The 57,671-nt window shown below is 35.3% G+C and carries 50 protein-coding genes, 4 tRNA genes and 1 pseudogene (1 of these 55 only partly in view); 35 read left to right on the plus strand and 20 right to left on the minus strand.

Annotation, left to right across the window (positions count from 1 at the left end; genetic code table 11):
• The 7 genes from HMPREF2660_RS09830 to HMPREF2660_RS09860 all read left to right on the plus strand — a co-directional run.
• Positions 1–1,054 carry the end of a DNA gyrase/topoisomerase IV subunit A gene (locus HMPREF2660_RS09830; protein WP_013598417.1) on the plus strand. Its footprint begins 1,490 nt before the window's first position, so the window shows 1,054 of its 2,544 coding nt (coding positions 1,491–2,544); its start codon lies beyond the left edge, outside the window; the stop codon is at positions 1,052–1,054.
• Between the two features lie 3 nt (positions 1,055–1,057).
• Complete coding sequence (locus tag HMPREF2660_RS09835; protein ID WP_070486999.1) at positions 1,058–1,765, plus strand: rhomboid family intramembrane serine protease; 708 nt, start codon at positions 1,058–1,060, stop codon at positions 1,763–1,765.
• Between the two features lie 154 nt (positions 1,766–1,919).
• Positions 1,920–2,162, plus strand: a complete 243-nt coding sequence (locus tag HMPREF2660_RS09840) for a hypothetical protein (protein ID WP_070487001.1) — start codon at positions 1,920–1,922, stop codon at positions 2,160–2,162.
• A 51-nt stretch (positions 2,163–2,213) separates the two neighbouring features.
• Positions 2,214–3,050, plus strand: coding sequence for a GLPGLI family protein (locus tag HMPREF2660_RS09845; protein WP_070487003.1), 837 nt, complete (start codon positions 2,214–2,216; stop codon positions 3,048–3,050).
• Between the two features lie 134 nt (positions 3,051–3,184).
• Positions 3,185–3,448, plus strand: a complete 264-nt coding sequence (locus HMPREF2660_RS09850) for a hypothetical protein (RefSeq protein WP_070487005.1) — start codon at positions 3,185–3,187, stop codon at positions 3,446–3,448.
• Positions 3,449–3,494: 46 nt separating this feature from the next.
• Positions 3,495–4,322, plus strand: coding sequence for a GLPGLI family protein (locus HMPREF2660_RS09855; protein ID WP_083299122.1), 828 nt, complete (start codon positions 3,495–3,497; stop codon positions 4,320–4,322).
• Positions 4,323–4,339: 17 nt separating this feature from the next.
• The gene (locus HMPREF2660_RS09860) at positions 4,340–6,970 is read left to right on the plus strand and encodes a carboxypeptidase regulatory-like domain-containing protein (protein WP_083299123.1); all 2,631 of its coding nucleotides are present in this window, start codon (positions 4,340–4,342) and stop codon (positions 6,968–6,970) included.
• Positions 6,971–7,056: 86 nt separating this feature from the next.
• On the opposite strand, the gene alaS is transcribed toward HMPREF2660_RS09860, so the two are convergent.
• Positions 7,057–9,666, minus strand: a complete 2,610-nt coding sequence (gene alaS / locus HMPREF2660_RS09865; protein WP_070487010.1) for an alanine--tRNA ligase — start codon at positions 9,664–9,666, stop codon at positions 7,057–7,059.
• 100 nt (positions 9,667–9,766) lie between these two features.
• On the opposite strand from alaS, the gene HMPREF2660_RS09870 reads away from it, so the two are divergent.
• The 9 genes from HMPREF2660_RS09870 (at position 9,767) to recA (ending at position 18,381) form a co-directional block, all read left to right on the plus strand.
• Positions 9,767–10,765 (plus strand): M23 family metallopeptidase, encoded by a 999-nt coding sequence (locus HMPREF2660_RS09870; RefSeq protein ID WP_070487012.1) that lies wholly within the window; start codon positions 9,767–9,769, stop codon positions 10,763–10,765.
• Complete coding sequence (locus HMPREF2660_RS09875) at positions 10,765–11,109, plus strand: MerR family transcriptional regulator (protein WP_013598424.1); 345 nt, start codon at positions 10,765–10,767, stop codon at positions 11,107–11,109. The genes HMPREF2660_RS09870 and HMPREF2660_RS09875 overlap by 1 nt, the downstream gene beginning before the upstream one ends.
• Before the next feature lie 87 nt (positions 11,110–11,196).
• Entirely contained in the window at positions 11,197–15,588 is a 4,392-nt protein-coding gene (gene dnaE / locus HMPREF2660_RS09880) for a DNA polymerase III subunit alpha (protein ID WP_013598425.1), read from the plus strand.
• A 104-nt stretch (positions 15,589–15,692) separates the two neighbouring features.
• Complete coding sequence (gene trxA / locus HMPREF2660_RS09885) at positions 15,693–16,010, plus strand: thioredoxin (RefSeq protein WP_013598426.1); 318 nt, start codon at positions 15,693–15,695, stop codon at positions 16,008–16,010.
• 123 nt (positions 16,011–16,133) lie between these two features.
• A tRNA-Asp gene (locus HMPREF2660_RS09890) sits at positions 16,134–16,207 on the plus strand.
• 37 nt (positions 16,208–16,244) lie between these two features.
• Positions 16,245–16,318: transfer RNA gene (locus HMPREF2660_RS09895), tRNA-Asp, on the plus strand.
• Positions 16,319–16,378: 60 nt separating this feature from the next.
• Positions 16,379–16,786 carry an NUDIX hydrolase gene (locus tag HMPREF2660_RS09900; protein WP_070487014.1) on the plus strand — a complete coding sequence of 136 codons (408 nt, stop codon included), beginning with the start codon at positions 16,379–16,381 and terminating at the stop codon, positions 16,784–16,786.
• 130 nt (positions 16,787–16,916) lie between these two features.
• Complete coding sequence (bcp, locus tag HMPREF2660_RS09905; protein ID WP_013598428.1) at positions 16,917–17,372, plus strand: thioredoxin-dependent thiol peroxidase; 456 nt, start codon at positions 16,917–16,919, stop codon at positions 17,370–17,372.
• A 10-nt stretch (positions 17,373–17,382) separates the two neighbouring features.
• Positions 17,383–18,381 carry a recombinase RecA gene (gene recA / locus HMPREF2660_RS09910; RefSeq protein WP_013598429.1) on the plus strand — a complete coding sequence of 333 codons (999 nt, stop codon included), beginning with the start codon at positions 17,383–17,385 and terminating at the stop codon, positions 18,379–18,381.
• A gap of 94 nt (positions 18,382–18,475) precedes the next feature.
• On the opposite strand, the gene HMPREF2660_RS09915 is transcribed toward recA, so the two are convergent.
• Positions 18,476–19,918 (minus strand): hypothetical protein, encoded by a 1,443-nt coding sequence (locus HMPREF2660_RS09915; protein WP_041942306.1) that lies wholly within the window; start codon positions 19,916–19,918, stop codon positions 18,476–18,478.
• 131 nt (positions 19,919–20,049) lie between these two features.
• On the opposite strand from HMPREF2660_RS09915, the gene HMPREF2660_RS09920 reads away from it, so the two are divergent.
• Together HMPREF2660_RS09920 and HMPREF2660_RS09925 are read left to right on the plus strand one after the other, a co-directional pair.
• The gene (locus HMPREF2660_RS09920; RefSeq protein WP_070487016.1) at positions 20,050–20,820 is read left to right on the plus strand and encodes an MBL fold metallo-hydrolase; all 771 of its coding nucleotides are present in this window, start codon (positions 20,050–20,052) and stop codon (positions 20,818–20,820) included.
• 51 nt (positions 20,821–20,871) lie between these two features.
• Positions 20,872–20,952: transfer RNA gene (locus HMPREF2660_RS09925), tRNA-Leu, on the plus strand.
• A gap of 193 nt (positions 20,953–21,145) precedes the next feature.
• Here the strand turns inward: HMPREF2660_RS09925 and HMPREF2660_RS09930 are convergent.
• The 4 genes from HMPREF2660_RS09930 to HMPREF2660_RS09940 form a co-directional block, all read right to left on the minus strand.
• Entirely contained in the window at positions 21,146–21,340 is a 195-nt protein-coding gene (locus HMPREF2660_RS09930) for a phosphoadenosine phosphosulfate reductase domain-containing protein (RefSeq protein WP_070487018.1), read from the minus strand.
• 12 nt (positions 21,341–21,352) lie between these two features.
• Positions 21,353–21,481 (minus strand): hypothetical protein, encoded by a 129-nt coding sequence (locus tag HMPREF2660_RS11155; protein ID WP_255356449.1) that lies wholly within the window; start codon positions 21,479–21,481, stop codon positions 21,353–21,355.
• 82 nt (positions 21,482–21,563) lie between these two features.
• Positions 21,564–21,944: an ASCH domain-containing protein gene (locus HMPREF2660_RS09935; RefSeq protein WP_070487020.1), complete on the minus strand. Its 381-nt coding sequence runs from the start codon at positions 21,942–21,944 to the stop codon at positions 21,564–21,566.
• A 113-nt stretch (positions 21,945–22,057) separates the two neighbouring features.
• Positions 22,058–24,559, minus strand: a complete 2,502-nt coding sequence (locus HMPREF2660_RS09940; protein ID WP_070487022.1) for a TonB-dependent receptor — start codon at positions 24,557–24,559, stop codon at positions 22,058–22,060.
• A gap of 133 nt (positions 24,560–24,692) precedes the next feature.
• Here HMPREF2660_RS09940 and HMPREF2660_RS09945 point away from each other — a divergent pair, with 133 nt between their 5' ends.
• Both HMPREF2660_RS09945 and HMPREF2660_RS09950 read left to right on the plus strand, forming a co-directional pair.
• Positions 24,693–25,016, plus strand: a complete 324-nt coding sequence (locus tag HMPREF2660_RS09945) for a hypothetical protein (RefSeq protein ID WP_141743591.1) — start codon at positions 24,693–24,695, stop codon at positions 25,014–25,016.
• A gap of 152 nt (positions 25,017–25,168) precedes the next feature.
• Positions 25,169–25,242: transfer RNA gene (locus HMPREF2660_RS09950), tRNA-Ala, on the plus strand.
• Positions 25,243–25,523: 281 nt separating this feature from the next.
• On the opposite strand, the gene HMPREF2660_RS11250 is transcribed toward HMPREF2660_RS09950, so the two are convergent.
• A complete protein-coding gene (locus HMPREF2660_RS11250; protein ID WP_083299130.1) occupies positions 25,524–25,640 on the minus strand; it encodes an integrase core domain-containing protein in 117 nt (38 codons plus the stop codon).
• Between the two features lie 91 nt (positions 25,641–25,731).
• Between HMPREF2660_RS11250 and HMPREF2660_RS09955 the strand changes: the two genes are divergently transcribed.
• Positions 25,732–26,043, plus strand: coding sequence for a YbaB/EbfC family nucleoid-associated protein (locus tag HMPREF2660_RS09955; protein WP_013598435.1), 312 nt, complete (start codon positions 25,732–25,734; stop codon positions 26,041–26,043).
• 463 nt (positions 26,044–26,506) lie between these two features.
• Here HMPREF2660_RS09955 and HMPREF2660_RS09965 read toward each other — a convergent pair whose 3' ends face one another.
• The 4 genes from HMPREF2660_RS09965 to HMPREF2660_RS09980 all read right to left on the minus strand — a co-directional run bounded on the left by HMPREF2660_RS09965 (position 26,507) and on the right by HMPREF2660_RS09980 (position 32,003).
• Positions 26,507–27,091: a WG repeat-containing protein gene (locus HMPREF2660_RS09965; RefSeq protein ID WP_013598437.1), complete on the minus strand. Its 585-nt coding sequence runs from the start codon at positions 27,089–27,091 to the stop codon at positions 26,507–26,509.
• 5 nt (positions 27,092–27,096) lie between these two features.
• A complete protein-coding gene (locus tag HMPREF2660_RS09970) occupies positions 27,097–28,692 on the minus strand; it encodes a type VI secretion system amidase effector protein Tae4 (RefSeq protein ID WP_070487028.1) in 1,596 nt (531 codons plus the stop codon).
• Positions 28,693–28,805: 113 nt separating this feature from the next.
• Positions 28,806–29,918: an ABC transporter permease gene (locus HMPREF2660_RS09975; RefSeq protein ID WP_013598439.1), complete on the minus strand. Its 1,113-nt coding sequence runs from the start codon at positions 29,916–29,918 to the stop codon at positions 28,806–28,808.
• 3 nt (positions 29,919–29,921) lie between these two features.
• Positions 29,922–32,003: a carboxy terminal-processing peptidase gene (locus tag HMPREF2660_RS09980; protein WP_255356450.1), complete on the minus strand. Its 2,082-nt coding sequence runs from the start codon at positions 32,001–32,003 to the stop codon at positions 29,922–29,924.
• A gap of 204 nt (positions 32,004–32,207) precedes the next feature.
• Here HMPREF2660_RS09980 and surE point away from each other — a divergent pair, with 204 nt between their 5' ends.
• Positions 32,208–32,975 carry a 5'/3'-nucleotidase SurE gene (gene surE, locus HMPREF2660_RS09985; RefSeq protein ID WP_070487031.1) on the plus strand — a complete coding sequence of 256 codons (768 nt, stop codon included), beginning with the start codon at positions 32,208–32,210 and terminating at the stop codon, positions 32,973–32,975.
• 61 nt (positions 32,976–33,036) lie between these two features.
• On the opposite strand, the gene HMPREF2660_RS09990 is transcribed toward surE, so the two are convergent.
• Together HMPREF2660_RS09990 and gyrA are read right to left on the minus strand one after the other, a co-directional pair.
• On the minus strand, positions 33,037–34,221 hold the full coding sequence (locus HMPREF2660_RS09990) for a tetratricopeptide repeat protein (RefSeq protein WP_070487032.1): 1,185 nt from the start codon (positions 34,219–34,221) through the stop codon (positions 33,037–33,039).
• Positions 34,222–34,236: 15 nt separating this feature from the next.
• Positions 34,237–36,831: a DNA gyrase subunit A gene (gene gyrA, locus HMPREF2660_RS09995; protein WP_070487034.1), complete on the minus strand. Its 2,595-nt coding sequence runs from the start codon at positions 36,829–36,831 to the stop codon at positions 34,237–34,239.
• A gap of 292 nt (positions 36,832–37,123) precedes the next feature.
• Here gyrA and rpmH point away from each other — a divergent pair, with 292 nt between their 5' ends.
• The 4 genes from rpmH to HMPREF2660_RS10010 all read left to right on the plus strand — a co-directional run bounded on the left by rpmH (position 37,124) and on the right by HMPREF2660_RS10010 (position 40,106).
• Positions 37,124–37,279, plus strand: a complete 156-nt coding sequence (rpmH, locus tag HMPREF2660_RS10820) for a 50S ribosomal protein L34 (RefSeq protein WP_013598444.1) — start codon at positions 37,124–37,126, stop codon at positions 37,277–37,279.
• An 81-nt stretch (positions 37,280–37,360) separates the two neighbouring features.
• On the plus strand, positions 37,361–38,062 hold the full coding sequence (locus HMPREF2660_RS10000) for a cell division ATP-binding protein FtsE (RefSeq protein ID WP_013598445.1): 702 nt from the start codon (positions 37,361–37,363) through the stop codon (positions 38,060–38,062).
• 83 nt (positions 38,063–38,145) lie between these two features.
• Complete coding sequence (locus HMPREF2660_RS10005; protein WP_070487036.1) at positions 38,146–39,267, plus strand: hypothetical protein; 1,122 nt, start codon at positions 38,146–38,148, stop codon at positions 39,265–39,267.
• Positions 39,268–39,284: 17 nt separating this feature from the next.
• Positions 39,285–40,106: a 2OG-Fe(II) oxygenase gene (locus HMPREF2660_RS10010; RefSeq protein ID WP_070487037.1), complete on the plus strand. Its 822-nt coding sequence runs from the start codon at positions 39,285–39,287 to the stop codon at positions 40,104–40,106.
• A gap of 17 nt (positions 40,107–40,123) precedes the next feature.
• Here HMPREF2660_RS10010 and HMPREF2660_RS10015 read toward each other — a convergent pair whose 3' ends face one another.
• Complete coding sequence (locus HMPREF2660_RS10015) at positions 40,124–41,242, minus strand: glycosyltransferase (protein WP_013598448.1); 1,119 nt, start codon at positions 41,240–41,242, stop codon at positions 40,124–40,126.
• Between the two features lie 340 nt (positions 41,243–41,582).
• Here HMPREF2660_RS10015 and kdsA point away from each other — a divergent pair, with 340 nt between their 5' ends.
• The 4 genes from kdsA to HMPREF2660_RS10035 all read left to right on the plus strand — a co-directional run bounded on the left by kdsA (position 41,583) and on the right by HMPREF2660_RS10035 (position 45,147).
• On the plus strand, positions 41,583–42,392 hold the full coding sequence (gene kdsA, locus HMPREF2660_RS10020; protein ID WP_070487039.1) for a 3-deoxy-8-phosphooctulonate synthase: 810 nt from the start codon (positions 41,583–41,585) through the stop codon (positions 42,390–42,392).
• A gap of 186 nt (positions 42,393–42,578) precedes the next feature.
• Positions 42,579–43,940 carry an oxygen-independent coproporphyrinogen III oxidase gene (hemN, locus tag HMPREF2660_RS10025; RefSeq protein ID WP_013598450.1) on the plus strand — a complete coding sequence of 454 codons (1,362 nt, stop codon included), beginning with the start codon at positions 42,579–42,581 and terminating at the stop codon, positions 43,938–43,940.
• Positions 43,941–44,002: 62 nt separating this feature from the next.
• Complete coding sequence (gene hpt / locus HMPREF2660_RS10030; protein WP_013598451.1) at positions 44,003–44,539, plus strand: hypoxanthine phosphoribosyltransferase; 537 nt, start codon at positions 44,003–44,005, stop codon at positions 44,537–44,539.
• Between the two features lie 17 nt (positions 44,540–44,556).
• Positions 44,557–45,147: an adenylate kinase gene (locus HMPREF2660_RS10035; protein WP_070487041.1), complete on the plus strand. Its 591-nt coding sequence runs from the start codon at positions 44,557–44,559 to the stop codon at positions 45,145–45,147.
• Between the two features lie 83 nt (positions 45,148–45,230).
• Here the strand turns inward: HMPREF2660_RS10035 and HMPREF2660_RS10040 are convergent, their stop codons facing one another.
• The 3 genes from HMPREF2660_RS10040 to HMPREF2660_RS10050 form a co-directional block, all read right to left on the minus strand.
• The gene (locus HMPREF2660_RS10040) at positions 45,231–45,968 is read right to left on the minus strand and encodes a hypothetical protein (protein ID WP_141743592.1); all 738 of its coding nucleotides are present in this window, start codon (positions 45,966–45,968) and stop codon (positions 45,231–45,233) included.
• 91 nt (positions 45,969–46,059) lie between these two features.
• Complete coding sequence (locus tag HMPREF2660_RS10045) at positions 46,060–47,250, minus strand: C1 family peptidase (protein ID WP_070487045.1); 1,191 nt, start codon at positions 47,248–47,250, stop codon at positions 46,060–46,062.
• Between the two features lie 81 nt (positions 47,251–47,331).
• Positions 47,332–48,978, minus strand: coding sequence for a BamA/TamA family outer membrane protein (locus HMPREF2660_RS10050; RefSeq protein WP_070487046.1), 1,647 nt, complete (start codon positions 48,976–48,978; stop codon positions 47,332–47,334).
• A 109-nt stretch (positions 48,979–49,087) separates the two neighbouring features.
• On the opposite strand from HMPREF2660_RS10050, the gene HMPREF2660_RS10055 reads away from it, so the two are divergent.
• The gene (locus HMPREF2660_RS10055) at positions 49,088–49,405 is read left to right on the plus strand and encodes a DUF3817 domain-containing protein (RefSeq protein WP_013598456.1); all 318 of its coding nucleotides are present in this window, start codon (positions 49,088–49,090) and stop codon (positions 49,403–49,405) included.
• Between the two features lie 93 nt (positions 49,406–49,498).
• Here the strand turns inward: HMPREF2660_RS10055 and HMPREF2660_RS10060 are convergent.
• The 3 genes and pseudogenes from HMPREF2660_RS10060 to HMPREF2660_RS10070 all read right to left on the minus strand — a co-directional run bounded on the left by HMPREF2660_RS10060 (position 49,499) and on the right by HMPREF2660_RS10070 (position 53,609).
• Positions 49,499–50,590 (minus strand): annotated as a pseudogene (locus HMPREF2660_RS10060) (anion permease).
• 44 nt (positions 50,591–50,634) lie between these two features.
• The gene (locus tag HMPREF2660_RS10065) at positions 50,635–51,279 is read right to left on the minus strand and encodes a DUF47 domain-containing protein (protein ID WP_070487048.1); all 645 of its coding nucleotides are present in this window, start codon (positions 51,277–51,279) and stop codon (positions 50,635–50,637) included.
• A 71-nt stretch (positions 51,280–51,350) separates the two neighbouring features.
• Positions 51,351–53,609 (minus strand): inorganic phosphate transporter, encoded by a 2,259-nt coding sequence (locus tag HMPREF2660_RS10070; protein WP_070487050.1) that lies wholly within the window; start codon positions 53,607–53,609, stop codon positions 51,351–51,353.
• Positions 53,610–53,858: 249 nt separating this feature from the next.
• On the opposite strand from HMPREF2660_RS10070, the gene rpsL reads away from it, so the two are divergent.
• From rpsL to rpsJ, 4 genes are read left to right on the plus strand one after another with little or no spacing between them, the layout of a single operon-like run.
• Positions 53,859–54,242 carry a 30S ribosomal protein S12 gene (rpsL, locus tag HMPREF2660_RS10075; RefSeq protein WP_013598459.1) on the plus strand — a complete coding sequence of 128 codons (384 nt, stop codon included), beginning with the start codon at positions 53,859–53,861 and terminating at the stop codon, positions 54,240–54,242.
• Between the two features lie 12 nt (positions 54,243–54,254).
• On the plus strand, positions 54,255–54,731 hold the full coding sequence (gene rpsG, locus HMPREF2660_RS10080; RefSeq protein ID WP_013598460.1) for a 30S ribosomal protein S7: 477 nt from the start codon (positions 54,255–54,257) through the stop codon (positions 54,729–54,731).
• Positions 54,732–54,737: 6 nt separating this feature from the next.
• Positions 54,738–56,861 carry an elongation factor G gene (fusA, locus tag HMPREF2660_RS10085; protein WP_070487052.1) on the plus strand — a complete coding sequence of 708 codons (2,124 nt, stop codon included), beginning with the start codon at positions 54,738–54,740 and terminating at the stop codon, positions 56,859–56,861.
• Positions 56,862–56,872: 11 nt separating this feature from the next.
• Positions 56,873–57,178 carry a 30S ribosomal protein S10 gene (gene rpsJ / locus HMPREF2660_RS10090; protein ID WP_013598462.1) on the plus strand — a complete coding sequence of 102 codons (306 nt, stop codon included), beginning with the start codon at positions 56,873–56,875 and terminating at the stop codon, positions 57,176–57,178.
• The last annotated feature ends 493 nt before the right edge of the window (positions 57,179–57,671 follow it).

Consider the following 57,671-nt stretch of genomic DNA (forward strand, 5'->3'; position numbering starts at 1 on the left):
AAAAGATGAATTTTTGTTCGAATGTTCTGATATTGATGATATCATTATCTTCCGTCGAGATGGAGTTATGATGGTAACAAAAGTAGAAGCTAAAACCTTTGTAGGAAAAGGAATTTTGCATGTTGGTGTTTGGCGAAGAAACGATAAACGAACCATTTATAACATGATTTACCGCGATGGGAAAAATGGTCCAGCGTATCAGAAAAGATTTGCAGTAACCGCAATTACCCGTGATAAAGAGTACAACTTAACAACTGGAAATAAAGGTTCGGAAGTGTTGTATTTTTCAGCCAATCCGAATGGTGAAGCTGAGGTGGTTAGCGTAATCCTAAAAACTCATCAACGCCTAAAGAAACTAAAATTCGACATAGATTTTGCTGATCTTATCGTGAAAGGACGTGCTTCTAAAGGGAACTTGGTTACCAAATATCCTATAAAAAAAGTTGAACTCAAACAAGAAGGAGTTTCTACGCTAGCACCAAGAAAAATTTGGTTTGATGATGCAGTGAAAAGATTAAATGCAGACGAAAGAGGAAGATTTTTGGGTGATTTCAAAGGAGAAGATCGAATTCTGACACTCAATCCGAAACAAGGCGAAGCTCGTTTGATGACTTTCGATTTGGGGAACCATTTTGATGATACTTTTGAAGTTATAGAAAAATGGCAACCAAATAAACCCTTAACTTGTGTTTATTTCGATGCTGATAAAAATAGATATTTCGTAAAAAGATTTTTAGTAGAAGATACGTTAAATGTGCAAAACTTTTTCCCGTCTGAAAATGAAAAATCTTATGTAGAATTGGTGTCAACTGATTACAGACCTGTAATAGAAGTGGTTTTTTCGAAAGAAAAAGGACATGAAAGAGAAGCAGAAACAATAGAATTAGAAAGTTTTATTGCAGTAAAAGGAATCAAAGCACAAGGAAATCAATTGACCGTCCACAAGGTGAAACAAATAAAAACGCTCGATCCTTTGCCCTATGAAGTTGTGGAAGAGGAAGAAGAGAAAGAAGAAGGTACACAAGATACTCAACAATCTTTATTTGAAGAATAAAACATGAATAATTTACCATTTATTACCCTGATTATTATCGCTATAAATGCTATTGTTAGTATGAAAGGTTTTTCTGATTGGGCATTTTTAGAAAAATATAAATTCAATATCGGACGGATCAAAAATCAAAAAGAATACTACCGACTTATCACGTCTGGATTTCTACATGTAGATTATACTCATCTGATATTCAATATGCTAACGCTGTATTTTTTCTCGAATATTGTAGTGGCATTTTTCGGAAATCCTTTTATTATTTTTAGAGATACTTCTTTTATGAATCAAAATCTTGGCAGTATTTTATTTTTGATTTTATATCTTTTATCGATAGTTGCAGGAAATGTTTTAGCATTGATCGAACATAGAAATCAGCCCAATTATTCAGCAGTTGGTGCTTCGGGTGGTGTTTCGGGTATATTGTTTTCTGCCATTGCCGTGTATCCGACTTTGATGTTAGGGATCTTTTTTGTGATTCCGATGCCCGCGTGGATTTTTGCTATCATTTATTTAGGTTTTTCGGTGTATGGAATGCGAAGAAATCTTGGTAATTTGGGGCATGCAGCACATTTGGGTGGTTCGGTTTTTGGACTTTTAGCCACTATTCTCTATTTTCCAGAACTTTTGCAAATCAATCGGTTTTATATCATTTTAATGTGCTTACCAATCGTAGCAATGATATTGATGATGTTTTTTAAAAAAAATAAAGCATAAAACATTTATTCTTTCAATTTCCAAATTACTTTTTTAGGTGGTACGATAACCTTCATCAATACAATAAATCCCCTTTAAACACTTTAAATTTTTTGTTTATATAAGAATTAATATTTAGTTTAGTAATATTAACAACAATATTAAAACTAAAAAAATGAAGAAAATTTTATTTGCAAGTGCTTTTGCATTTATGGGAACTTTTGCTATGGCAAATGAAACAAAAACTAAAACAACTGAAGAGAAAGGTGAAGATAAAAAAGTTGAAGTTGTAGCACCTTGTAGTAGTTGGATTACTGTTAATTCTTGTGGAACATATTATTTATGTGCAGACAATTATGAGACTACAGGAGATGTGTTGGATGCTATTGATTATTTTGACGAAGCAAAAGGTTGCTAATAAGCTGAATAATATAATGAAAGGACTACTTTTAAGTCAAAATTTATTAAAATGTTTAAAAAAATATTATTTTTTCTATTATTATCAGTATTTGGATACTCACAAGAAATATCTGGTAATTTTAAATTGAGTACAGATGAAATTGTAATTGAAAAATTAGATTCTGCTTTTACAAATATCTATTATGATTATACATATTCTTTTGATAAAGAGAATAGAGAAAAAAAAAGAAATACTATTACAGTACTTCAGATAGGAGAATACAATACTAAATTTACAGATTTAAATCTTTTAAAGTTTGATTCGTTAACTCTTAAAAATTCTAATAAGGAGTTTGTAGATTCAAATGATTTAAATGAACTTATGCCTATTCGTAAAGCCATAAAATTTAATAAATCTATTGTAAATACTAAAGATGGTAAATATATATTCCAAGGGAAAATATATAATAAAAATTATGAATTTATAGAAGAAATTCCTGTTTTAAAATGGGACTTGAAGGAAAATATGAAAGAAATATTAGGGTATAAATGTAAAGAAGCTAGAGTTTATTATAAAGGACGTAATTGGATTGCATATTATTCAGAAGAAATTCCTTTAAACGATGGACCTTTTATATTTAATGGATTACCAGGTTTAATATTAGAGGTATATGATGATAATAATAAACATCATTTTACAGCTCAAGGAATGGATAACAATTCAAGTACTATATACATACATAAAGAAAAGAATATAATAAAAACTACAAAAAAAGATTTTTATAAGGCAGAACAAAATTTTCATAGTAATCCTGGGCTCTATGTAGGACAGGTTTATAGTAAGCCAGGAGTAGAAGAAACTTCGATGACTAAAGAACTACCTTATAACCCTATCGAGTTAGAATAATAGTTAAAAGATTTTCAAAATTGTATTATTATTATTATTATTATTATTATTATTGGGGTAATTAACATTAAGAGGTAAGTAGTTGGTTGCAAACAACTGCGATATTTATTAAAAAAAACAAAAATTACTAAACAATGAAAAAATTTATTTTAGCAAGTGCTTTTGCACTGATGGGAACATTCGCCTTAGCTGGTAATGCAGTTGAAGTTGATAATATGACATATGAAGCGATGTTATCAGAGAACAACGATTCTCAATGTACAGTTGTAAAGGTTAATTGCCAAGGAGCATTAATTTATTGTTGGAAAGGAGAATTGGATCCAGATGCTGTAAAAAATGCAGCAGAACAATTTTGTAAAGATATCTCACAAGAAGAAGATTGTAATGATTGTATCTAAATTTTATTTGGAGCTTTAGGGTCCCAAATATATAAACTAAAATGTCATGAAAAATCCATTCTACTTTATAATTTTTATGTGTTTACCCTTGGTGAGTTGGGCACAATATGAAATTTCTTATACCTATACCATTCATCGCGATAGCATAAAAACGCGGGGTAAAATAACCGAAGAGATGAGCGTGTGGACACAACCACAAGAAAATGTTTATGTGATGAATAAACTGATTCATAGTTTTATGGTAAGTAAGCGGTACAAAGGAATGCAGGCTGGCGATATTCAAGCTTTGCTGGATGAATCACAACAATATTTCACAAAAATGGACAAAGGCGTTTGGAAATTGGATTGGGAAAACAACCAACAAGAGTTGTATGTCAACCAACAAAACAAACATTTTGTGACCAACGAACCTTTGCAATTGCCACAATGGAAAATCGGCAAGGAGACCAAAATAATCAAAGAATATACAGTAAAGAAGGCTACGACTCAATTTTTGGGTAGAAACTGGATTGCATGGTACACCGAAGAACTTCCTTATCATGCGGCTCCTTTTTTATTTTATGGACTTCCGGGTTTGATTGTAGAATTAGAGGATGAAAATCAGTATATGCATTTTCAATTGAGTGCTATTCGAACGCCCAATGAAGAAGAATGGCAAAATCTGAATGAATATTTAAGCTCTATTCCTCAACGGTCAACGGTTTTATCGCCCAAAGAGATGCAGCAAGCATTGCAAACCATGAACGAAAATTACATCAATTATTTAGAAACTTCGGGCATACAGTACGATGAAAAAGATTTAAAAAAGATAGAACAAAATCGAGCAAAACGCCAAAGAATATTCATTCATCCACAATATCAAATTGTAATGTAATCCAGTACCTATATTCCATGAACCCGAAAATTCTCTACCTCTTTTTGTTACTGTTTTCGCCTATGCTTTGGGCACAATTGGTGATTTCGGGAACCGTAAAAAACGAAAAAGGAGAAACCATTGCGGGAGCAAACGTTATTTTATCGCCTCAAAATTCAGATGAAACTTTAACTTACTTCATTACCAAAAGCGATGGTAAATTCATCCTGAAACTACCTTCGCAAGAACATGAAGTGTACGAGGTAAAGGTGCGTGCGATGAATTATGCTTTTCAATCAGATTTGGTAAACAAATCGTCTAATAATTTCGATTTTACTTTACAAGAAAAAGCAATTGAGTTGAAAGAAGTAAAACTAAAAGAATCTCCAATCCGAAAAAAAGGCGATACAATTGCGTATGATGTTAGTAATTTTAAAGATATCCAAGATCGTTCTATAGCAGATGTGATCAAAAAAATGCCTGGAATAGAAATAGAAGCTTCAGGTCGAATATTATATCAAGGCGAACCAATCAATAAATATTATATTGAAGGAATGGATTTGTTGGGAGGGAAATATGCTTTAGCAAACGAAAATCTTTCTGCTGATGCAGTGGATAAAGTGCAAATTTTAGAGAATCATCAACCGATCAAAATTTTAGATAGTTTGGTTTATAGCTCCAAAGCTGCATTAAATATCAAATTAAAAAGCAAAATTACCTATTCTGGTAAAGCAGAAGTTGGTCTTGGCGCTTCGCCATTATTGTATCAGGCGAATATTACACCAATGCTGTTTACAAAAAAGCAACAAATGATTGGTTCTTATCAAGGAAATAATCGAGGAAATGATGTTTCTCGACAATTAAGAACATTAAGTCTAGAAGATTTTTTAAATGACTCTGAAAAGTTTTCAAATGAAAGTTGGCTATCTATTGCTGGAGTACAAACACCCAATTTTGATAGCGAGCGTTGGCTGGATAATGCTATAAATATTGGTTCTTGGAATCATCTTTTCAAATTAAAAAAAGAGCTAGATTTACGTCTTAATTTGTCTTATCACAACGATTTTCAAAAGCGATTCGGAGAAACAACAACGCAATATTTTTTACCAACGGGCGATATATTTCTCAACGAAATCAAACAAAATTATTTGCAAATAGAAAGTCTTAATCTTAAAGCAACATTATCTCAAAATAGTTCGGAAAATTATCTTGAAAATGTTTTAGAATTTAAAGGTGATTGGAATAGCTCGAGAGGAAATCTCAATCAAAAAAATAATTTGATTAGACAGGGTTTGGTTCAACCAAATCGTCAATTTACCAATCAATTTAATGCAATTAAGAAGATTGGTAAACAATTAATTACACTAAAATCAAATATTTCGTACAAAAGTTACAGCGAAAATTTAAGTATTTCTCCTGGCGTTTTTACTGATTTTATAAATGAAGGAAATAATTATCAAAATGCTTTTCAACAAATTAATTTTGAGAAATTTTCGACCAATAATTTTGCTGAATTTTCAAGAGGAATAAAGGCTTTAACGCTACAATCAAAAATTGGAATTAAATATACCAATCATACAATGAAAAGTGATTTGTTAGCAGATGAACAACCGATAAATTCTACTTTTACCAACAATATACGCTGGTCGACTCTAAATCCGTATGTAGAAAATAATTTTTCGTACAGAAAGAATCGACTCAATTTTTCTTTTGGAATTCCTTTTCAGTGGTATAATTTAGAGAATAATTCTTTTGAAAATAAAACTTCATACAATCTTTTTTATATCAAACCAAAATTTAACCTCAGACTAGAATTCTCGAAATTCTGGAAAGTAACCACTTCGCATAATTTCAGCAATGATTTAGGAAGTTTAACACGCTTGCATAAAGGATTTATTTTGTATCGATACAATTCTATTCAACAAAATGATGGAGATTTTAACGAAGTAAAAAAATGGAATTCTGCTTTACGTTTCGAGTATAAAAATCCGATAAAATCGAGGTTTTTTAATTTTGGATATTCATACAATTGGACGGAAAATAACTTAATTTACAATTATAACTATAATGCAGATGCAAGTACAGTTTTAGAAGCTTTAAATTTAAAAAATCATCAAAAAACACATTCGGTTAATGCTAAAATAAGTCAATATTTTTCTAAAATTAAAACAACATTTAATTTAGCTGGAGGTTATAATATTGCGACATACGATCAATTATTAAATAATAGTTTAATTGAAATTAATAATACTATTTTAACTTCAAATTTTGACGCTTCTTTCAGATTATTAAGTTGGATGACGTTTGAGTATAAATATGGTGTAACCAATTATAAAAATAAATTTTCAGAGAATTCAAGATCACGATCAATTACCAATCAAATTCATCAAGTTGGATTGCATTTTTTTCCAGCAGATCAACATTATGTAAAGCTTAATTTTGATTTGTATGTTAACGATGATACGAGATTAAATCCTAATTCTACTTTCGGGGATTTGATGTATCGTTATTCATTAAAAAAGAAAAAAATAGATTTCGAGTTGTCTGCTTACAATCTTTTTAATGAAAAATATTTCTCTCAAAATAGCTTTTCTTCCAATTACGAACAACGTTTTGTTTATCAACTTCGCCCAACACAATTTATGTTGACAACAAGATTTAATTTTTAACGATTTACAATAGAAAAAGCAGACCATTACAGCCTGCTTTTCTGGTAGTTTGAAGAGTTAGTAAACTCTAATTACTTGTAAAAAAATTATTGAACAAAAGTTTCGGCTTGTGCAAGAGCTTTATCAATTCCTGTAACATCTTTCCCGCCAGCTGTGGCCAAAAACGCTTGCCCGCCACCACTTCCTTGGATGTTTTTGGCAATTTCCCTTACAATTTGTCCGGCATTCAATTGTTTTTCTTCGACTAAATTTTTAGCAATAGAAATCGTAATCGATGGTTTCACAGCATCTTTTGTTGCTACCACCACAAATGCATTGTCCAACTCGTTGGTCAGATCAATTGCGTTCTGTTTGGCCGATTGCGTATTCAAATCAGTTTTTATAGCTAAAAATTGAATTCCATTGATGTTTTTTACTTGTTGTTTCCAATTTTCTTTTTCGGCTTTTGCTTGTTGAGCCACAAACTTTTCTACCTGTTTTTTTAGTTGTGCATTTTCATCCAACAATTGTTGTACAGCTTTTTTCGCATCACTTTTGGTTTTCAACGTATCCAAAACAGATTGGTAATTTTTTTCAGCTTCTTTTAACACATCAATTGCTGCATTCGATGTAATTGCTTCTATACGTCTAATTCCTGCCGCAGTAGATGACTCTGAGGTAATCTTGAAAAGTCGAATATCCGAAGTATTTTTCACATGTGTTCCTCCACATAATTCTACAGAAGATCCGAATTTTATCAACCGAACATAATCACCATATTTCTCACCAAACAAAGCCATCGCACCTTGAGAAACTGCTTCATCGAACGGAATATTTCTTTTTTCGTCTAACGGGATGGATGCAACAATTCTATCGTTTACTATTTTTTCTACTTCCGCTATTTCCTCTGTAGTCATCTTACCGAAATGAGAAAAATCGAAACGTAAATAATCTGGCCCCACATACGAGCCTTTTTGCTCAACATGTGTACCCAAAACAGTGCGTAATGCCTCGTGTAATAAATGAGTTGCCGAGTGGTTTTTTTGTGTTTCATTGCGGGTGATAGAATCAACTTCTGCCTGGAAAGTTGCCTCTATATTGCTTGGTAATTGCTCAACAAAATGAATGATAAGATTGTTTTCTTTTTTGGTATTGAGTACTTCTATCTGTTCATTTGCCGAAATCAATAAACCTGTATCGCCTATTTGTCCACCGCTTTCTGCATAAAATGGCGTTTTGTCTAGAACCAACTGATAAAACTCTCCTTTTTTGTTTTTCACTTTTCGGTAACGAGTAATCTGTACTTCGGTCGATAGTATATCATACCCAACAAATTCTTCGTTTGCATTTTCTCGTACAATAACCCAATCGTCAGTTTCAAGTGCCGTAGCTTTTTTAGAACGTTCTTTTTGTTTGTTCATTTCTACTTCAAAACCTTCTTCATCAATCGTAAAGTTATGATCTTCTACCACGATGCGCGATAAATCAGCAGGGAAACCATATGTATCATACAACTCAAACACAACATGACCTGGGACAACTTTTGTGTCCTGGTATTGATCAATGATTTGATTCAAACGATTCAATCCATGTTCGATGGTTCGTAAGAAAGAAGATTCTTCTTCTCGAATTACTCCAGTTACAATGCTTTCTTGTTTGAGGAGTTCTGGGAAGAAATCTCCCATTTCATCTTTCAGGATCGGGAATAATAAGTATATAAAAGGTTCTCTTAGGTTTAAGAAACGGTATCCATAAGAAATTGCTCGGCGCAAAATTCTACGAATTACATAGCCCGCTCCAGTGTTCGAGGGTAATTGTCCGTCTGCAATAGCAAAAGAAACTGCCCGTAAATGGTCTACAACCACGCGAATAGCAATGTCGGTAATTTCGTTATCACCATAAGAGATGCCCGAAATTTTTTCTAATTTTTTTATCAACGGTCGGAAAACATCCGTGTCGTAATTAGATGTTTTACCCTGAAGAACCATAGCCAAACGCTCGAATCCCATACCGGTATCGATATGTTTAGCAGGTAGAGGTTCTAGACTTCCGTCTGCTCGTCGCTGATATTGCATGAAAACCAAGTTCCAAATCTCAATAACTTGCGGATGGTCTTGATTCACCAAAGATTTTCCGTCAACAGCCAAACGCTCTTCTTCTGGACGGATATCTACATGGATTTCTGAGCAAGGTCCGCATGGCCCCACATCGCCCATCTCCCAAAAATTATCTTTTTTATTTCCTAATAAAATTCTATCTTCTGCAATATGTTCTTTCCATAAATCAAGCGCTTCTTGATCGAGTTGAGTGCCGTCTTTTTCATCTCCTTCGAAAACCGTTACATAGATTTGGTCTTTGCCTATTCCGTACGTTCCGGTTAATAATTCCCAAGCCCAAGCAATTGCTTCTTTCTTAAAATAATCTCCAAAAGACCAATTTCCTAACATCTCGAACATGGTATGGTGATAGGTGTCTTTACCAACATCATCTAAATCGTTGTGTTTTCCAGAAACTCGTAAACATTTTTGGGTGTCAGCAATTCGGTTACTCTTTGGTGTAGCATTCCCAAGAAAATATTCTTTAAATTGTGCCATCCCAGAGTTATTGAACATTAAGGTAGGATCGTCTTTCAGTACAATTGGTGCAGAATCTACTATTAAATGATTGCGTTGTTGAAAAAAATTAAGAAATTCTTTTCTTATATCTTTGGATTTCATTTAGTTTATAATATTTTTATCGTTTGATTAACAAAGTATGTGCTAAAATAGTTCTTACTTTGCAATCGTTTTGACAAAGATAAAAACAAATTAGATAGAAATGGAAAATAATACTTTTAAGTTAGAACCGACCTTAAAAACCTCTACTATCGTACATTCTATCCTAAAGAAAACCAATAGAAATATCATTTTGGCAGTCATTTTTCTTCTAGTAGCAATGCTATCTGGAAGCTTTACGGCTTACTTGATAGTGGAAAAAGATTCGGCTTCGACAGAAGAAACTCTATTAGTAAAACTAAAGCAAAACAAAAAAGACCTAAAATTACTGCAATCAGAATACAACAAATTATCTGCCAAAATGAAAGAAGCAGGAAAAATTTTGGCAACAATTGAAGAAAAAGATGCAAAAATCTACCGAAATGTTTACGGATTAGAGGAAATCCCCGAAGAAGTTCGGATGGCAGGTTTCGGAGGAACAGATCGGTATTCGGACTTACTAAGTTTGCCAAATGGTGAATATGTTGCCGAAACAGCAAAAAGTATGGATGTTTTAGTGAAACGCTTAGAATTTCAGGCAAAATCTTTGGCAGAGATAAAAGCTGCATCAAACGGGAAAGAGAAAGAGTTTGCTTCTATACCTGCTATTCAACCCATTGCCAATAAACACATGTCGAGAGTTGCATCTGGTTTTGGAATGCGTTTTCATCCTATCCTTAAAATCAAGAAAATGCACAAAGGCCTAGATTTTGCCGCTCCAACAGGAACTCCGATTTATGCAACAGCCGATGGGCGTGTCGAAAAGACTGGGTCTGAAAATGGTTATGGAAATATGGTGAAAATTAATCATGGAAATGGGTATGAGACCTTGTACGGTCATATGAGTAAAATAAAAGTAAAGCCTGGTCAACGTGTGAAAAGAGGAGAGATTATCGGTAATGTTGGCAATACAGGTATGTCTACTGGCTCTCATCTGCATTACGAAATTCATAAAAACGGTGAAGTTATCAATCCGCTGACCTATTTTTATAAAGATATAAGTCCAGATGAGTTTGTGAAATTGTATGAAGAATCACAAAAAATGTCAGTATCTTTGGATTAATGTTCGTCGATTTACCAGATAAATTATATTATTCGATAGGTGAAGTGTCGCGTGCTTTCAACGTAAACCCTTCACTTATACGCTTTTGGGAGAAAGAGTTCTCGATTATTCAGCCCAAGAAAAATAAAAAAGGAAACCGATTCTTTACACCAAAAGATATCGAAAATCTTCGTGTTATCTATCATTTGGTAAAAGAAAGAGGTTATACTTTAGAAGGTGCCAAAATTGCACTCGAAGAACAAAAAGGATTGGTAGAAGAAATAGAGGTTATTACTCGACTAGAAAACGTCAAAGCCGAACTTCTAAAAATAAAAGAAAGTTTAGATGATATGAACGACGAATAATCGTCGTTTTTTTATTCTCATAAAAGCAAATCAAAAAAACTTTCTTTAAAAAATCGTATATTGAAATCCCTAAAATAAAAAGCTAGCATGTATTTAATTTTTGATACAGAAACGACGGGTTTACCAAAAGATTGGAACGCTCCAATTACCGATTCTGACAACTGGCCAAGATGTATACAAATTGCCTGGCAGCTGCATGATGAACTCGGAAACCTAGTCGAGCATCAAGACTATTTAGTGAAACCAGACGGATTTGATATTCCGTACGATTCTGAAAGAATTCATGGTATTTCGACAGCTTTGGCTACTGAACAAGGAGTGCCTTTGGAGGAAGTTTTGGACAAATTTCAGAAAGCTTTAGCAAAAACTAAATTCATTGTTGGGCAGAATTTAGGGTTTGACATCAATATTATGGCTGCCGAATTCTACCGAAAAGGTGTAGAAAATAAGCTCGATCAACTTCCTGTTTTGGATACCTGTACCGAAACAACCGCAGAATTATTAAAACTACCTGGAGGACGAGGAGGGCGTTATAAGCTGCCAACCCTTACCGAATTGCATGAGTTTCTGTTCCAGGTTCCTTTTTCAGAGGCGCATAACGCAACTGCAGACGTAGAAGCAACAGCACGTTGTTTCTTCGAGCTCATCCGAACAGGGGTTTTTACATTACAAGATTTGCAAAAAGATGAAAATTATTTCACGCGTTTTCGCACAGCAAACCCTACCGAAATAGCCTCTATCGGTCTAAAGCATACGAATCTAAAAAAAGCTTCGGAAGCCATAGCTAAACGTTTGGCAAAAGAAGAGCCAGATGTGGTTTTGCCCGCAGTAACGGATGAGATTCTAGAAAAATTCGAGAATGCTCCCTTTTCTCATTTGCATAATCACACCCAGTTTTCTATCCTACAATCAACAATCACTATCAAAGACTTGGTAAAAGCTACTGCAAAACAAAACATGCCTGCTGTTGCCATCACGGATCACGGAAATATGATGGGAGCTTTTCATTTTGTAGATGCAGTATACGAACACAACCAGCAAGTAGAGGAAAAAAATAAAGAACTCGAAGCACAAGGTCTAGGACCCACAGAAAAGACTATAAAACCAATTGTTGGGGTAGAGTTTTTTGTGTGTGAAAATCATTTAGATAAAACCAAAAAAGATAATGGATATCAGATTGTTTTTTTAGCGAAAAATAAAGTAGGTTACCATAACTTAGCCAAAATGGCTTCGAAGGGGAATATCGACGGATTCTATTATGTGCCAAGGATAGACCGAGAAGTAATCAGACAACATAAGGAAGGGTTAATTGTACTTTCTGGAAACCTGCAGGGAGAAATCCCCAATAAAATTCTCAATATCGGAGAAAGACAAGCTGAAGAAGCATTAGAGTGGTGGAAAGAAGAGTTCGGAGACGATTTTTATATCGAACTAATGCGACATGGACAAGAAGATGAAGATCGGGTAAACCAGACACTCATTCAGTTTGCGATGAAACATAACGTGAAATTAATCGCAACCAATAATACATATTATATAGATAAAGAAGACTCTAATGCACATGATATTTTGTTGTGTGTGCGCGATGCCGAGAAACAATCTACGCCGATTGGGCGTGGTCGAGGCTTCCGTTTCGGGTTTCCGAATCAAGAATATTATTTCAAGTCGAGTGAAGAGATGAAAAATCTTTTCCGAGATATACCTCATGCCATCATAAACATCCAAGAAATTGTCGACAAAGTAGAAGAATATAAATTAAGAAGAGATGTATTACTACCTAAATTCACAATCCCAGAAGAATTTATCCATGCCGAAGATGAGCAAGATGGGGGAAAACGTGGAGAGAATGCATATCTTCGATTCTTAACATACGAAGGAGCAAAAAGACGATACGAAACCATAACGTCCGAAATTGAAGAGCGATTAGATTTCGAACTTACAACCATCGAGCGTACCGGTTATCCAGGGTATTTCCTTATTGTGCAGGATTTTATTGCGGCTGCAAGAGAAATGGGTGTTTCCGTTGGTCCAGGACGCGGTTCTGCAGCAGGTTCTGCTGTTGCTTATTGTTTAGGAATTACCAACTTAGACCCGATAGAATACGATTTGCTTTTCGAGCGTTTCCTTAATCCAGACCGAGTATCTATGCCCGATATTGATATTGATTTTGATGATGAAGGACGTAGTTTAGTGATGGATTATGTTATCAATAAATATGGAGCCAATCAAGTAGCACAAATTATTACATATGGTACAATGGCAGCCAAGTCATCTATTCGAGATACTGCACGTGTACTCGATTTGCCACTGTATGAGGCTGATAAAATCGCAAAACTGATTCCGAATATGAAACTGTCTAAGATTTTTCAATTAGACGAGAAAGTTCTTAGAAACGAATTACGCCCAGAAGATTTAGAGAATGTTTTAGAACTAAAACGTTTATCAGACGGAAATGATCTCACAGCGCAAACCATTCAGCAAGCTCAGATTTTAGAGGGGTCTGTAAGAAACACAGGTGTGCATGCCTGTGGAGTAATAATTACACCCGATGATATTACGAATTTTGTCCCAGTTACAACCGCTAAAGATTCTGATTTATATCTCACTCAGTTCGACAACTCGGTAGCAGAATTTGCAGGTTTACTGAAGATGGATTTTTTAGGGTTGAAAACACTGACTCTTATTAAAGACACGATAAAACTGGTGAAACTTCGACATGATATAGATATCGACCCAGATCAGATTCCGATTGATGACAATAAAACATACGAACTTTTCCAAAGAGGAGAAACCATTGGGATTTTCCAATACGAATCACCTGGAATGCAAAAACATATGCGAGACCTTAAGCCAACTGTTTTTGCCGATCTTATTGCCATGAATGCCTTGTACCGTCCCGGACCGATGGAATACATTCCGTCTTTTATTCGACGAAAAGCGGGTATAGAGGAAATTACCTACGACTTAGATGCTTGCGAAGAATATCTTAGTGAAACCTACGGTATCACAGTCTATCAAGAGCAAGTAATGTTGCTATCGCAAAAGTTAGCCGATTTCTCTAAAGGTGATGCCGACGTGTTGCGTAAAGCGATGGGGAAAAAGCAAAAAGCAGTTCTCGATAAGATGAAACCAAAGTTCATAGAACAAGCTGCTGCCAAAGGACACGACCCTAAGATACTAGAAAAAATATGGACAGACTGGGAAGCCTTTGCTTCCTACGCCTTCAATAAATCTCACTCGACTTGCTATGCGTGGATTGCCTACCAAACGGCTTATCTCAAAGCACATTACCCAGCAGAATATATGGCTGCGGTTTTATCAAACAACATGAACGATATAAAACAAGTTACGTTTTTTATGGAGGAGTGTAAGCGAATGGGGATAAAGGTATTAAACCCTGATGTGAATGAATCGATTTCTAAATTTAACGTAAACGAAAATAACGCAATACGTTTTGGGATGGAAGCTGTAAAAGGAGTAGGTTCTGCAGCCGTAAAAGCAATTATTGCCGAAAGAGAAAAAAACGGTGATTTTAGCTCTATTTTCGATTTTGTAAAACGTGTAGATCTTCGAGTTGTAAACAAAAAAACTATCGAAAATCTAATTCTTGCAGGCGCATTTGATCAGTTTGGTTTTCATCGTGGACGCTACTTTTACCAAGAAGATGGAACAACAAATCTCGAGAAGATTATCAAATACGGCGGCAATTATCAAGCCCAAAAAAATAGCGCTCAGACATCGTTGTTCGGTGGATTAGACGGTACTGTTGAAGATATTGTGCCACAATTACCCGATTGTGATAAATGGAGTATTGTGCAAGAATTATATAAAGAAAAAGAGGTAATCGGAATGTTTATCTCTTCACATCCGCTAGATGAATACAAAGACGAAATAAAATTAATTTCTAATATGACACTTGGCCAACTTATTGGGCGAGAAGGAGAGGTTTCGGGTAGAGAATTATCCATGTGCGGAATAATGAGTAATGTTATGCATCGAATAAGTAAAAATGGAAAAGAATACGGTAGCTTTACTTTTAGTGATTATTCCGATTCATACGATTTTATGATTTTTGGAGAGGACTATCTCAAGTTTAAATATTTTTTCAATGAGAATATATTCTTGAATATTCGTGTAATTTTCGAAAAGAAAGTGTACAAAGACCGCGACGGAAATATTACTGGAGAAAAAATGTTTACCAAGATTACGAAAATGCAGTTATTGAGTGATATCCTCGAGTCGAGTACCAGTAGTTTAAGAATCAATATAGATTTAGAAGATCTCAACGATCACTTGGTAGAGCGATTATTGGATATGGTGGTTCGCTACCAGGGAAGCAAAAAATTAGAATTCAAGATAGTTGATAATCAAGAAAAAATACGACTCGAAATACCGTCGGATAAATACAAAGTCAATATTTGTCGAGAGCTTTTAGATGAAATCAAGCTTATTCAAGAATTAAAAATAAATTTAAGCTAAACTATTGCATCATTAGTATAATCGATAAAAATACACAATCAGTATAAATTTTTTTTCTTAGTTTTGTTAAACAACATATTAGAAAAACAAAAAAATAAAAAATTATGGCATTAGATGTAACAGACGCAAGTTTCGATAAAGAAATCATCAATTCGGGCAAACCAGCAATGGTAGATTTTTGGGCTGTATGGTGCGGACCATGTCGTATGGTAGGGCCAATAGTTGAAGAAATTGCAGGAGAATACAGTGAGAAAGCAGTGGTTGCGAAAGTCGATGTAGATAACAATCAAGAGGTTGCTGCAAAATACGGAATCAGAAACATCCCGACAATTCTATACTTCAAAAACGGAGAAGTTGTAGATAAAGTAGTAGGTGTTGCTCCAAAAGAGCAATTAATAGAAAAATTAGAAGCTTTGATGTAATCAATTAACTTATTGATTATTAAAATGATATAAAAACTCGGTTGAAAAACTGAGTTTTTTTTCAATTTTATTTTAGGAAGTATCAAAAAACCGTGTATATTTGCAATCCGAAACTGATACACTGATCCGGTAGTTCAGTTGGTTAGAATACCTGCCTGTCACGCAGGTGGTCGCGGGTTCGAGTCCCGTCCGGATCGCAAGTTAAGCGATTTACATTTTTATAAATTTTTATTAGATCCGGTAGTTCAGTTGGTTAGAATACCTGCCTGTCACGCAGGTGGTCGCGGGTTCGAGTCCCGTCCGGATCGCAGAAGCTTTACCTAGGGGTAAGGCTTTTTTTATTTCTACACATTTCATACAACTATACGATGCAGATTTTGTATTTGGCTTCGGCAATTATTACCAACCCGCAGAATGATTTTCTAATCGTACGGAAGAAAAAATCCTCTTATTTTCAGATGGTAGGAGGCAAGATAGAAGGAGATGAACAGCCTATCGAAGCGCTAATTCGAGAATGCAAAGAAGAAATACAAGTAGATATTTCTACCTATCCTATAGAATTATTGGGCGAGCACTGTACGAAAGCTGTAAACGAACAAGAAACTTTGGTGAAAGCTACAATATTTCATGTAGCGATACCTCATCATGTTGCTATACAATGTACCAAAGAAATAGCCGAATTTGCCTGGATGAGCAAAACATCTTACCAGAATTATCAATTAGCACATTTGCTTTGTGAATTCAGTTTACCGTGGTGGAAAGCTAACGAAATCTAATAAAACATCTTTTTATAGACGACGCGGTATGTCGTTATGATAATTTAACTTTGTCAACAAGAAAGTAGAAAAAGAAATAAACTTTTATCGAAATTATTTCATTATTTTTACATAACATAAAAGTGAAGAGATGAAAATGTTAGAAAAAGGAGATAAAGCACCCGAATTCAGTGGAGTAGATCAAAACGGAAAGCTGGTGAGCTCGATCGACTATCAAGGTAAGAAAATAGTTGTGTTTTTCTACCCCAAAGCAAGTACACCAGGTTGTACAGCAGAAGCTTGTAATTTGCGAGACAACGAAGCTGCTTTGGCTGCCAAAGGGTACTCGATTATTGGGGTAAGTGCAGATTCGGTAGAAAGACAAAAGAAATTTGCAGAAAAATATTCTTTACCCTTTCCACTTTTGGCAGATGAAGATCATACCATTCTCAACGCTTTTGGAGTTTGGGGACCGAAAAAATTTATGGGGCGCGAATATGATGGAATTCATCGAACTACTTTTTTGATAAATGAAGAAGGAATAATCGATGAGGTAATCAGCAAGGTGAAAACCAAAGAACATGCAAAACAAATTTTAGAAAACTAAATAAGAAATAATGAGTGATTCAGATAATAAAAAGAAAGCATTACAACTTGTTCTCGATAAGATGGACAAGGCATACGGTAAAGGAACTGTAATGCGAATGGGCGACTCTGCCATAGACGATAAAATAGAAGTAATACCTTCGGGATCATTAGGCTTAGATATAGCCTTAGGAGTAGGAGGTTATCCTCGCGGCCGTGTAATAGAAATCTACGGACCAGAATCTTCTGGTAAAACTACTCTTACACTTCATGCTATTGCCGAAGCTCAAAAGCAGGGAGGTATTGCAGCATTTATTGATGCCGAACATGCTTTTGATCGCTATTATGCAGAAAAATTAGGAGTTAATATAGAAGAGCTAATTGTCTCTCAGCCCGATAATGGTGAGCAAGCTCTAGAGATTGCAGATAATCTTATCCGTTCGGGGGCAATCGATATAATTGTAATCGACTCGGTAGCTGCCTTGACTCCGAAAGCGGAAATCGAAGGAGAAATGGGAGATTCTCGTATGGGATTACAAGCTCGTTTGATGTCGCAGGCATTACGTAAATTGACTGCCACAATCAATAAAACAAAATGTACAGCAATCTTCATTAATCAGTTAAGAGAGAAAATTGGGGTGATGTTTGGTAATCCAGAGACAACCACCGGAGGAAATGCATTGAAGTTTTATGCTTCTGTTCGATTAGATATCCGTCGCTCTACACAAATAAAAAACGGAGACGAAGTTATTGGAAACCATACAAAAGTAAAAGTCGTAAAAAACAAAGTAGCTCCACCTTTCCGTCAGGCAGAATTCGATATTATGTATGGCGAAGGAATCTCGAAAGTTGGTGAAATACTCGATTTAGCAGTAGAAAAAGGCATTGTGCAAAAATCGGGTTCGTGGTACTCGTATAATGAAAGTAAACTAGGACAAGGGCGTGATGCTGTAAAAGAAGTTCTGAGAGATAATCCGGAGTTGTCAGAAGAAATCGAAGAGAAAATATTAGAAGTTATTCGTGAAGAATAAATTATAATAAGGTTTTTTCTAGTTATTAATGATAAAATCCGAAGTAAAAACTTCGGATTTTTTTGTGTCATTTTCTTAGAGTTTTCTATAGAAATTACTCCAGTAAAAGATGCTCGTTATACCCGAACATTCCACGTTCTTTAATCAATTCAACTACACTTTTTGGACATTCTTTTTCCCAACCACTTTCGTTATTAGAAATTTTTCTCAGGATATCTCGTGAATAGGTATTCAGATAATCTTCGTTGTATTCGGTAATGTCTTCAATTTTATCATTATACAAGAAAAACTTATACAATTCGTGTAGATTTTTCTCTACTTTCAGGTTTTTAGAGTTCAACAAAAGGTTGTCTTTTTTATCTAAATAAGGGTAGAGGAAAATCTTCATTTGTTTTTTAAAAAGTTTACCGAAAGCTTCCATTATTCCACCCGGAAGATTGGTATAATAATTCTCTTTGAAGATTTCTAATAAATTGTTTACACCCATTGCCAAACCAATTTTAGTCTGATTTCGGGTGAATTTCGAAAAATAATCAACCAGTTTATAATACTCAGAAAAATTAGAAATAATTACATTAAATCCTAAGCTACCAATGATATCTGCCCGATCGAGGAAATCTCTTTCATCCAGCTCACCTTGTAAGCCCGATGCAATTAAGTTGCTCAGGGTGATCTCGAATAGGATTTCGGTATTGTTATCCGTAACGCCTTCGGTTTGCCTAAACTGGCTCAATCCACCCTGAAACATGTCCATATTCACATTCATAACCGGGCGGAAAGATCCGCGAACGGCATAAATATTTTTTTTGTATAACAAATCTGCCGGCAGTATATTTTTACCTTCAGGGTTGAAAATCGCAACATCGGTAAAGCCATTTTTCACCAATTGCAAACTCATCAAACGGTTATCTACATACTTGAAATGCGGCCCTCGAAAATTGATCATATCAATTTCTAGCTGATCTTTATCGAGCGAATCATATAGAGATTTTATCAATTCTCTTGGGTTTTCGTATAGATAATATGCGCCATAGATGAGATTTACCCCCAAAATTCCCAAAGTTTCTTGTTGTAATTTTGCAGAGTTTTCTTTGAATTTTACGTGTACTACAATTTCGTCGGCTTCTTTGTCTTCTACATTTAGTTTAAAACGAATTCCGACCCAACCATGTCCTTCATTTTTTTTAGAATAATCTATCGTAGTTACGGTATTTGCATAAGCAAAAAAACATTTTTCTTGATGATGTTCTTTGTTTAATCTCTCCATCATCAAAACCATTTCATGATCGAGCATTTTTTTTAGTCGCTTTTGCGTTACGTAGCGGTTATCGCTTTCTGCACCATAAATCGCATCAGAGAAATCCTTGTCATAGGCGCTCATTGCCTTGGCAAGTGTGCCAGAAGCTGCACCAGCACGATAGAAAAAACGAACTGTTTCTTGTCCTGCTCCAATTTCGGCGAAAGAGCCGTAAATCTTTGGGTTGAGGTTAATGATAAGTGCCTTTTGTTTTGGAGTTAATACTTGTTGAATCGACATAATTTTGCAGAAAATTTTTTGTTGCCGTAAATTTATCAAATCAAGTCCGATTAACAAACGAATACGTTTAAAATAAAAGTTAGGTGTATTTTTCATTTATCGTTTTGTTGTAGGATAGTAGACCAAGAAACATGTTAAAAGCAACTTTTTTAGGCACAGGAACATCACAAGGTGTTCCGGTTATTGCATCCGATCATCCCGTAAATTTTTCTAATGATCCTAGAGATAAGCGTTTGCGATCATCTTTTATGATAGAAAAAAATGAAACGCGTGTAGTGGTAGATTGTAGCCCAGATTTTCGGTATCAGATGTTGAGAGAAAACGTACAAAATCTAGATGCGATAGTTTTCACGCATGAGCACAATGACCATGTTTTGGGTATTGATGATACAAGGCCATTAATTTTCAAGGCTAAAAGAGATTTGCCAATTTATGGATTGCCACGTGTGTTGAATCAGATACGCGTACGTTTTCCGTATATTTTTGATGGTACTAAATATCCTGGTATTCCACAAGTAGAAGAGCATGCAATTGGATTGGAGCCTTTTTATATCAACGATATACATATCCAACCTGTAGAGGTAATGCATGGTGGATTGTCTATTTTAGGATATATTTTTGATAAGAAAATCGCTTATCTTACAGATGTGAAATCTTTGCCAGAAAAAACATTAGAAAAACTAGAAAATCTAGATGTTTTAGTTTTGAGTGCTTTGCGACAAGAAAATCCACATCATGCACACTTGTTATTGGCAGATGCTATAGAAATTACCCAAAAACTCCAGCCAAAACAAACTTACTTCACTCATATCAGTGTAGAAATGGGCTTCTATGAAGAGGTCAACTCTTTGTTACCGAAAGGGATGGATTTGGCTTATGATAAAATGCAAATATTTTTATAGATTTTTTTTGTAGTAAAAAGAAAGCGTCCTATATTTGCAACCACAATAATGGCTCGGATGGCGGAATTGGTAGACGCGCACGACTCAAACTCGTGTTCCATTGGAGTGTGGGTTCGATTCCCACTCCGAGTACTGAAACCCTTAATATATAACGTATTAAGGGTTTTTTATTTGAATGTTTCCGAACATTTGAGAAAACAGCAAAGACAAATGAACTATATCGCACGATAGTTTTCCTCAAATTACACGGGCATGTTTAGCTCGCATATCAAAAGAAAAAATTAGATTATAGATAAAAAGATTTTTCATTTATGAGGTAGTTTTTTTATTGTTTGATAATCAATGTATTGAAACTTTTCGAAAAATTTATAAACGCACACACCACCTCATCAAATTGTTTAGCCATTAAATCAAGCAAAACAATACTGTCTTTTCCTGCCGAATAAAAAAGTATTGCACGGTTTGAACGATCTCGAACCGTGCTAATTACTTTATTTGCATGCTCTAAAGGCGTTAACATATTAACCCCCACTTAAACCAAATGCTCGGCGTACATCGTAATACCTTTGTCTACGAGATACAAATCTGTTACCTCTACCAGCGGGTCCACCACTTGCCACCGATGAAGTTCTACTACCTCCTCGATAACCCGACGATGCATTCGTTGTGCGCAATTGTCTTTGTACTCCTAATCTATAAACAACTCAGCTAAATATTTAAAATGTTAAACAATAATTATTCATTTATGGTCTAGAAATGATTTCGCCTAAGCTATACTCAATAATAGCCGCATAATAATCTTTACCCTTTTCATCTTGTAAAATAATCAATTCACCTGTTTCTTCATCTACTAATAAAAATATATCTGCCCTTTCTACTTTCACCACCATTCTCGGGCGTGTACCTTTGTACGCACCTGTAAGAAATGTTATTGTGTCATATTCAACGGGCAGAATATTGCCCGTTTCTTCATCTTCGATTACATAACCCTCTTCATCTACCCGACAATACCTGTGCACGTTTTTAGGTCTAATTTCTCTTGTTTCTATTTTCTTTGTGCCTGCAAGTATCTCATCAAAATAAACTTGCTTAATGCTTAATGTTAAATTTTTTTTCTTACTCATAATGTTGATTTTCTACAAAATAAATAAATGATATTCAGAATAAAGAAAAAATCCCTACTGTAAAGAAATTTTTCTTGTTAGTAGGGATTTGTTAGTTTATTCGGCACTATGGTTTATTCTGGCATCATTTCATCTCTCATACCACCGTTATCATCCATATTGTTTTGGCGATCGCGTTGTTTCGGTTGATTAGCTTTTAGACGATACGTAAAGCTTAGATTAATCATTCGAGTGTTCCAACGCATTTCAGATTCTGTTAAGAAATCATTTCCGTATGAGGTAAAAGCACGTTTACGAGAATCGAAAACGTCGCGTACATTCAGGGTAAATGTTCCTCTTCCTTTCAGGATATCTTTGGTTAGCGATGCATCCATACTAATATTTGCGTTTACATCTTGTCGAGCATTTTTTGTTTTTCCGCGGTACATTCCGGCCAATTGAAATCCGAAGTCTGCCGGAAGCTTAAAGTTTGATGAAAGTCTTGCAAAAGAGCTTATTCCGTCACCTTTGAAATTGAAGTTTTCGGTTACGTTATGTTCGCTACCGTCTGCTTCTCGGTAGGTATATGTATAATCGATTTCTCCTTTATCATCATATCCAAACACGTTGATGCTTCCCATTAGATTCCACCATCTGAATGGGCGGTAAGTAAATGTAAGGTCTAATCCGTAACGATCTTGCGTTCCTAGATTAATTGGCAAACTCTCGAAATATTGTCCGGCATTGTAATTCAGATTACGGTAAACATCGGTCGAACGTTGGTAATAGATATTTGGTGTAATCATCAATTTACCGATATTGGTAATGTACGATAATTCGATAGCATTGGTATAGGTTGGGTTGATGTCTGGATTTCCTTTTCGGATGTTTTGGTCATCACTATAGGTGAAATAGGGTAATAAGAAGAACGACATCGGGCGTCGAATTCTACGAGAATAGCTTAATTGTAATTGATTTTTTTCGTTGAACTCATAGTTTAGGGTTGCTGACGGGAACCAATCAACATACTCTTTATTAATGGTTTTTTTCAGAGTTTCATCCTTGATTGTCATATCCGAATATTCCATACGAACTCCTGCAAAGTAGGTAAATTTTCCGATAGTATTTCCGTACTGCGTATAGGCTGCATACACATTCTGGAAGTTGTCTACCTCTGCATTGAAGCCAGGAATCTGTGTCCACAGATTATCTATTAGTCGAGTAGCTCTAAAGGTTGTGGTGGTGTTTTCTATGTTTCCGCGAGCACCTAATTCAAACTTTCCTTTTTCACCTATTGGTTTCACATAATCGGCAGATATCGTTACCGATTTATAGTTTTCGTAACTACTTGCAGCTTCTTGACGGATTTGTCGAGAATTTCTAAAGTTGCGTAAATCTGCTTCTTCATCTTCTTTTGCATACGACATACGTGCATTTACTGAGAATTCATGTCCTTTATTATCAAATTTGTGCGTGTAGTTGAAATCCGCATCGATATTGTGTTCGATTTCATCTTCATTTTGTTTTCTTACCTGATCATAAAAAGAAAATTTATCATCGTTGGCATAGGTATATAAAATGTTACTCAAGGAGTTTCCGTTATTGAAACGGTATCCTGCAGAGAAAGTAAAGCTATTTTTTGGGTCTAAATAATACTCGAAACCAGCACGAAAATTAAAGTTTCTTCTGATTCGGTCATTATTCCTTTGCGTTTCGCGGTAGCTGTACAGAATGTCATCATACCCAACTTCATCGTTTCCTATTCGTTCTTCTCTGGGATTGTAGAAAGTTGTTTTCACCGAGCTTTCACCTTCTCTTTTCGAGTATCGGAAACCGAAATTTGTAAAAAGATTAATTTTATTGGTGCGATAGTTAAGATTGGCATTAGCTCCTACCGATTCTGGAGTTCCGGCATTGGCTGTGATGGATCCGTTGAAGCCGTTGTTCGATCCTTTTTTCAGAATAATATTGATGATTCCAGCAGAACCAGAAGCTTCGTATCGGGAAGAAGGATTGGTGATTACTTCTACTCTCTCTACATTTTCTGATGGGATGTTTTTCAATGCTTCGGCAGGATTAGAAATACCTAACATCCCCGAAGGTTTACCATCGATCAGAAATTTAACGTTTTCATTTCCTCGGAGCGACACATTACCTTCTGTATCTACTTGTACCGATGGGACGTTTTGTAGAGCATCAGACAAGCTTTGTCCTTGTGACATCGGGTCGTTGGCCATATCGTATACTTTTTTGTCGAGCTCTACTTTGTAGATAGGCTTTTCTGCTACAATAGTGGCGGCTTGTAGAGAAATCACTTCTTCTGCAGCGAGCGGAATGTTTCCTAGATTAAGGGTTTCTGTTACACGCACTTGCTTTTCTATTGTAGAATAGCCCAGTGCTTCTATCACAAAAAGATAATCTCCTTGGGGTAAATCGTATAGAAAGTCTCCATTTGCGTTGGTAATAACCTCGGCAATATAGCCAGCTTGATTATTTTCTATAATCACCGAAGCAAATTCTATTGGTTTTTGTGTACTGTTGTTGGTTACTTTTCCAGTTACTTTAAAGGTGTCTTGAGCCATTACATTAATCGCAAAAAAACTCAAGATAATCCAGGATAAATTTTTGATACTCATATTATTTTATATAATCTTGAGTATTTTAGACAAGTTAATACAGAAAAGGTTTAATGCACGAATAAATTTTTTATCATAATTAAACCTTTTTACCTTTACCTTGTCATAAGCGTAGAGAATTAATATGACAATTATGAATTGTAAAATAAAGTTAATGGTCTTGATGGGTGTTTTTGGCGTATCAACCTCGGTTCGAGCACAAAACCCTGTAAAATTAGAAAAGCATTCGATGACCAAATTGAAACAAGAATTAGACTTATCGGATGATCAAATTAATCGTATCAAAAAAATTCATGCTTCGTATGCGGATGAGAAAGAAGAATTGCGCAAGAAAATGAATGAAATTCGTGCGAAAGAAAAAGCAGAAATTGGTCGTGTTTTGAGTGCTGACCAACTTAAAAAGTTGGAAGAGTTGAAGGCAAAGCATCATCGGTCTCGTAAACCAATGCAAAAATAATTTTTCTCATTGTAGAGAAGATTATTAGAGGATATCAGCTTGTATCATCTGAAGAATTTTATTTTCTTCGGATATATACTGGGTGGTTGGACTAGAGAAAAAACGAAAAGTTTGTATAATGTAGAAAATTATTCTATTTTTGTCGGCGTACTGGGGAATTGGCGCAGCTGGCTAGCGCGTTTGACTGGCAGTCAAAAGGTCACGGGTTCGAATCCCGTATTCTCCACAAAACACACTGTATATCAGTGAATTATAAAATACTCGGACTATATCAGGGTCTTTATCCTAATTTTAGTCTAAGTTTTCTTTTGTATGACGTATCCAAGTTCAGAGAAATAAAAAAGTTGTGTAAGCTACTTTTTTTTGTTACCACTGTAAACTTAATAATTGTTATTCATTAATTTCAAATTGATTAGGAGATTTATACCTCAATGATTGATGCGGTCTTTGGTGATTGTATTCCCATTGCTATTAGGTTACTTTTAGTTCCACTTGTTGTATTGAGTCCTAGATGTAAGGATTTAATAGTTCTTCTCTGTAGCTTCGGTTGATTTTTTCGATCAGTGCGTTCTGGGTTGGCTTTCCAGGTTGGATGTAATGGATTTTTACTTGATTTTCCTTTATCTATTCTAAAAATAAACATAGACTATTCACTCTTTTGGTTATATTTGATGTGGTTATATTTGCAAGTAGAAATTATAAAATAAAGATATTTATGTTTGGAAATTTAATGGGTATGATGGAAAAACTAAACGGAATAAAAGAAAAGTTTAGTGATCTGAAAGAAGAATTGGATAACGATCTATTTATTGCAAAATCTATTTCTGGAAATGTGAAAATTACCATGTCGAAATTTGCTACCATCAAAGATATTGAGATTGCAGAAGGTTTGGACAAAGAACAATTGGAAGATGAATTGGTTTTGACGCTGAATCGTGCTTTGGAGAAAGTGAAAACCGAAGCGATGGAGAAAGCAAGAAAAACAGCAGCCGAAAATATGCCCAATATTCCTGGCTTACCTTTTTAAAATATAAATCCACTTCGATCGAAGTGGATTTTTTTATTGTATAACATGTTCGAAGAATAATTTACCGCTCGTATATTTTTTAGGTTCAATTTTTAATATTGCATCATATGTGCCGTAATAATCAATGTTTTTAAATATTGTGTCAACTTTTCCATTAATAATTTCTGGATATCCGAACAAATGAATCTTTATAGTATCACTAATTTCACCTTTAATTTTACATAATGGGTTGTATAATTATCTTTTTTATTGGGTCTTAAAGTATCAAATTTCAATTTCGAAAAATCGGTAACCTCAAATTTATGCACTATTCGCTGTCCAAAAAGTTCATGATACCAATATCCAACAAAAACAAGTAACATTACGAACAGAACTGAAAAGTTAATAAGGATTGGTTTTTTCATTAACTATTGATTTATAAAAAAAATATCTTTTTTATTAAGTATATTAAGCTTTTAATCTATTACAGATTTATGTCTTTCCAATTAATTTCTTTTTGTATTTGGTCAAAAGTATAGTTGCTTATTTTAATAATTTTTCCATTTTTATCAATATATCCATATTGATTACATTTAATACTTGATTCAGAACATTTTTTGCCTACAATAGCATAACCATTATTGAAACTTGTGGCAAAATCAAATTTTGGTTTTATAATAATTTTACCACATTCATTTGCAAAACCTATTTTATTATTTTTACCAACAATTCTGATTCTATCTTCAATTAAATAATCTGGCCAAGGTTCATTAGGAATAGTATTATATACTTCAAATAGAATATTTTCATTGAAATCTATAGCACTCCAGCCTTTTTTTCCTTTTATTGAAAAAATAGCAAAATATGCATTTTCATGAAATGTAAGACTAACTATATATTTATTAGGATTTAGTTTTTTGGTTATTCCATTTTCTGCTATTAACATATAGTTTTCCGAGACAATATTATCTGTACGTACCAAAGTAAACTTTTCTAATTTACATTGAGCATTTCCTTTTGTAAAAGGGAAGAAAAATAAAATAAGGTAAAGAAATATTATCTTTTTCATAGTAATTAATTTAACACCCAAATTCTTATTGATTTAACACCTCCATTAGGAGTAGTGTAAGCACCTCCAATACATTTACCATTTATAATTGTATCAACATGACCAGAATAATGAATTTGAGAAGGATATTTATCATTTATAATTACGTAAATACCATTTTTATTTTTTAGTAAATCGGCCACTTTTTTAGGGTCATTTGCATCGGCTCCTTCTAGTTTATGAGGAGTGTCTCCGAACTTTTGAATCATAAATTTATTAAAAGAAACAGCATCTAATATATAATTTTTTCCGTCTCCTCCTTTTTGAGTTCTTTGTGTGCCATTATAACGAAGTACAGGAATGTCAAAACCTGAATATAATAAACCTCTAGAGCCTCTAATAGCACAAGCATTATTGTATGCATCTCTCTGGTTTAAATGACTATCCCAAAGAGAGCCTCCTGCTAGTTTATAAGCCTCAGAAGTAGGTAATTCTGTATAATTTGGAGAACTACCTTTTTTAGGAAAATTATTTAAAAAAGTATTAAAACTAGGTAATGAGGATTGTTGAACAGGCGTATCAAAAGTGATAAGATTAGGATCCACTACAGGATGATTTTCAGTTTCTATTTGCTTTTTAAAAAACCAATTTTCTAAATAATCCCAACTAATATTAGGATTTTGATTAAAGAAATCAGAGCCTAAAGCAAATAAAACATCCAAATCTTGCGGGTTTTGATTAAAATAATTTTTTGCTTGATAATTAACATTTAAATAATCAATTGCCCATTTGATAAAATCTTTGGATTGATTAGAATAACCATTAGCACTTAATAATTGAAGAAATTTATTAGAAATATTAGGATTTTCTATAAGCCAATTAATTTCTATAGTAGAGAGGTTTATGTATTGTGCTAAAACATTAGCGCTGGAATAATTAGAGTTGTTTCCTTGACCATCTAATGGATCTGTAGGGATCCCTTCGTTCATGCCTCCTCTCGGGTCTTCACCAGAAGGACCACCAGTGCTGACTCCTCCACAAGGTACTAAGGCATATGCTGGTTTTTTTGTTGCTACACATTCGTGCCATTCTTCTTGATTAGATGCTGTATGCATACCTTCACTACATTCGAATATTGCAATACATAAACTTTCAGAATGTTTCACATTTATATTATTCTCAGATATTTGTTTTACTTTTACTTGTAAACCTTCATTGTTAGTAGATTGATTAAAGTTCGGAGGGTATTCAACTAAAAAAAACCTATTATTGTTAGGTGTACTTTGTATAATAATGTTTCGAAAGCCGTTAGTCAAACTGTCTTCATTAACTTTGAATGTATAGGTGACCTGATAATCAGTGGTGATAGATACAATCTCAGTAGTGTCTATATTTATAGTGTTATTAGATTTTTTAAAAAATATATTGTCAAATTCTTTGGAGAGTTTGGTCTCTTTATTTATTTCTAAAAAAGTTTTATAGGAAATAATTTCTTTCTTTTTAATTGGGTTTTTACTGTGTGAGTGATTTTCAGATTCCTCAATAATATCATCTAAATCGTTTTCACATGAATAGTGTACAAATAAAATAGATAATACTAACAATAGGATAATTTTCTTCATAGGTTAAGTTTTTATTAGGTTTTCCTCAAACCTAAATAAAAATATTTAATTAAAAAATAAGTTTTAATCTAAGGCTTTAAAGAATAGATTTCAATATTTTCAAGTGGATTTTTTTAATCCTTAATGTCCATTACATCACGTAAAACATTCCCGAAAATATTGAAGCCTAAAACCAAAAACATAATGGCTAAACCTGGTAGAATCGCTAAATGTTGTTTGCCAAGAATTATGTGACTATAATGTTCTTTGATGATATTACCCCAAGATGGCGTTGGTGGCTGCGCGCCGATACCTAAGAAACTAAGTCCACTTTCTACTAAGATTGCCGAGGCAAAGTTGGCTGCAGAAATCACGATGACAGGTGCAATGACATTGGGGAGAATCTGATGAAAAATAATTCGGTAATCTGAAAAACCTAGAGCACGAGCAGCTTCTACAAACTCTTTTTCTCTAAAAGATATAAACTGTCCACGCACAACACGGGCAACTTCTACCCACATGGTCAATCCTACCGCAATAAAAATTTGCCAAAAACCTTTCCCAATTGCTAAAGTAATTGCGATGACCAATAAAAGCGTTGGAATCGACCAAACGACATTGATGAGCCACATGATGAGGTTGTCTAACCAACCACGATAATAACCTGCAAGTGCGCCTAAACTTATCCCGACAACTAAGGAAATGAAAACAGCAACAAAGCCAATTAGAAAAGAAATTCTTGTACCAATTACCAAACGCGAAAAGAAGTCTCGTCCGTAACTATCGGTACCCAGAAAATAAGTTTTCTGGAAAATATATTTTTTTTCTATTTCGTTTATCGGTATGTGGTGATGTGTCCAAATGTCGAGTGGAATTTCTACTTTTTCGCCTTGTAAACCCTCGCCAAGAAAAGGAATATACGTAACTTTTTGCTTGTCGATCGAATAACTCACAATGCTAATTTGTTCCGAATCGATTTCTTTCCCGAAAAACAAATCGTGAATAGAGTAGGATTTCGTATAGTTTTCGAGCGGAATTTCGAGGGTCAATTGTTGGTATCCCATCGGTGCGTAGGCAATTGTAAGATCCTGACGATTGGCATTTTTAGTTTTGTCTGTTGCAATAAAATAAGCGAAAACAGTAACCAATGCTGCTACTGCTATAACAGCAAAAGAAAGAATCCCGAGAGGATTCTTTCTTAGTTTTCTGATTGTTGTCGCTGTAAAAGAACCTTGATTGTTCTCCATTCTTTATTTTCTTAAATCGCGTAAAACATTAATCGACTCTTCTACATAAAGATCTTTTTGTAAACCTTTGTGCCAGTTTTCTCGTCGAGTTTTCAACACTGTGTCGTTTTTAGTCAATGCTTGTTCGCGAGCAGTATTCGAGAAAGTTAAATTGTTTTTGTATTTGTCTAAAACATCAAAACGTTCGATTGATTTTTCTCGTTGTTCTCTGAATTTTCTGTATTCTTCTATATTTAGAGGTATAGTTTTGGTGTTGTCTAACGATTTCATAAGTTTTGCACTTTCGTCGATTAACTTCAGGTTCTGATTGTTTGCAAGACGAGCTTTACTTTTATCGATAATCATTTGTAAGTTGATTGTCGGTTTCCATTTTTCTACATTGAGAGCAGCAATCTGATCCCATGGTAAAGCTTCTTTTTTAGACCCTTCACTGATCTCGCTATAGGTAAGTTGATCGACCATTGCGATGTCAGAATTTACGCCACGTAGTTGGGTAGAGCCTCCGTTAACGCGATAAAATTTTTGGATTGTTAGTTTAATCGCTCCTAGTTCATCTGTACGATTTTGTTGATCTACCGGGAAAATAGTTTGTACCGTGCCTTTCCCAAAAGTCTGTGGACTACCAACAACTACTGCACGACCATAGTCTTGCATGGCAGCGGCCAAAATTTCCGAGGCCGATGCAGAGAGCTCATTTACCATCACAACCAGCGGACCGTCATAAGCAATCGAAGGGTCTTTGTCTTCGTGAATTTTCATCATCCCATCACTTCTTTTTACCTGAACAATCGGGCCGCTTTTGATAAACAATCCGGCAATTTCGATTACTTCTTCAAGTGAGCCACCTCCGTTGTTACGGACGTCGAAAATAAGTCCTTTGATGTCTTCTTTTTTCAGTTCATTGATTTCTGCCAATATATCATCCGATGGGTCGCGGCCTTTGTTGCCATTCATGCTGGTATAAAATTCTGGCAGATAAATAATTCCGTATTTATCTCCTTTTTCGTCTGTAATGACAGCAGATCGTGCGAAAGTTTCGTCGTATTCGATCACATCGCGCACAAGGTTAATAATTTGTTGAGAGCCGTCTTTTTTCTTTACTGTTAGGATAACTTCGGTTCCTTTTTTACCACGAATTAGGCGGATTGCTTCGTCGAGTAACATCCCAACAATATTTACAGCTTCCCCTTTTTTACCTTGAGCAACGCGCATAATTTGATCGCCAACTTGTAGTCGTCCATCTTTCCAGGCTGGCCCACCTACAACCAATTCTGCAATGGTTGCATAGCCTTTTTTATCTTGTAATTTTGCACCGATTCCTTCTAATTGTCCAGACATTAGAATGTCGAAATCTTCTTTATCGGTCGGTGAATAATACGCAGTGTGCGGATCATATTGTTCGGTGAAGCTATTCATGTACATAGTGAAATAGGCTTCTCGCTTACGTTTTTTGATTCGTCTGAAATAATCAGATATAATATCTTTTACTTGGTTACGTGCAATTTTTTCGACTTCGCTAAACGGCGTTTCTTTGGTGATTTTAGAGGCTGGAGAATCGTCGGCCAAAGGATCATTATTTTTTTGGGTAATCGAATCTTTTTTTGCTTTTTTGGTTTCATCCAAATCATCTTGCATCGAAATGATTTCGAGCATTACGTTGTATTTTAAATATTGACGCCATCGGTCTTTCAGCTCTGTATGAGTTTTTGCATAACCAATGGTTTTAGGGTCCAAGGCAAAATTTTCTTTTTTGGTGAAATCCATTGGTTTTTCGAGCAATTCTTGTGTATATTTTTCTACTTCTTCTATTCTTTTGTAGAGTGTATCTACAGTTGCGAAATAGAAAGTGAGATCTTCGTTGTTGAAGAAATCGTCTTGTTTGTGAATATCTTTTTTGAAACTCTGAAAGTCAGAATCCAACAAAAAACGTTTTCCTGGATCGATGTATTCTGAATATTTGTAGAAAACTTTTTCAGAAAAATTATCGTTTATGTTTGCTGGTTTATAATGCAGATATTTTAATGTTGTCCGCGTGTTTCGAATAATTTTTTTATAATTTTCTTCATTTTCTTTATCACTTACCAAGGGTTTGCAAAAGCAAAAAGCTAAGAAACACATAGAAAAAAAGGCAAGTAGTATAGAGGTCTTTTTTATTAACATAAAATTTTTAAACACTTATAATTCAGTTTGGGTTATTATTTAATAATATTTTCAATACTCAAATATAGAACCAAAAAAATAAATACCAACTCAAATCTTTACATTTGTAGTAAACATAAAAAATAGACAATGAAAAGACCTTTAATTTTAGTTACTAATGATGATGGGATTACAGCTCCTGGGATTCGAGCATTGATTGATATGGCCAAGGAGTTTGGTGATATTTATGTAGTTGCGCCAGATAGTCCGCAAAGTGGTATGGGGCATGCAGTTACTATTCATTCAATCATTCAAACTGAGGAGGTTTTGATCGAGGATGACACACGCAAAGAATTCTCTTGTTCTGGTACGCCTGTGGATTGTGTTAAATTGGCGGTAAGTAATATTTTACCTCGTCGACCAGATTTATGTGTTTCAGGGATTAATCATGGATCCAATTCATCAATCAATGTAATTTATTCTGGTACGATGTCGGCAGCTGTAGAAGCGGGGATAGAGGGGATTCCAGCGATTGGTTTTTCTTTACAGGATTTTTCTTACAATGCCGATTTCGAGGCGGCTCGAGAGTATATCCAAAAAATAATAAAACAAGTCCTGAATAATGGTTTGCCAAAAGGTGTAGTGCTCAATGTAAATATCCCGAAACTGCCAAAAGAAGAACTGAAAGGCATAAAAGTTTGTCGACAAGCCGATGCCAAATGGATAGAGGAGTTTGATAAACGTGAAGATCCACGAGGTAGAACGTATTATTGGATGACAGGTGAGTTTAAGAATTTAGACAAAGGAGAAGATACCGATGAGTTTGCTTTATCACAAGGTTATATTTCGGTTGTTCCGGTTCGATATGATTTGACAGCACATCATGTTTTAATGGAACTCAAAAACTGGGACTTATAATATTGTATGGTAGAATAAAAAAGGAGCGTTAATAGCTCCTTTTTTATTGATATTAATTTATTTATTTAGCAAGACTTTGTTCCAAAGCTCTAAATTCATCTTCTTTCGCTGTATTACCTGTTGCTTTGTAAGCAGAAATTAAATATTTAATGAATTGTAGATTATTTTTATCCAATTCATGAGCTTTCACTAAATAAGGTAAGGCTTCGTTATAAGCATCTTTGCGTTTTTTCGTGTACTCTTCGTATACTGCACGTTGAGTTTTGCTCGTACCTAAATTATTATTGATTTTATCTACGTATTCTTTCTCGTTCGATAAAATAGCCAAAGCCATGTTGATATTAGATTCTAAATGATTAGGATTTACAGCTAGTGCTTGTTTTAGGGTTTCTTTGGCTTTTTCTATTTGATTATCTTGTAAATATAACGTCCCTAAATTATAAAGTGCCGAAACATCTTTTGGGTTGTTTTTTACATTTTGCTCTAGCTGAGACGTCAACTGAGAAGTATTCCCGCTTTGTTGATAAATCGCTGTGGCTAAATTCGTAATATCCGCATCCGAACTATATTTGCTAAGTGCTTCATCTAATAGAGGATCGGTTGTTTTGGTACGGTAAAGATTGTTCAGACCTAAAATATATAAGTCGCGGTTAAGGTCTTTAGGCTGTACATCAGAAATTCCAGTGAAATTAACAGCAATTAATTCTTTTACCAAGGCTAATGAATTGGCATAATCGTCTGCATTGTAATACGAAATGGCTGCTTGGTATTTGTATAAATCATCCGATACGCCCAAAGCTTTGGTAAGATTGTACACATCGATAAATTGTGGTGCTGCTTTTTTATAATCTTTGTTTTTTAAGGCTTCGTTTGCACTTTTCAAAGTTTCGTTTGCTAATGTAGAAACCTCAGAATTAATCAAAATTCCATACTTTTGTGTGAGGTCTTGCGATTTTATTTTTCCGTAATTTCCTTTTGCTACTGCAGCATCAGCTTCGGCTTGTGAATAATAATACTCGTCTTTTTTGGTGTCTTTGTTTCGTACAATAAATACTTTTCCGTTTTCGTATTTGCTAAGTTCTGCCAAGTTTTTGGCTGCTGCAGAAATGTCTTTGAGGGCTAAATTTTTTTTTGCGTCATTGTAGACTTTTTCTGCAAGTTTCGCAGGTTCTGTATTCAAATCTTGTGCAAATGAGAAGCTTCCCATTAAACAAACAAAACTCAAACTTAAAATTATTTTCTTCATAAATAAGACTTTTTGTTACTCTTCGGTAGGGGTTTCGTTATTATTTTCTTCCGAAGAGATTGTTGTGTTTTTGTTATTTTGATTATCTCCTTCAATCATTGTACCACTTTGTTCTTGAGCTTGGCTTTCTTCATTTTCTTCTTCTACGTCTTCGTCGACTTCTACCTTAGCAATTGCTGCGATTTCATCGTTCTTTTTCAGATTGATCAATTTCACTCCTTGTGTTGCTCTACCCATTACGCGGATTTCACTCAATCCGGTTCTGATTGCTACACCCGACTTGTTGATAATCATCAAATCATTATCATCTGTCACCGATTCTATAGCGATTAGTTTTCCTGTTTTTTCGGTAATGTTGAGGGTGGTAACTCCTTTTCCTCCACGATTGGTTTCGCGATAGTCTTCTATAGATGTACGCTTACCGTAACCTTTTTCAGAAACAACTAAAACGGTTTCGTTTTCCATGTCCGATACGACAATCATTCCTATAACTTCATTGTCTTTGTCGTCTCCTAAATTGATTCCTCGAACGCCCGAAGCGGTTCTTCCCATTGGTCGAACTTTTTCGTCTTCGAAGCGGATTGCTTTTCCGTATTTAGTAGCAATCATGATTTGGGATTTACCATCGGTCAATAAGGCTTCTAACAAGGTGTCGTCTTCTCGTATCGTAATTGCATTGATACCGTTGATGCGTGGGCGAGAATATGCTTCTAGACTAGTTTTCTTGATAATGCCATTTTTCGTAACCATGATTACATAGTTATTGTTAACATATTCTTCATCCATCAAATCATGGGTGAGTATGTAGGCTTTTACTTTGTCATCAGGTTCGATATTGATTAGGTTCTGGATAGCTCTTCCTTTTGATGTTTTTGAGCCTTCTGGAATTTCGAAAACTCGCAGCCAGAAACATTTTCCTTTTTCGGTAAAGAATAACATGTATTGATGGTTGGTTGCTACCACTATGTATTCTAAGAAATCTTCATCACGGGTAGTTGCTGCTCGGTTACCAACTCCTCCGCGTGATTGTTTTTTGTACTCGGTTAGTGGAGTACGTTTTATATAGCCTAAATGAGAAATCGTCAGAACAACATTATCATCCGGGATAAGGTCTTCTATATTAAGGTCACCACCAGAATAGTCAATTTCTGATCTTCTTTCGTCGGCATATTTTCTCTTAATTTCTTCTAATTCTTCTTTGATAATGCTGAAACGTAAATCCTCGTCACTTAAAATATTTTTCAAGTATTCGATGGTTTTCATGATTTCTTCATACTCTGCACGGATTTTGTCTATCTCTAGACCAGTCAACGTACGCAGACGCAACTCGAGAATAGCACGAGCCTGAATTTCTGATAGATCAAAAGCAGTCATCAAACTCTCTCGAGCAATTTCTGGCGTTTCGCTTTCACGGATTATTTTAATTGCTCGGTCTAAGTCATCTTGTGTGCCGATGACCTTCATGTATCCTTCTAAGATATGTGCTCTTTCTTGGGCTTTTCTTAGTTCGAATTCAGTTCTTCGTACCACTACCTCATGACGATGATCTACAAAATGACGAATCATGTCTTTTAGGTTCAATTGTTCAGGACGACCATTGACCAATGCAATATTATTGATGCTAAATGATGATTGTAGTTGGGTGAATTTGTATAACTGGTTGAGAACAACGTTTGGTATAGCATCCATTTTTAGAACATATACAATGCGCATTCCTTGTCTGTCCGATTCATCACGAATCTCAGCAATACCATCCAGTTTACCATCTTTTATCAGGTCAGCTGTTTTCGCAATCATATCTGCCTTGTTTACCTGGTACGGTATTTCTGTAACAATGATACAGTCGCGCCCATGAACTTCTTCAAAATTTGCTTTCGCTCGCATTACTACTCGACCACGCCCCGTTTCGAAGGCTTGTTTCACTCCATCATAACCATAAATAATTCCACCGGTCGGAAAATCTGGCGCAGTAATATGTTTGCTCAATTCATCAATCGAAATGTCTCGATTATCGATATAGGCAACGGTTCCATCGATGACTTCGCCTAGGTTATGGGGTGCCATATTGGTTGCCATCCCGACAGCAATCCCAGAAGCTCCATTCACCAAAAGTGTAGGAATTCTAGTAGGAAGAACTGTGGGTTCATAAATGGTATCATCGAAATTAAGCTTAAAATCAACTGTTTCTTTGTCGATATCAGCCAATAACTCATCGGATATTTTTTGTAATCGCGCTTCTGTATAACGCATTGCAGCAGGTTGGTCACCATCTACCGAACCAAAATTCCCTTGACCATCTACCAAAAGATAGCGCAACGACCATGGTTGGGCCATACGTACCATAGTATCGTACACAGAAATGTCCCCATGTGGGTGAAATTTACCTAAAACTTCTCCAACGATACGAGCAGATTTTTTATACGCACGATTAGAAAATACGCCTAATTCATACATTCCGAATAATACTCTTCGGTGAACGGGTTTCAAACCATCGCGTACATCTGGTAGAGCACGAGAAACAATAACCGACATCGAGTAGTCGATGTAGGCAGACTTCATTTCTTCTTCAATATTGATAGGAATTAGTTTTTCTCCTTCAGTCATATTCATATATTATAAGGGTGCTAATTTACAAATTTTTTATGGGATTTAGGGAAGAAGATTTTTGGAAACTTCAGAGTTTATTAATAAAATAAAACAATCTTTTTGTTGGTTAATGATAAAAAATGTCTAATTTTGCAGATGAAATTTTCTAGATATGGCGAAAAAAGCTTTACAATATCGCTTCCTGTAAGGCTTAGCGATTAAAAATGAAGAAAATTTCTAATTTTTTATCATAGTATTAGAAAATAAAAGTATATTTGCAACCCCATTCGAGTAATGGATCCCAAACTTTGAAAAGATGAAAAGAACATTTCAACCAAGTAACAGAAAGAGAAGAAACAAACACGGTTTTCGTGAGCGTATGTCGACTAAAAACGGTCGTAGAGTATTAGCAAATCGTAGAAAAAAAGGCAGAAAAGCATTGACGATTAGCGAAGTTAGAGCTAAACGATAATAGCTTCTATTAATAATTTTAAAGCTTGAGAGATAATCTTTCAAGCTTTTTTTGTTTATATTTGTTTATCAAAGAAGAAGAATGTCAGAAATAACGAATGTAATAGAAATCGAAAATGCATCAGTTTATCAGCGTAATCATTTGGTGCTTAGTGGAGTAAATGTAAGGTTGCAAGAAGGTGAATTCGTCTATCTTATCGGTAAAACTGGAAGCGGTAAAAGTAGTCTTTTGAAGGTTCTTTATGGTGATTTACCATTGGAGTCTGGGAATGCTTCTGTTGTAGGATATGATCTGAAAAAACTGAAAATTAGTAAAATACCAGATTTACGACGACATTTAGGGATAGTGTTTCAGGACTTTCAGTTACTTACTGATCGAAGTGTCGAACAAAATCTTACTTTTGTCTTACGAGCAACCGGCTGGAAAAATTCTCAACAAATAAAAGATCGTATCGATTTTGTCTTGGATAGTGTGGGGATGTTGTCTAAGAAAAAAATGATGCCTTTCCGCCTTTCAGGAGGTGAGCAACAAAGGGTTGCTATTGCGCGTGCTTTGCTCAATTCACCCTCGCTCATTTTGGCTGATGAGCCAACAGGAAATTTGGATCCAGAAACATCGAACGAGATTATGAATCTTCTCTTGTCGGTATCTAAGCAGAACAATTGTGCTGTGCTGATGGCTACACATGACTATGATATAATTCGTAAACACCCATCGAGAATGTTGAAGTGCGAAAATGGAAGAGTAATCGAATTGACACCCGAAATGCTAGATGTCAATTAAAATAAAATAAAATCACCATCAATATTTATAGAAAGAGTTTACATTTGTGTAGACTCTTTTTTTTGTACACTAAAACACAAGTCATGTACCGTGATATAACCTTGCATTTTGTAAGTATGGATAAACCTTACCCGCCAAATTATGGGGGAGTAATTGATGTTTTTTTTAAGCTGAAAAGCTTTCATGATTTGGGTGTGAAAATTTATTTACATGTTTTTGGTTTTGATAATAAACTACCAAAAGAGTTGGCTCAGTATGCCGAAAAAGTATTTTATTATCCTATTAAACAATACCCGAAATATTTTTTTCGGAAAGAGCCTTTTTCGGTTGCTTCGAGAAATGGAAAATGTTTATTAGAAAACATTTTGTCAATCAAAGCTCCGATTTTTTTCGAAAGCATGAAAACTACAGACGTTTTACGTTTTCCTGGTCTAGAAGACTATCCCAAGTTTTTGCGTTTACATAATATCGAACAAAATTATTTCGACGGTTTGTCTAGAACAGAAACCAATCCAATCAAAAAACAATTATTTCATCAAGAATCGAAAAAGTTTATTCGATACGAAGCGATTCTAGGGCAATTTGATGAGGTGTTTACATTATCGAATTTCGAACAAAATTATATCAAAAAAACTTATAACAAAGGAACCTTTGTGCCTGTTTTCCATGGAAATGAGAAATTTTCTAATCTGAAAGGTTTTGGTGAATTTGCTTTGTATCATGGTGACTTGCGAGCGGCCGATAATCGTGCGGCAGTAACTTTTTTGATAGATGTTTTTTCTCAAACCGATTATCCGTTGTGGATTGCCTCGAGTATAAAGGAAGATTGGGTGAAAAAACAAATAGGTAATCGACCTAATATCCGATTTGTTCGGTTGAGAGATTTTCAGCATTTGATCGAATTATTTCACCGTGCACATTTCAATCTGAGTTGGTCTTTTCAGGAATCTGGAACGAAGCTGAAAGTTGTCAACGCTTTGTTTAATAGTCGTTTTTCGGTGATTAATCATAATGTGATTGATGATAAACGAATTGCTAAAATGTGTGTGCAAGTAACTACCAAAGAAGAGTTGCTTCAGGTAATAGAGGATTTGAGAAATCGAGGGTTCGATGCATCAGATGACTATCGACTTACCTTAGAAACATATTTGAGTGATCGGAATAATGCAGAAAAGATTTTAGATTCAATTTTTTCTTACCTTTAGAGAATAATCCCGTCAAGATGAAAAGAAAAGAATTTGCAGATCTGATAGTAGAGAAAATCGAACAAAATAAAAAATCGATCAAACAACAATACGATCAGTCAAAAGATAGCATTGGTTATTTTTGGGTAGATGATTTATTGCCAGAAGAATGGGCTATGCAAATTAACGAAAAATTCCCGACCAAAGATAAAATGGTTTTGAAGAAAAGCTTAAAAGAAGATAAATATATTGCGGTACAAATGAATGAATACGACCCAATATTAGAAGAAATAATATACGCTTTTCAAGATAAACGTATAGTGGATTTGATTGCCGAAATATGCGAAATAAAACAACCTTTTCCCGATAGTTCACTGTATGCAGGAGGTTTATCTATGATGGGGAAAAACCAATTTTTACAACCTCATTTGGATAATTCCCATGACGCAAAACGGGAGTTATGGCGCGTGCTCAATCTCTTGTATTATGTATCGCCAGATTGGCAAGAAGACTATGGAGGGAATTTAGAAGTGTGGCCAAATGGATTGAAAAATGATCCAATAACAATAGTAAGCCGGTTCAATCGATTAGCGGTAATGGCAACCCATAACGACTCTTTGCATTCGGTCTCTCCAGTGAGGTACGATGGTTATAGGAAGTGTGTATCTAATTATTATTTTTCTAAAGAACCTTTGCGCCAAACCGATTCATTTCATGTAACCTCCTTCAGAGGTAGACCAGATCAGAAGATTTTGGATCAGGTGTTGCAAGTAGATAATGCACTACGGATGGGTGTTCGGAAAATCTTTAAGAAAGGAATCGTAGAAAACCCACATATTTATAAAAAAGAAGAAGAGTAGACATATGTTTGGTTAATCTATACTTTTATTTGCTCGAATATTTCCTTTAGAACCAGCTCTTCATTTTCCCAGCACAATTCATTAGCAGCTAGCATAAGTTGTTCGAGAAAAGGCTCTCGGCCTTTGTTCAAAAGCTCCTTGATTTTGCTCGCTAAATGTTCAGGCGTATGATTTTCAATCAATAAACCTATCTGATAATGCTCGATGATTTTTTTTATTTCGGGTAAAGGACTTCCCAAAATAGGGATTTGCGCCTGTATATAATCAAACAATTTATTGGGAAGTGCATAGCGATAACTCAAACCAAAATCTTCTTCTATACTAAGACCAATCGAGGCCAAAGGTGTGATGGTTTTTAGTAACTCTGGTTTTATTCTACCAAGAAAAAATACCTTATCAGTAAGTTGAAGCTTTTGGGTAAGTTGCTCATATTCTTGTTTCTTTGGACCATCGCCAATAATCCATAACTGTTCATTATCTAGATGACGAAAAGCTTCAATCACTTTATCAATCCCCCGACTCATGTTGATTGCACCTTGGTAAAGAATTACATTTTTATTGGTGGGATTTGGTGGAAGCGGAAAGAAAATATGATTTTGTTTTTGATTTAATCGAATTCTAGTCGGAACATTGCGCACAACTTTTGGTGACACTTGATAGTTCTCTGCAAAAAAAGCTGCATAACTATCACTTACGGTATAGAAGTTTTTTATTTTCGGAAGCAGAAATTGCTCAAGAGTTTTCCAGACTTTTTTAGTTTTCGGTCGATTGTGCAAAGAAGGCAGCTCTGAGAAAATTTCGTGACTATCAAAAACAAGTGGTAAATTTTTCCATTTACTTACCAAATAGAAAGGCAATAAAGAATCCAAATCATTTGCCAAAAGAATTGTCTCTTTATCTACTTTGTTGAGTAAGGTGAAAAGTAGTTTTTTGTTGAATTCTGCATACATGCTCATCGAATGTTGGTTTTTCATTTCGATTAGATGAGTTGCATAAGGCTTGTCGAGTAATGGTTTTCCTTTTAGTGTGGCACCAATTAGTTCTACTTCATACCCAAACTTCAGGAGAGAGCGACAAACTTTGTCTAGGCGTTGATCGGTTTCTATGTTGTTTAAAACGGCAGATAAAATTTTCAAAATTTAAGGTTTTTATAAAAAAGTTATTTCCCTAGTTTAAAAGTAATCTAATAGACCTGTACAAAAAAAAATAGAATTGCATTTAGGATAAGAACAGGCCAGGCTTCGACCATAGCGGCATAAATCAAAAAGTACACACAACCAAAATAGCATTAATAATTCTGATAATGGTAATCTTAGAAAAGAAAAAAGCCAAAATAATGAAAACAGAAGCAAGATAACCGAAAATATCAGCCAACTCTAGGTTCGAGACAAAATCCATACAAACAATAAATAAGAATGATAAAGTACAGACAAATTTATAAAAAATAAGTCGGTAAATTTGCGTAAATTTGCACCTATGATAGCAACTTTATCAAAGATTAAACATAAAGATTCTCCGAATTTTTTTCTTATTGCTGGCCCTTGTGCAATAGAAGATGAATCGATGGCGCTTCGTATTGCTGAAAAGGTAGTAGAAGTGACCGATAAATTATCGATACCGTATATTTTCAAGGGATCTTTTAAAAAAGCAAATCGTTCACGTATTGATAGTTTTACAGGAATAGGAGACGAAAAAGCATTAGAGATTATTCGTAAAGTTGGCGAAACTTTCGATATCCCGACAACTACCGACATACACGAGCCTTGGCATGCAGAAATGGCAGCCCAATATGTAGATGTAATACAAATCCCTGCTTTTTTGGTTCGTCAGACCGACTTGGTAGTTGCTGCTGCAAAAACTGGGAAACATGTTACACTGAAAAAAGGCCAATTTCTTTCGCCCGAATCTATGCTATTCCCAGTACAAAAAGTAACCGATTCAGGCAACCAAAATGTTGCGATTATCGAGCGTGGTACGATGTTCGGTTATGGAGACTTGGTCGTTGATTATAGAGGTATTCCAGTGATGAGGAATTACGCACCCGTAATTTTAGACATTACGCATTCTTTGCAACAACCAAATCAAGCTTCTGGTGTAACTGGCGGAAAACCAGAATTGATAGAAACCATTGCCAAAGCAGGAATTGCTGTGGGCGCAGACGGCTTATTTATAGAAACGCATCCTGATCCAAAATGTGCAAAAAGTGATGGTGCGAATATGTTGCAATTAGATAAACTAGAAGAACTATTAACAAGATTAGTGAAAATACGTCAAGTAATTTTGTAATACACTAATCGATGGCAAAACCTTTAACTAACCGATAATAGGAATATCTACATGGTTTTCTATAGATAAGGTTTATTTTGTTGAGGTTTATTTTAATAATACAGAATAATCAGGAAATCTAGGTACATGATTTTTTCTGATTCATACGACAATATTTCACGAAAGTTGAGATATAAAATAAAGAAAATGAATAATTTAATTCGAAAATATAACATTCCAGGACCACGTTATACGAGTTATCCTACCGTTCCGTTTTGGGACAATGATAATTTCAGTAAGCGCGGTTGGGTAGAAACCTTTCAGCGCGCTTTTGATGAGAGTAACGAAGAAGAAGGAATCTCGATTTATATCCATTTACCTTTTTGCGAATCACTTTGTACTTTTTGTGCTTGCAACAAGAGAATAACCAAACAACATTCGGTAGAAATACCTTATATAGATACCGTTCTCAAAGAATGGAAAATGTATGTGGATTTGTTTTCATCAAGACCAAAAATTAAAGAAATTCATTTGGGAGGAGGAACGCCAACATTTTTTTCTCCGGAAAACCTCAAGAAGCTAATCGACGGAATTTTTGTTTATGCCGATATTGCAGAAGGTCACGAGTTTAGTTTAGAAGGTCATCCAAACAATACAACCAAAGAACATTTGCAAGTTTTATACAATTTAGGTTTTAAAAGAATCTCTTACGGCGTACAAGATTATGACCCAAAAGTGCAAAAAGCCATCAATCGAGTGCAATCCTTCGAAGCGGTGAAAAAAGCAACCGAAGAAGCGCGAGAAATAGGATTTACGTCGGTTTCTCATGATTTGATTTTCGGTTTGCCGCATCAAACGATGAGTGGGATGATCAGAACCATACAATTGACAAGAGAACTAAATCCGGACAGGATTTCTTTTTATAGCTATGCACATGTACCTTGGATAAAGGGGGTAGGACAGCGAGGTTTCCAAGATGAAGATCTTCCATCGCCAGAAGTGAAAAGAGCTTTGTACGAAGAAGGTAAGAAAATGTTCGAAGACATGGGCTATTTCGAAATCGGAATGGATCACTTTGCATTGGAACATGATTCGATGTATCAATCGATGAAGAATCATACCCTACACAGAAATTTTATGGGCTACTCTTCATCCAAAACAAAACTGATGATTGGTTTAGGCGTTTCATCCATTAGCGACTCTTGGTATAGTTTTGCACAAAATGAGAAAACGGTAGAAGAATACGAAGCATCTATTAATAGAGGAGAATTGTCCGTTTTCAAAGGACATATCCTTACCGATGAAGATTTAATTGTTCGCCGCCATATCCTGAATTTGATGTGTAATTTACAAACCTCTTGGAAGCATCCAGAGCAAAAATTCGACGGTTTATCTCAAGCGCTATACTTATTAGAAGATATGGTGAAAGATGGTTTGATAGAAATAAAAGAAAACGAACTGATTGTAAACGAAAAGGGACGTCCGTTTGTACGAAATGTATGCATGGCATTCGATTTACATTTGCTGAGAAATGCACCCGAAACCAGAATTTTCTCAATGACGATTTAATTAAATTGAGAATAAATTTTATTTAAAATATTCAAAATAGTATATTTGAACTTATAACATCTATGAAAGAAATTGAAATACACGGGAAGAGATTTATTCCCTACATAGCATTCGAAGAAATAGAACATGCTATAATCGATATGGCCAACAAAATTTACGATGAATACAAAGACGAAGTTCCTGTATTTGTTGGTGTATTGAATGGTGTAGTAATGTTTATGAGTGACTTTCTAAAACACTATCCTGGAGAATGCGAAATTTCTTTTCTAAAACTAAGTTCGTACGAAGGCACAGAGACAACCGGTAAAGTAAAAATCCAGATGGATATTCCTATTTCGGTAGAAGGCAGGCATGTAATTATTTTAGAAGATATCGTCGACACCGGAAATACTTTGGTAGAATTGCATAAAATTCTCACAGAAAAAAAGGTTAAATCTCTGAAAATTGCTACCTTACTATTTAAACCAGATGCTTACAAAAAAGATCTAGTTGTCGACTTAGTAGGTCTATCTATACCGGATAAATTTGTTGTTGGTTATGGATTGGATTTTGATGGCTTTGGTCGAAACCTTCCAGATATTTATCAAATAAAATCATAAAAAAAATAAAACTCAAAATGCTAAACATTGTATTGTTCGGACCTCCAGGAAGCGGGAAGGGAACACAAGCGAAATTTTTAGAACAAAAATATCAAACCCCACAGATCTCTACCGGAGATTTATTCCGTTATAACCTAAAAAATGAAACTGATTTAGGGAAAAAAGTTCGTGCATACATGGACAAAGGTAGTTTGGTGCCGGATGAAATTACAACCCAGATGCTCAGCGATGAGTTGGATAAAGGAAAAAGCCCGAATGGGTATATTTTCGATGGTTATCCCCGAACAACCTCACAAGCAGTAGCATTGGACAAAATCCTCGCCGAAAAATTCAATGAAGAAGTAACGGTTACCGTAGCTTTGGTTGTAGATGATGAAGTCTTAGTACAACGTCTTCTAGAAAGAGGTAAAACAAGTGGTCGTTCAGACGATGTGAATGAAGAAGTTATTCGTCATCGTATCACAGAATATTATACCAAAACAGCTGAGGTTGCTAAGCATTATAAAGCACAAGGAAAGTGGGTAGAAATCAATGGGGTAGGTGATATCGATGAAATCACCGAAAAGTTAATTGCCGTCATTAATGAAGCAATGATTAAAGAAGATTAATCTCACTACTTAGATTATAAAAATACGCCGAGCAAATATGCTCGGCGTATTTTTTATGCTTTTATGTGATGTTTTGCCACGAATTAGTGGGTTGTTGTTGGTGTATACGTTACTTTCACGGCTTCAACTTCGTCACTATTTGATTTCGAGATGTCTATATTTCTAGGGAAGTTTTCTATTTGATAATCGCTATAGGTAAAATTTGTAATTGCTCCCTTCTCATCTTCGAACGATTTTAGCTGATTTTTATTTTTGGCTAAGGTGTGTAATTTAAAGAAAGTAAAGACCCAAGATGGAGTACGTACATTTCTGAAGTACGAAGCCTGATCGGTATAATAATCAAACGATAATTTCACAGTGCCATCAGAGATCCATTGCGATAAATTCCCGTTAGAATAAGTGAAACTATTGCCTTCGAGATCACCACGTAAACTTCCGTCACTATTAATTTTCAGATAATTGGTTTCGATAACTGCGTTGTGAACTTTTTCTTCAATTTTTATGGTTCCTTCGCTTTCATAGTAAACAATGTATTCTTTCTTAGAATTGTTCAGATCTTCATAGATTACATTGGCCAATTTTTGGTTGATGTAAGTAAAAGAATATTGGTAGAATTCGTCGCCAACATTATAGGTATATTTCGTGATGTTTTTATCGTTATTGTACATAAAAATCTCAGAACCTTTGCCCGCATAGGTAAATTTTTGAGGCATAAGATTAGTTTGCGGCGATGAGTTTTCTCCAGCATTATCATCACTATTACAAGCATTCAGTCCGAAAAAAGAAAGTGCCAATATCGTTAAAATAGCGTAATTTTTCATGGGTTTTCTCTGTTTATTTTGATTGTTATTGATCAAGCTTTCTATACTAACGCAAATAAGTATGGGTTAGTATAGAAAGGGAGACCGAAATTTATTTCAGTTTCGATAGGATAGCTTTGGGTACTGCATCTTTATGAACCAAAATATTCAACGTTTTGTATTCTACATAGGCTTTAGTTACGTACATATATCCTTTATAATCGTTACTTGTTCCCCAAGAATTGCGGATGATGTAATACTCTTTCCCGTTTTGGTCTTTGGCCAAGCCAACAATATGCATTCCGTGATCGTCTGTGGTTTCGTAATTATCGAATGCTTCTTGGCGCATATCTTCGGTGATAGTGCGTTCTGGTTTTGGCCCATTGAACATTTCTTTGCGTTCGGTTTCCGTCATGTCTGCAAAGTTTTTTTCCGGCACATAGGCAATCCCATTTTTCCAACTAAAAGATTTTTCCGATACGTCTTGAGCCCAAGCTACCGTGAAACCATTTTTCAGGGCATTATCGATAATCGTAACGATTTCTTTCAGTGGAACATTCCAATATTCACCCAAAGCCCAATTGTCTGGTATTGGTAGGATAAATTGTTGATAATACGGATAGGCTTTGAACGATGAAATTGCTAAATAATCTTGTGGTTGAATTCCGACGCGTTCCTGAGCAAAGGTTTTTGGTGTGTACCGTTTGCCTTCGTACTCGAAGTTAGCAGGATATTTCCCAAGATAAGCGTCTAAAATTCCGGCATAGGCAGCGGTCCAAGCTGGTGTTAATTTCCCGTTCGGGTTTTTAATAATTCCGTTCAGAAAGCCTTCCATTGCTGCACTCATTTCTGCAAATTGATTATGGTTGGTTCCATAGTTCAAGCCCAAATATACTTCTTGTGGTACGGCACCGTATTGTTCATAAACCCGCATTACATCATGGAAAACTCCACCTTCGCCAAGCGACATTCCTCCATGCAAACGAACATATTGTTTTGCACGATCCATGTAGGCGTTTCTTGCCGTAAATATTTGAGATAATTGGATAGGTTTTTTCCCCATTCTAATCATTTCCGATTCGATGAAAGAATTCCCAGAATACGACCAGCAAGTTCCCGAAGATGCTTGGTTCTGGATAGGCATTTTTGCTAAATTGATGATTTCGGTGAATTGGAATGAGGCTTTACTGTTCTCACTTGCATGATTTTTTAGAGAGTTGACTAAGTCGTCTTGTGCTTGTAGTTGTGTAGAAAAACTCACTGTAGAAGTAAGAACTATGAGCGATAGAATAATTTTTTTCATATTGTTTATTCTTTATTAATTTTTGGCAAATTAGAGCTTTTTTAGGGCATTATGGTAAAAGTTTTTGAAAAAAAATAAAAGTTAAAATTTACTGATAATCCCAAAATGGATTTTAGAGTCTTTAAAGTCAAAAGGTAAATTTCCGGTTTTGCCAACTGCATAATTTATATTAAAAACCCCTAATTTGGTCAGAAAAGCAATTCCTGTTCCCAAACTCATAAGATTGGTTTGTACGTTTATTCGTTTATTTTGTATACTTGCGTAATCGCTAAACAGTGCGATATAAAAAGCTTCATTTGGCAAGAAACGATATTCGGCAGAAACCGTCGCATAAAGATTTGCGGTAATGCTTTCTTCATTAAAACCTCGGAGAGAACCAAAACCACCGATTCGGTAAAGTTCATTTTCTGCAAAATGATTCGCTTTGTCGAACAATCCGTAAAAGTTAAACCGACCTTTCAGGTAGTGTTTTTTACCAAGACGAAATAGGCGATAGGTTTCGAGTCCAATTTCGTACTGATTGCTCGTTTGGTTTTCGGCTTGATCATCGTGTACGAGGTTTTTTTCTTTCTTTCGGATAGAGTTAACCACGGTATACAGGCGTTGTTTACCTTCTAGAATTGCTTGATCCGTTCCTTGAAAATAATCATAGCTTAGACCTAGATTTAGTTTCTGATAATCATCGTAATTTGTTGCAATCGTCGGGTATTCTTCGAGAACAAAGTTAGAGGATTGTATGCCCAAATTAACACCAATATTCGATTGTGGAGTTAATTGATAAAAAAATCTTTCTTGCAAATTTGTGTTAACAAATACGCTATCTTGTTTGAAAAGTTTGAAGTTGGTTTCGCTTCCTATTTTGCTGCCAAAAAGATAAGGGAATTTCAGTCGAATATCAAGAGTTGTATTTTTGGCTGCTGTTCCTATCCAATTCAGCCGAATTTGTTCCATCGCATTGAAGTTGTTATTCAGTTCGAGGCTAAGGTTTCCATTCATCCTAAATTTACCATCTTCGTCTGTACCAAAACCAATAATCCCATCGAAAATATTTGCTTTTATTTTTTCAGTGTACAAGTAAATATAGGTAGAGTCTTCTTGGTACATTACGTTGGGTGAGCGGGTTTCCCGGATCCATTGGTTTTGACGAATTTCATTTTGGATCGTGATTAATTTATCTTCTCGGAAAGTCTCTCCTACTCGAATTTGCAGTTGATGTTTGATAAATCCTCGCGACATTTTCTCGTAGCCAACCAACTTCACCCCATCAATGGTACGTTTTTTTGCTTGCTTTCTGTGTAATTCTACCTGCAACTCATTGTTCTCAAACCCTTTACTTTCTACCACTATACTCGAAAAAATTCGTCCTTCGTCTACTTCTTTTTGATTGAAGTATGCAATGATCGAATCGAGATTTTTGGTAGGGAAATAATCGTTTTTGTTCTGGAATAACTCATTATTCTTTACCCAAATATTTTGATAAAGTTTACCACGTTTCAGATAAACCTTCTGATCGATTACAGAGTCTAATTGCAAGGTGTAATAACCAATTTTTACAAGAGAATCGAGGGTGGATTGCCATTTTCCCGATTCGATCTTTTTCTCGAAAATAGGTTTTTCTGCTGATGATTGAAAATCATAAAACAGAAAGGTTTTTTGTGTTTGTGCGCAGAGAAAATTGAACACAAAGAGGCAAAAAATAAACCAAAGAAGAGATAACAATCGAATCATGATGTTTAGAAAACGTGTTAAGTTTATTTAAAGTATGTAGTTGAACGATATTTATTAGTTTTGTTCTCGAGGAAAGAAAGTATATTTAATCGAATTTATAAAAAAAATTATGTTAAAATTATTTAAGGTTGTGGGATTTGTCGAAGCCATTTCGGCGATAGCATTATTTTTTGTTGCAATGCCAATAAAATATATTTTTGATAATCCGACTTGGGTTACGCATACTGGTCGTATTCACGGAGGTTTGTTTATTGCCTATGTGGTGATTTTATATTTTCTGAAAGAAAAGTATAATTGGAGCTGGAAGATTTTCGGAATTTTTTTTGTTTCGGCAATCATCCCAGGCGGTACGATTTGGGCAGATAAAAGATTAATAGAAGGAAAACGATACAAGAATCAACTTCAAGAAGAAACGATAGAAAATTAGAGAATTTTAGACGAGTTATAAAAAAATAGACCGAAATCGTTCGGTCTTTTTTTGTTGTTTTTTCGGCTTGGTATTTCATCCTACCGAAACATTTTACAATAAGCTAATAATATAATAGATGATTGCAGCAACAATCGCCGAAATAGGAATTGTAAGAACCCAAGCCCAAAGAAGGCTGATTGTTACACCCCAACGAACCGCTGATACGCGTTTTATCATTCCAACTCCGATAATAGAACCAGTGATGGTATGGGTTGTAGAAACCGGAATCCCGAAGTGTTCTGAGATGTAAAGGGTGATAGCTCCCGCTGTTTCAGAGGCAACACCTTCTAAAGGAGTTACTTTGGTAATTTTGGATCCCATGGTTTTGATGATCTTCCATCCACCTGCCATTGTTCCACAAGCGATTACAATAAATGATGTAATCGGTACCCATCCCCAATGTTCTACGAAATATTGGAATTTATCTTCAGCTTGTACATAAGCAGGATCGAAATCTACATTCATGTGATAGAAAATTACGGCTGCACCGATAATGCCCATTACTTTTTAAGCGTCATTCATTCCGTGCCCAAGGGAGAAAAGGGCAGAAGAAACCAATTGGAGTTTCTTGAACCACCATTCTGCTCGAGCAGGTTTTGCTTTTTGACAGATATTCATAATCAAGATGGTGAGAATACTTGCAATCACCATTCCGACGAAAGGTGCTAAGAAAATGAATAAAAATATCGGTATTACTTTGGCATAGACCACAACGCCGGCCAAAGAACCAGTTGCCATGTATGCGTGGGTGAGGGCAGAGCCAATAAATCCACCAATCAAGGTATGTGATGAAGAAGACGGGATCCCGAATTTCCAGGTTAAAAGATTCCATGAAATTGCGGCAATAATTCCGGCTAAGATAACTTCTAAGGTTATAAAATTTTCGCTGACAGATTTGGCAATGGTATTCCCTATTTTGAATTCTCCGATATAATAAACCGAGATAAAATACGCAGCGAAATTCCAAACGGCAGCCCATAAAACGGCTTGGAATGGAGAGAGAACTTTGGTTGCGACAATGGTTGCAATTGAGTTTGCCGCATCGTGGAAACCGTTTATATAGTCGAAAACAAACGAAAGGATGATCACCGCCAAAAGGATAAATCCTGCTCTCGAAGTCATCATATCTGTGTTGTGATGCATCACCTTACTGAAAATTTCCATACAGTTTGTGACTTAAGTTAAGCTTAAGAATATTTTACGGCAATAGCTTGTAAAACGTTGGCAACACTTTTGCATTTGTCTGTCGCCGATTCTAGAGAAGAAAGCATTTCTTTGTACTTGATGATATTCTTAGGATCGGTTTCGTTCTCGAAAATTTCTTCTACCGCTTTATCAAAAATACGATCAGATTTGTTTTCTAATTTATTGATCCTTTCGCAAATCTCATAGATTCTTGGGATATTGCTCAGCTCTTTCAGATCAGAAATCGCTTCTCCTATCAGTTGACAAGCTTCTAAGTTTACTTGTGTCAACTTACAAATAGATTTAGTGATTTTTTCTACCTGATAAATTTTTATGCGGTTTGCAGCGCCATTCAAATTATCGGCAACGTAATCTATCGAACGGATAAGATTGTAAATATCTTCACGATCAAATGGGGTAATGAAATTTCTACTCAGTTCGATATTCGTTTTCTGAGTAAGCACTTCTATTTTGGTTTCCAATTTAGTAATCGTTACTAAATAATCTTCTCGCTCTTCTTGGCCTACATTTACTAATTCGTGCAATTGTTCAGCCAACTCGATTAGACTTGCAGATGCATCGTCGAATATCGGAAAAAAGGTTTTGTCTTTTGGTGTAAAGAATTTGAAAAATGAATTAATCGACATTCAAATAGTGATTTTTGAAGGCACAAAAATCACTATTTGAATGTTAAATTAATGTAAATTAAACTATGGAATTAATCATTTATTTGCTGGTCGATTCCTTTGTATAATCTCACTAATTTTTCTACACGGTCTGCTGAATATTCTATTTCGGTAAGAATGGTAAAATACAAAGTAGAACTTTTCTGACTGATATTATCACACTGGATTCGTGCTATTTGGTTACTAATTGCTATATTCAATGCTTCGTCAAAATCTTTTCGTAGAGGCTCTATGCCACTTAGATTGTTCAAATCATCTTCTAAGAAACGTTTAGAGATGTAATACATCATCTTTTTATATGCCGTGTTGATTGTCTTTAGATCTCCTATTTGCTCAGGTTTCAATTGTCGATGATTGTTATAGATATAGGTATGGATAGAAGTGTTGATGAAATTGATACTGATGATGATATTCTGTATATACCCAAAAGACTGAACGAAAATCTTACTCGAATTGATATTCGATTGATCCATATTGCGAAGAATTCGGTAGAAATTAATCTTTAGATCTTCTATAGATGTAATTAACTTTTTGATTTTCTTTTTGTTTTCATTCAGAAAGCCAAGGTTCTCTTGGTCAATTCCTTTTACTGATAAGGCGAAATTATCCGCTATTTTTGATAATGCTTTACCGATTTGTTTTTTGTTTTTAGCCAAAATCTTTTGTACAGAATCGATATCTTCTTCTGTGAAACTTACCAAGACTTCTTCTTTTACTTTGCTTTTATCCTCATAGCTTTTATGCGAACGGAAAAGAATAATTCCCAGCACAATAATCATCCCAATAATACCTACAGTTCCGCCATAATACATGGTGAGAGAGATAATGGCTGCCATCATGAAAGCAGAAATACCGGTCAAAAACCAACCTCCAATCACATTGAAAACTCCTGCAACACGGAAAACAGCACTATCACGATCCCAAGCACGGTCTGCAAAAGAAGTACCCATTGCCACCATAAAGGTTACGTAGGTTGTAGAAAGTGGTAATTTTAGTGAAGTACCAATCGAAATCAGGATTGATGCCACCAATAGGTTTACCGAAGCACGAATCATATCAAAAGCTTCTTCGTCGGTAGTTTCTATTTGTAATGTTTTTTGTTTCTGAGGTTTTTCGAATCGTTTCTCGACACGTAATTGAAAAGATTTTGGTAAGATTTTATCCACTACATTTCCTAACAAAATCACAGCACGAACAATGGCACGCGATAAAAAATTTGGGTTGAATTTTTCGGTTCCTTCATCTTGTTTACTCAAACTCAATTCGGTCTGAATAACATTTTTTGCTTTCTTAGAAGTCCATAAAGTAATGATCATTATGACTCCGGCAATTATTAAATAATAAACTGGCGCTACAATATCGCTATTTGCCAAGTCACCCATCATAAAAGTATGTGGATCGGTTACGCCCGACGCTTGGAAAATATCGTACGATTGTAAAGCAGCAATCGGCACACCAATAAAGTTTACCAAATCGTTTCCGGCGAAAGCCAAAGCCAAAGCAAAGGTTCCGATCAAAATAATGATACGCAGAATGTTGATTTTTAAGATAATAAGAATTTGGGAAACAATGGTCCAAAAAACGAAGTTGATTCCGATCAATAATAACTGATTATGGGCAATCCAGTCTTTCGCATTGTCACTAATAAAAGTTAAATTTTTAGCACCTTTTATCAAGATGAAAAAAGATATAGCAGTGATAGCAACTCCTCCCAAAATCCCTCCATAACGTTTGATTCTCGCTTCTGAATTGAACGTGAAAATAAAACGCGTAACGTATTGTACAAAAGAGCCTACAATAAACGAAAGGAATACCGAAAGAACAATGCTGACAACTATCTCCGAAGCTTTCTCGGTATTGATATAATCGAGTACTGTATATAGAGCTTGATCGCTATTGAGAACTTTGATAAAAGCCAAACAAGTTGCAGCACCGAGGAGCTCGAAGATAATCGAAACGGTTGTCGAGGTAGGGAAGCCGATATAGTTGAACAAATCGAGCAAAATGACATCGGCAATCATTACGGTGAGCATAATAATCATCACATCATAAAAGGAGAACATAGAGGGAACGAAAATACCACTCCGAGCAATTTCCATCATACCACTCGAGAAGATTGCTCCGAAGAGAAGACCACAAGAAGCAATAATCATGATTGTTCTAAAACTTGCAGCTTTTGATCCGATAGCAGAATTTAAGAAGTTTACGGCGTCATTACTTACTCCGACCATAATATCGAGTATAGCCAAGAGAACTACCGTAATCAGAATAATAATAAAAATTTGTTCCATAAATTAGGTGTTATCTACTGTGTTTAATTTTGTAAGTATTATAAAATGTAACGGTAACAAATTTCTGGTGTTTATTCTTATTGAATGTTAAAAGAAGGTTATCAAATATAAAATATGGTTGAGATGCACGGTAATAATATCATAATCAATGTAAAATAACTAAGAAATATTTTTTTTTAGAAATATTTTTTTGTAATTTTGCATGCCCAAAAATGGGATTTTAATAATAAAAAGGAATATTTAATTAGTATGCCAACAATTCAACAATTAGTTAGAAAAGGTAGAAAAACTCTAACCAAGAAGAGTAAATCGGCTGCTTTGGAGTCATGTCCACAACGTCGCGGAGTATGTACGCGTGTTTATACGACTACCCCAAAGAAACCAAACTCGGCTATGCGTAAAGTAGCTCGTGTAAGGTTAACCAATGGGAAAGAAGTAAATGCGTACATCGGTGGTGAAGGTCACAACTTACAAGAGCACTCGATAGTATTGGTGAGAGGAGGAAGAGTAAAAGACTTACCAGGTGTTCGTTACCACATTGTACGTGGAGCATTGGATACTGCTGGAGTAAACGGACGTACACAGCGTAGAAGTAAGTATGGAGCGAAACGTCCAAAAGAAGCTAAAAAATAAATTTAAGGAACAATGAGAAAGACAAGAGCTAAAAAAAGACCTTTACTTCCGGATCCTAAATTTAATGATCAGTTAGTAACTCGTTTCGTGAACAATCTAATGTATGATGGTAAGAAATCTGTAGCTTTTAAGATTTTCTATGATGCACTAGATATTGTAGAGCAACGCAAAGAAGATGAAGAGAAATCAGCATTAGAAATTTGGAAAGACGCGCTGTCTAATGTAATGCCACACGTAGAAGTTCGTTCTCGTCGTGTAGGTGGAGCAACATTCCAAATCCCGATGGAAATACGTCCAGACCGTAAGATTTCGACTGCTATGAAGTGGTTAATTTCTTACTCTCGTAAGCGTAATGAAAAATCAATGGCCCAAAAATTAGCGGGTGAAATTATTGCAGCAGCAAAAGAAGAAGGTTCAGCTTTTAAAAAGCGTCAAGATACGCATAAAATGGCTGAAGCTAACAAAGCATTTTCACACTTTAGATTCTAATCAGTCATGGCAAGAAACTTATTATATACCAGAAATATTGGGATTGCTGCACATATCGATGCAGGAAAAACAACCACTACAGAGCGTATACTTTTCTATACGGGGAAAAACCATAAGTTGGGAGAAACGCATGAAGGGTCTGCTACCATGGACTGGATGGAGCAGGAAGCAGAGCGTGGAATTACCATTACTTCTGCAGCAACAACCTGTAAATGGAAGTTCCCGACAGAACAAGGTAAACCACTTCCTGGTGCACAAGAATATCATTTCAATATCATCGATACTCCAGGTCACGTTGATTTTACCGTTGAGGTAAACCGTTCACTTCGTGTGTTAGACGGATTAGTGTTCTTGTTCTCTGCAGTAGACGGAGTAGAGCCGCAATCGGAAACCAACTGGCGTTTAGCCGATAATTACAAAGTTCCACGTATGGGGTTTGTAAATAAGATGGACCGTCAGGGAGCAAACTTTTTAGGTGTTTGTCAGCAAGTAAAAGATATGTTAGGGTCGAATGCTGTGCCAATCGTTTTACCAATTGGTGATGAGGCAGACTTTAAAGGTATCGTTGACTTGGTAAAAAACCGTGCGATGGTATGGCATGATGAAAATCATGGTATGACGTTCGATATCGTAGACATTCCAGCTGAAATGGCTGATGATGTAAAACAGTACCGTGCACAATTAATCGAGGAAGTAGCTGCTTACGATGAAGACTTGTTAGAGAAATTTATGGAAGACGAATCTTCTATTACAGAGGACGAAATCCATAACGCTCTACGTGCTGCAACATTGGATATGTCTATTATCCCAATGACTTGTGGTTCATCGTTCAAAAACAAAGGAGTACAATTCATGTTAGACGCAGTTTGTCGCTACTTACCATCACCATTAGATAAAGAAGCTATTCCAGGGGTTGATCCTAGAACAGAAGAGCCGATTACACGCAAACCTTCTGTGAACGAGCCTTTCTCGGCATTAGCGTTTAAGATTGCTACTGATCCATTCGTAGGTCGTTTAGCATTCTTCCGTGCTTACTCAGGACATTTGGACGCAGGTTCGTACGTGTTGAACACACGCTCTGGTAACAAAGAGCGTATTTCTCGTATCTTCCAAATGCACGCACAAAAACAAGAACCAATCGAATTTATTGAGGCAGGAGATATTGGTGCGGCAGTAGGATTTAAAGATATCAAAACAGGAGACACATTGTGTGATGAAAAGAATCCTATCGTACTAGAATCGATGAAATTCCCAGACCCTGTAATCGGTATCGCTGTAGAACCTAAAACAAAAGCAGATGTCGATAAGTTAGGGATGGCTTTAGCTAAACTAGCAGAGGAAGATCCAACTTTCCAAGTGAAAACAGATGAAGCTTCAGGGCAAACTGTTATTTCGGGGATGGGTGAATTACACTTAGATATCATTGTCGATCGTTTAAAACGAGAGTTCAAGGTAGAAGTTAACCAAGGAGAACCTCAAGTAGAATACAAAGAAGCGTTTACAAAACCAGCAACTCACCGTGAAGTTTACAAAAAACAATCAGGTGGACGTGGTAAATTTGCGGATATTGTATTTACAATGGAACCTGCAGACGAAGGTAAAGTTGGATTAGAATTCATATCAGAGATTAAAGGTGGTAACGTTCCGAAAGAATTTATCCCTTCAATCGAAAAAGGATTCAAAATGGCTATGAAGAATGGACCATTGGCTGGTTTCGAGATGGATTCATTAAAAGTTACCCTTACAGATGGTTCTTACCACGCAGTTGACTCGGATCAATTATCGTTTGAATTAGCAGCTCAAATGGGATACAAAGCTGCTGCAAAAGCTGCAGGTGCAACAATTCTAGAACCAATCATGAAGCTGGAAGTATTAACGCCAGAAGAAAACATGGGAGACATCGTAGGTGACTTGAACAGACGACGTGGACAAGTATCGGGTATGGATGACCGTAACAACGCGAAAGTGATCAAAGCATTGGTACCACTTTCTGAGATGTTTGGTTATGTAACTGCATTACGTACATTATCTTCTGGACGTGCAACCTCTACAATGGAGTTTGATCATTACGCAGCGGCTCCAACAAATATTGCTGAAGCAGTAATCGAGAAAGCTAAAGGTAACGCTTAATAATTTAAGAAATGAGTCAAAAAATAAGAATAAAATTAAAATCATACGATTATAACTTAGTTGATAAATCAGCTGATAAAATCGTAAAAACTGTGAAAGCTACCGGTGCTGTAGTGAATGGACCAATTCCATTACCGACACACAAACGTATCTTTACAGTTCTACGTTCGCCTCACGTAAATAAAAAAGCACGTGAACAATTTCAACTATCTGCACACAAACGTGTATTGGATATCTATTCATCGTCTGCTAAAACAGTAGATGCTTTGATGAAACTAGAGCTACCAAGTGGTGTAGAAGTAGAAATTAAAGTGTAGTAGATTCTACAATATAAATCTAAAACCTCGTTGCTAACAACGAGGTTTTTTTATATATCAGGAATACAAAAATGGTAAATCATTCTAAAAAAAAATGCCACAAGTGAGTTTTGTAAAAGAAAATGCTTCTTTTTATAGTAAGATGGAATTCAAGGTTTAGGAAATTCCTTTGTCGCGATAATTAAATATTTATGTTCTATTTTATTAGTTATAACATTTTTCTAAAAAATAATCGATAGAAAGCTAGTATAGTAGTTGAAAGTTGAAGGAAAATTACCTTTAGCCTATTCGATAAATAAACATTCATATTAATTTCGATTCACAGGTAACTCATTCTGATCAATAAGAAGTCGGGAAAAGAAAAAATATCATAAAAAACAATAAAATATTCTAGATAAGTTTGTGGTTTACAAATAAATTCATAAATTTGCACACTATTTTTAGGGAGAAGAGTGCTTATTGGTGTCAATATGCAAACCTTTGACCTAGGAAT

The organism is Weeksella sp. HMSC059D05 (assembly GCF_001809725.1).
GTDB classification, from domain to species: domain Bacteria; phylum Bacteroidota; class Bacteroidia; order Flavobacteriales; family Weeksellaceae; genus Weeksella; species Weeksella virosa.

Coding starts and splice junctions, on each gene's coding strand:
- HMPREF2660_RS09835 (WP_070486999.1), top strand. CDS start 1,058: ATGAATAATTTACCATTTATTACCCTGATTATTATCGCTATAAATGCT.
- HMPREF2660_RS09840 (WP_070487001.1), top strand. CDS start 1,920: ATGAAGAAAATTTTATTTGCAAGTGCTTTTGCATTTATGGGAACTTTT.
- HMPREF2660_RS09845 (WP_070487003.1), top strand. CDS start 2,214: ATGTTTAAAAAAATATTATTTTTTCTATTATTATCAGTATTTGGATAC.
- HMPREF2660_RS09850 (WP_070487005.1), top strand. CDS start 3,185: ATGAAAAAATTTATTTTAGCAAGTGCTTTTGCACTGATGGGAACATTC.
- HMPREF2660_RS09855 (WP_083299122.1), top strand. CDS start 3,495: ATGAAAAATCCATTCTACTTTATAATTTTTATGTGTTTACCCTTGGTG.
- HMPREF2660_RS09860 (WP_083299123.1), top strand. CDS start 4,340: ATGAACCCGAAAATTCTCTACCTCTTTTTGTTACTGTTTTCGCCTATG.
- alaS (WP_070487010.1), bottom strand. CDS start 9,666: ATGAAATCCAAAGATATAAGAAAAGAATTTCTTAATTTTTTTCAACAA.
- HMPREF2660_RS09870 (WP_070487012.1), top strand. CDS start 9,767: ATGGAAAATAATACTTTTAAGTTAGAACCGACCTTAAAAACCTCTACT.
- HMPREF2660_RS09875 (WP_013598424.1), top strand. CDS start 10,765: ATGTTCGTCGATTTACCAGATAAATTATATTATTCGATAGGTGAAGTG.
- dnaE (WP_013598425.1), top strand. CDS start 11,197: ATGTATTTAATTTTTGATACAGAAACGACGGGTTTACCAAAAGATTGG.
- trxA (WP_013598426.1), top strand. CDS start 15,693: ATGGCATTAGATGTAACAGACGCAAGTTTCGATAAAGAAATCATCAAT.
- HMPREF2660_RS09900 (WP_070487014.1), top strand. CDS start 16,379: ATGCAGATTTTGTATTTGGCTTCGGCAATTATTACCAACCCGCAGAAT.
- bcp (WP_013598428.1), top strand. CDS start 16,917: ATGAAAATGTTAGAAAAAGGAGATAAAGCACCCGAATTCAGTGGAGTA.
- recA (WP_013598429.1), top strand. CDS start 17,383: ATGAGTGATTCAGATAATAAAAAGAAAGCATTACAACTTGTTCTCGAT.
- HMPREF2660_RS09915 (WP_041942306.1), bottom strand. CDS start 19,918: ATGTCGATTCAACAAGTATTAACTCCAAAACAAAAGGCACTTATCATT.
- HMPREF2660_RS09920 (WP_070487016.1), top strand. CDS start 20,050: ATGTTAAAAGCAACTTTTTTAGGCACAGGAACATCACAAGGTGTTCCG.
- HMPREF2660_RS09930 (WP_070487018.1), bottom strand. CDS start 21,340: ATGTTAACGCCTTTAGAGCATGCAAATAAAGTAATTAGCACGGTTCGA.
- HMPREF2660_RS11155 (WP_255356449.1), bottom strand. CDS start 21,481: ATGCATCGTCGGGTTATCGAGGAGGTAGTAGAACTTCATCGGTGGCAA.
- HMPREF2660_RS09935 (WP_070487020.1), bottom strand. CDS start 21,944: ATGAGTAAGAAAAAAAATTTAACATTAAGCATTAAGCAAGTTTATTTT.
- HMPREF2660_RS09940 (WP_070487022.1), bottom strand. CDS start 24,559: ATGAGTATCAAAAATTTATCCTGGATTATCTTGAGTTTTTTTGCGATT.
- HMPREF2660_RS09945 (WP_141743591.1), top strand. CDS start 24,693: ATGAATTGTAAAATAAAGTTAATGGTCTTGATGGGTGTTTTTGGCGTA.
- HMPREF2660_RS09955 (WP_013598435.1), top strand. CDS start 25,732: ATGTTTGGAAATTTAATGGGTATGATGGAAAAACTAAACGGAATAAAA.
- HMPREF2660_RS09965 (WP_013598437.1), bottom strand. CDS start 27,091: ATGAAAAAGATAATATTTCTTTACCTTATTTTATTTTTCTTCCCTTTT.
- HMPREF2660_RS09970 (WP_070487028.1), bottom strand. CDS start 28,692: ATGAAGAAAATTATCCTATTGTTAGTATTATCTATTTTATTTGTACAC.
- HMPREF2660_RS09975 (WP_013598439.1), bottom strand. CDS start 29,918: ATGGAGAACAATCAAGGTTCTTTTACAGCGACAACAATCAGAAAACTA.
- surE (WP_070487031.1), top strand. CDS start 32,208: ATGAAAAGACCTTTAATTTTAGTTACTAATGATGATGGGATTACAGCT.
- HMPREF2660_RS09990 (WP_070487032.1), bottom strand. CDS start 34,221: ATGAAGAAAATAATTTTAAGTTTGAGTTTTGTTTGTTTAATGGGAAGC.
- gyrA (WP_070487034.1), bottom strand. CDS start 36,831: ATGAATATGACTGAAGGAGAAAAACTAATTCCTATCAATATTGAAGAA.
- rpmH (WP_013598444.1), top strand. CDS start 37,124: ATGAAAAGAACATTTCAACCAAGTAACAGAAAGAGAAGAAACAAACAC.
- HMPREF2660_RS10000 (WP_013598445.1), top strand. CDS start 37,361: ATGTCAGAAATAACGAATGTAATAGAAATCGAAAATGCATCAGTTTAT.
- HMPREF2660_RS10005 (WP_070487036.1), top strand. CDS start 38,146: ATGTACCGTGATATAACCTTGCATTTTGTAAGTATGGATAAACCTTAC.
- HMPREF2660_RS10010 (WP_070487037.1), top strand. CDS start 39,285: ATGAAAAGAAAAGAATTTGCAGATCTGATAGTAGAGAAAATCGAACAA.
- kdsA (WP_070487039.1), top strand. CDS start 41,583: ATGATAGCAACTTTATCAAAGATTAAACATAAAGATTCTCCGAATTTT.
- hemN (WP_013598450.1), top strand. CDS start 42,579: ATGAATAATTTAATTCGAAAATATAACATTCCAGGACCACGTTATACG.
- hpt (WP_013598451.1), top strand. CDS start 44,003: ATGAAAGAAATTGAAATACACGGGAAGAGATTTATTCCCTACATAGCA.
- HMPREF2660_RS10035 (WP_070487041.1), top strand. CDS start 44,557: ATGCTAAACATTGTATTGTTCGGACCTCCAGGAAGCGGGAAGGGAACA.
- HMPREF2660_RS10040 (WP_141743592.1), bottom strand. CDS start 45,968: ATGAAAAATTACGCTATTTTAACGATATTGGCACTTTCTTTTTTCGGA.
- HMPREF2660_RS10045 (WP_070487045.1), bottom strand. CDS start 47,250: ATGAAAAAAATTATTCTATCGCTCATAGTTCTTACTTCTACAGTGAGT.
- HMPREF2660_RS10050 (WP_070487046.1), bottom strand. CDS start 48,978: ATGATTCGATTGTTATCTCTTCTTTGGTTTATTTTTTGCCTCTTTGTG.
- HMPREF2660_RS10055 (WP_013598456.1), top strand. CDS start 49,088: ATGTTAAAATTATTTAAGGTTGTGGGATTTGTCGAAGCCATTTCGGCG.
- HMPREF2660_RS10065 (WP_070487048.1), bottom strand. CDS start 51,279: ATGTCGATTAATTCATTTTTCAAATTCTTTACACCAAAAGACAAAACC.
- HMPREF2660_RS10070 (WP_070487050.1), bottom strand. CDS start 53,609: ATGGAACAAATTTTTATTATTATTCTGATTACGGTAGTTCTCTTGGCT.
- rpsL (WP_013598459.1), top strand. CDS start 53,859: ATGCCAACAATTCAACAATTAGTTAGAAAAGGTAGAAAAACTCTAACC.
- rpsG (WP_013598460.1), top strand. CDS start 54,255: ATGAGAAAGACAAGAGCTAAAAAAAGACCTTTACTTCCGGATCCTAAA.
- fusA (WP_070487052.1), top strand. CDS start 54,738: ATGGCAAGAAACTTATTATATACCAGAAATATTGGGATTGCTGCACAT.
- rpsJ (WP_013598462.1), top strand. CDS start 56,873: ATGAGTCAAAAAATAAGAATAAAATTAAAATCATACGATTATAACTTA.